Source organism: Nitrospinota bacterium (assembly GCA_009873635.1).
Taxonomy (GTDB): Bacteria; Nitrospinota; Nitrospinia; order Nitrospinales; family VA-1; genus LS-NOB.
Genome location: WAHY01000002.1, coordinates 70,911 through 123,092, shown reverse-complemented (window position 1 = coordinate 123,092; position 52,182 = coordinate 70,911). Strand labels below are relative to the sequence as shown.

The window sequence follows — 52,182 nt, the reverse complement described above, 5'->3', positions numbered from 1 at the left end:
CATTGATGGTCATTAATGATACCCAGGTTATCCCGGCTAAAATTCTTGCTAAATCATTATCAAATTCCAGGGAAATAGAACTTTTACTCATCCGTGAATTGGAACCCGGGGTTTGGGAGACGATGTTGAAAGGGTTGAGTCGGTTGAAGCCTGGGTCTGAGTTTCAGTTGACAAACAGTGATTTGAAGGCGGTTTTTATAAGACGAAAGGAAGCACATGCTGCAATTAGATTTTCATCACCTGAAGGGCTCACAAACTATTTAAAAGATAATGGGCGAATGCCCCTCCCTCCTTATATCCATAGACCCTTGGATACGAACTCAAACACTCTGGAGAATGATAAAAAACGCTATCAAACCGTATTTGCTAAAAAGGCAGGCGCTATCGCAGCACCAACAGCAGGTTTGCATTTTACGCATAATCAATTGGCCAGCTTGAGGCAAAAAACCGTTGATATTGCCCGTCTTACTTTACATGTTGGGCCGGGAACTTTCATACCAATACGAGAAGAAAACATCACCAACCATAAAATGCTGGAGGAATACTACCAGGTAACTCCTTCAAACTGGAACAAGATTTCTCAAGCCAAAAAGAAAGGACAATCTATCCTGGCGGTGGGCACCACGACAACCCGGGTCCTGGAGAGCCAGGAATTTACAGAAACAATACGAAAAAAAGCTGCCGGATGGTGCAACTGTTTTATCTATCCTGGTTGGGAGTTCAGGAATGTGGACCATTTGCTCACCAACTTTCACCTACCCCAATCAACGCTGTTTTTACTAGTGTGCGCCTTCATGGGGGAAAATTTGGCGAAAAAAGCCTATAAAGAGGCTATCAGGCAAAAATACCGTTTTTTCAGCTACGGTGATGCCATGCTAATTCTTTGAAAGTAAGACCCTTGGCCAAGAAATGATCAAGTCGTACCTTCATCAACTACTTGTTTGAAAAATTTACCCGATTTAAAGCGGACGACCTTTCTTGCAGAAATCTCAGCTTCTTCACCGGTCTTTGGGTTTCTTCCAACCCGCTTGGTTTTTGCACGGACCTGGAATGTACCGAACCGACGTAGAATAACCGGCTCTCCATGACCCAGCGATTCTTTAATTAATTCGATCACTGTTTCAACAGCCTCTTCAGCCTTAGCTCTTGATAAGCTGGCACGAGATGAGACTTGATTGATGATATCTTGTTTGGTCATACTCCCTCCTCCAAGAAACAAACTAATTATATTTAAAAATGAATGGCCAATAATCTTTTCTAATATGTCTACACCTTGATGAAAAATTCATAACACATGGTAATCACACCAAGGTGTTTTCGTCGAAATAAGTTACTGATAAAACAACGTCATACATATTTAAATCGGTGGCTTTACTTTATCACTTAAATTAAAAATATCAATAATTAATTCAAGAATTTAGCAGTATTTGCCTGTCAATCAAGTTTTCTTAAATTTGGACTTGACAATTTTCCAGAGGACGGAAAAATACGGGTCCCGATAACCCTTTTTTTTAAAAGGTTTATACGGGCCTTGAATAAGAGGGGAAATTTACCGGGAATCTGGATAAAGCAGTACTAAGAAAAAAACTGTATCTATTTTTGCGTTTGGACAATGTGATAAACCCTATCACCGGGTTTGATCAAGTTTAGTTTTTCACGGGCAATTTTTTCAATTTCGTATGGGTCAGATTTTAAACCTGCTATTTCCAGTCGAAGTTTCTCATTCCTGATTCGCAAGTTTTCATTTTCAGATTTTAATTTAATCTGTTCCTGTTCCAACTGGTACGCATTCAAAATTCCATTCTCATGAAAAATTGCCATCATGACGAGCAATAAAAAAAAGCCAAGGCTCAACAAAAATATTTTCTGGTATCGAGAATTATCAGCCATAAAACCTGAGGTATTTTTTTATGACAACTTTAAATCAATTGTCATCAAGCCAAGTTATAAAAAACATCCATTCCACGGTAAATTGCTGTATTACCCAGAATTTCTTCAATACGCAAAAGCTGGTTATATTTTGCAGTGCGATCTGTCCGGCATAAAGAACCTGTCTTAATTTGACCAGCGTTGACCGCAACAGAAATATCCGAAATACTGGTGTCTTCTGTTTCACCGGAACGATGTGAAATAACAGTGGTGTAACCTGCCCTTTTGGCCATTTCAACAGCATCCAGCGTCTCTGTAAGAGTGCCTATCTGATTGACTTTTATGAGGATAGAGTTACCCACACCTTTCTCGATTCCCTTAGATAAAATGCTCGTATTGGTCACAAACAAGTCGTCACCGACAATCTGTACAGAATCACCAACTTTATCCGTCAGCGTTTTCCAGCCTGGCCAGTCATTTTCCGCCAAGCCATCTTCAATGCTGATTACAGGGTATTTTTTAACCAAACCGGCCAAATAGTCCACCATCTCGCCGGAACTCCACTTAGCGTTTCCTTCAGCAGCCAGGGTATATTTCTTGTTTGAAAATAATTCACTGGCCGCCACATCCAAAGAAATCAATACATCTTTACCGATTTTATACCCTGCACTTTTTACAGCCTTGATCAATACTTCAACAGCCTGTTCGTTGGATTGCAAGTCAGGAGCAAAACCACCCTCATCTCCCACCGCGGTATTAAAGCCTGATTTTTTCAAAACACCTTTTAAATGGTGGAACACTTCAACTCCCATTCTCAAAGCTGAAGAAAAAGATTTAGCACCAACTGGTACGATCATAAACTCCTGGATATCCACATTATTATCAGCGTGGGCTCCACCATTAAGAACATTCATCATAGGGACTGGTAGTTCTTTTGCATTTGTGCCGCCTATATACTGAAATAATGGAAGACCCAGATCGCTGGCCGCTGCCTGAGCCACTGCAAGAGAAACTCCCAATATTGCATTTGCCCCCAGCTTGCTTTTATTCTCAGTTCCATCCATCTCGATCATCAGGCGATCGATCAACACCTGCTCCGTGACTTCAATCCCTATAAGTTCCAGGGCAATTTTACTATTAATATTTTTAACAGCCTTGGAAACACCTTTCCCCAAATAAACTTTGGAGTTTCCATCACGCAGTTCTACTGCCTCTCTTGTACCCGTAGACGCTCCTGAAGGCACAGCCGCCCTGCCCATTGCACCACTTTCCAAAGTCACATCCACCTCAAGAGTTGGATTACCTCTTGAGTCTATAATTTGCCTTCCATGAACACCTATAATTTCAGTCATAAATTATTTATCCCCGAGACGCGCTCAAAGCCTTACGGCTGGCTTCTATGGTTAAGTTAATATCCTCATCCGTATGAACAGCGGACATAAAACCGGCTTCAAATTGTGAAGGAGCTATGTATATACCCTCCTCCAATAACTCATTAAAATAACGTTTGAAGAAATCTGTGTCGCATGATTTTACCGAGTTGAAGTCAACAATTTCCTGAGAAGTAAAAAACATTGAAAACATCGAACCCACCCTCGTAAACTGCGCATCGATTCCAAGAGACTCAACATTTTCTTTCAACCCCTGGCAAAGCTTAGCTGACTTTTGCTCAAGGGATTCATAGACACCCTCTTTAGCAAGTAAATCCAACATCACATTTCCAGCAGCCATTGCCAAAGGATTGCCTGATAAAGTTCCTGCCTGATAGACAGAACCTACAGGGGAAATATGGTCCATCACTTCGCGCGAACCTCCATAGGCGCCCACGGGCAATCCGCCTCCTATTATTTTGCCCATGCAGGTGATATCCGGAGTGACTCCATATAGTTTTTGTGCCCCTCCCAATGAAACCCTGAATCCAGTAATGACCTCATCAAAAATCAGAAGGGCTCCGGATTTTTGGGTCACTTCACGCAGGGCCTCAAGGAATCCCGGCTTAGGGGGTACCACACCCATATTGCCTCCAACAGGCTCTACAATAAGTGCGGCGATTTCTCCACCTTCCTTATCAAACAGCTCACGCACCTTTTCAATATCATTGAAAGGGAGATTAAGCGTTTTCTCAGCAAGACTTGAAACAATCCCGGGGCAGTCAGGAATTCCCAAAGACATAAGACCAGAACCGGCCTTCACTAAAAGGCTGTCTCCATGTCCATGGTAACAGCCCTCAAACTTTACTATCTTGTCACGCCCTGTTATTCCCCGGGCTAATCTCAACGCACTCATCACAGCTTCAGTTCCTGAATTAACCATCCTTACCACATCAATGGAAGGAACAGCCTGGACAACCTTTTCAGCCAACTGGATTTCCAGTTCAGTCGATGCGCCATAACTGGTGCCTAATTCAGCTTGCCGGGTTATTGCAGAAACTATTTCCGGGTGTGCATGGCCAAATATGAGAGGTCCCCATGAAGCCACATAATCAATGAACTCATTGCCATCCACATCCTTCATTCGTGCCCCCTGGGCAGATTTGATAAACAATGGGTCTCCACCCACAGCATTGAATGCCCTGACAGGACTATTTACACCTCCCGGCATCACCTTTTTGGCAATAGGGAATAGACGACTGGAATTATTCTTATTCATAAATTTTAACCAAATAAAATTGAGAGATTTTCTTTAAGGTTTTGCGGGATTTTCTCAGGATCTGTGACAACAGCAAACTTGGCCGCATCGCAACATGAACAAGGCTCAATAGTACCCAACATGGGTATCAGCTCTTTTAAAACTTTCTGCGCCTGTTCAACATTTTTATGCATGATTTCCAACACAGCTTCGAGAGTAACAGGTTCTTCTTCTATATGCCAGCAATCGAAGTCAGTGACCAAAGCCAGAGTCGAATAACAGATACCTGCTTCACGGGCTAACTTTGCTTCAGTAACATTTGTCATGCCTATTACATCTACATCCCATTGTCTGTACAAAAGCGACTCGGCCCGGGTGGAAAACTGAGGCCCTTCGATACAAATATAGGTACCTCCTTCATGAGCGTCCGCACCAGCTTTTTGAGCCGCTTTAAAAAGCACCCCCGCTGTTGCAAGACAAACTGGGTCAGCCATACTGACATGGCCAACCATTCCCTGAGTGAAAAATGTACTGTTACGTTTAAATGTTCTATCAATAAATTGATGAGGCACAACGAAGTGACCGGGTGGCATATTTTCCTTCATCCCCCCTACCGCACTCACGGAAATAATCCGATCAACACCAATTTTTTTCATTGCGAAAATATTTGCCCGAAAATTTATTTCAGAGGGCGGTATGACATGGCCAACCCCGTGCCGGGGGAGAAAAGCGACTTTAACCCCTTCCAGCCTCCCTATGATAATGTTGTCGGAAGGTGATCCAAAAGGAGTGTCAACAACTACCTTTTCAATCACCTCAAGGCCCTTCATTTGGTACAATCCGCTTCCGCCGATCACACCCAGGATTTTTTCAGCCATAAAAATCTACTCCACTGGTTATATAGGGGTTTTACTCAAAGACACTTGAAGTCATGAAAGGGTGAAAAGCTGTGGACAGGCAGAGAGCCCATCCGATCAATAAAAACCACAATCCCTTTTGCCGTTCAGGGCTAGGGTTTTGTATCTGTTTAGTCAACCCGGCTATGCCGAATCTTGTTTTTTTCTTTCTACCTCGCTCAACAAAAACTTCAATTCCGCGATTTGTTCTCCAGCCTTGCTGAACAAGGCTTCTTCTTTTTTGAGATTTTGAACCTTGACACTAACATCTTCAGCAAGCAGGTTTAACGAACTTAAACGTTTTTCCACCTCGCCCAGCATACTGATTTTGCTATTAAGCTGATCAATTTTAGACTCTGCATCTTCAGTAATTGTCGTCAGCTTTTCAATATTCAAGTTTATTTTATCAAGGTTTTCTCTTTCCTTATCGATTCTAGCCTTTTCAGTATTTGTACGGTTAATGACAACTTCAAGTTCACCCAGTGCCTGCTGGGTACGCTTGACTTTTTCATCACTTTCCTGAACCTGTGAGATACGGTTTTCCGTTCTTTCCAGCATATTGCCAAGCTGGTCCATTTTCTTTTCAACTTCAAGCATGAACTCCTGCTTTTCGTCCAGGGCATCTTGCCTGTCACGTAAATCCTTCATCAAGCTATCAAGTTCCTGGAGCTTGGCATCGGTTTTTTCAACCTGTGAAGAGTCCTTAATCAGGGCTTCCATTTTACTTTCGAAGTTGGTCGTTATATGTCCCAACTCTTCACGAATCTGATCAATTTTAGTAATCTCATCCTTGGCTTCCTGAACCTCTTTAAAACGGGTACGCAATTCTATTTCCTGAATACTCAGTTTCGAGGAAATATTGTTCATCCGTTTTTCCTGGTCATCAATTGCGGCCTTTTCTTTAGCCATATCGAGGATATTTTCCTCAAGGGTATTTGCCATCGATTTTAAATCTTCAAACTTTTGATCTACTTTTTCAAGGAAGTCGATTTTTTTGGAAACCTTGGCAATCTTAATGTTTGCCTCCTCAATGAAGAAATCCAGGCCATCGACCTTCTTCTCCATTTTTTCAATGAGAGCTTTCCTCTGCATCTGGGTTTCCATCTTCACATCAAGGCTGATGACCATCGAACTGAGGTCATTAATCTTTTTGTCTACCTGATCCACCATTTGTTGCTTGCGGATGATCTCGTCCATTTGTTGCTGTGTGGACTCATTCATCACTTCAACCTGCTTCAGGATCCCGGAAATGGTATCAATTTTCTTGATATCATCATCAAGCCGTGCAACTTTTTGCTCAGCTTCTTCAGCCATTACATTGAAGCGGCTCATTTTCTCATTGGCATCATCAATGACTTTCATCTCATCTTTCAAAATTTTCATTTTGTTGCTAAGATTGTCTATGAGAAAAGAATTGAGCTTATGTATTTTTTCCTCTGTCTTTTCGATCATGGACTTTTCGTCCTGAATCCGAGCTATTTTGGTCTCGACATCCACTGACAAAGCGTCCAAATCCCTCAAACGCCCAGTAATACTTCGGATCATTTCGTTCTTCACCGAAATATTCTTAGACTCTATTTTTAGATCACTAATTTGCTGCATCAGGTTGTGGAGGGTCTCCTGGGTTTCATTGATCATATGGCTCTGCCCAAGGAGCTTTTCATAATCAGACTGGACACTTGCAAGAATACGTTTCAGTTCTTCCGTATCCCTGGTATGACTTTCTATAGTTTCTTTATCCTGTTTAATCCTGTCATAACGGCTATCCAGCTCACCCAGGGTGTCCTTCATAACCCCAACTTTAACCGCAGCAGTTCTCAACAGTTCTTTCATGTTGACAACATCCTGAACCTGACTGGAGACACTATCCAGCATGTGCTCAAGTCGGTCGATATTACGATCTGCAGATTTTAGGAGCTTACTTTCTTCCCGAAGTTTTTTGACCTTTGAATCCATGTCCCAGACCAGGACATTGAGACGACCTGCATCCTCATTAGCTTTTTCGACAACAAGTTTTTGCTGGCCCAGGCTCTTAATTTTGCTGTCTATATGCTCGTTTAGTAAATGCAGCGATTCTAAATCGCGTTTCAGGGTGTTATAGTTTGAATTGACTTCTTTAGAAACACGTTGGAAATCACGTACCCTAACATCAAAAGTCTTAATTTCTTCAAATCGGGTATCCAGAGAATCCAGTTTTCTTAAGGCATCCGGCACCTGCCCACTCAGCTTGTCAAAAGACTTTTTTTTATCGTCAAGCTCTCCTGACTTCTTCTCAAAATACTCCACGAGCAATTGCAGGTTCTTGCGTTCATGAGAAGCATGTTTGATGAGTTCTTTAAACTCTTTAGTATTAAAACCGGCTTTTTCTGAGGGTGAGGAACTTTGCGGATTCTCAGGTTTGAAATCTTCAGCCATAACAGGACCTGTTTCAAATAGGATTTATTTTTGGCATGGGGACAAACCCCAAATACCATAAGGTACTATATTTTATAAACTTAAGGCATATAAATGTCAAGCGGGATACCCACTTAACAAATATTCATTTTTGAGCATTGCGTGCGAGAAGTTCTGCTATTTGAACAGCATTAAGAGCCGCTCCCTTACGTAAATTGTCGGACACAACCCAGAAGTTTATGGCGTTTTCACAAGAGATGTCATCGCGGATTCTGCCAACAAACACATCATCCCTACCCTCACCATCAATCGCCAACGGGTATTCGTTAGTTTCGGGGTTGTCAACCACCATAACTCCAACAGCATCAGATAATAACTTTTTAACTTCTCCAGCACTGATGGGCTTTTCGGTTTCAACATTTACAGACTCAGAATGAGAATAAAATACCGGCACTCGAACCGTAGTCGGTGAGATTTGAATGGAATCATCTTCCAAAATCTTTCGGGTTTCATTCACCATCTTCATCTCTTCTTTTGTGTATCCGCTATCAAGAAAATTATCTATATGTGGCAAACAGTTAAATGCGATTTGATGAGGATATACATTATTCTCCGGCGGTTTCCCGGACAGGACACTTTGTGCCTGGCTATGCAGTTCTTCAATAGCCTTTTGCCCCGAACCAGAAACAGATTGGTAAGTGGAAACCACAACACGTTTTATTTTAAACTGGTCGTGAATCGGCTTTAACGCTACGACCATTTGAATGGTTGAGCAGTTAGGGTTTGCGATGACGCCGGGGTCATCTCCAACTGCTTCCGGGTTCACTTCTGGAACAACAAGAGGGATATCCGGTTCCATACGAAAAGCACTGCTGTTATCAATCACAATGCAACCGGATTTCACCGCAAAGGGAGCAAACTGACGACTCACACCAGCACCTGCCGAAAAAAGGGCAATATCCACACCTTCAAAAGAACTTTCCTTTAACTCTTCAACTGCCAGTGAGTTGCCATTGAATGGCAATGCCTGACCCACCGATCGTGCAGACGCAAGAACTTTTAAGCTGGCAACAGGAAATTTTCTCTGTTCAAGAATTTCCAGCATTTTTCTTCCCACTGCGCCTGTGGCACCAGCAACGGCAACATCATAAGCTTCTTTTTTATCCAGCATTCTACTTCTCCAACTCTTCTGCAATCAGATCGCCCATTTCTTTCGTACCCACCTGTTTCATTCCTTCAGACATAATATCCGCTGTTCTGACCCCTTTACTCAATACCGTTTCAACAGCAGTCTCAATCCATTCATTCGGCTCTTCACAATCCAAAGAGTATTTGAACATCATCCCCACAGATAATATTGTGGCCAGCGGATTAGCCAGTTCTTTACCCGCGATATCTGGGGCACTACCATGAATCGGTTCATACATGGCATATTTCTCGCCAAGACTGGCAGAAGGCAGCATGCCTATTGACCCTGTCAACATGGAAGCTTCATCACTTAAAATATCGCCGAACATATTGGTAGTCAGAATCACATCAAATTGTTTAGGGTTCCTCACCAATTGCATAGCGCAATTATCCACATACATGTGCGACAGACTTACATCCGAATATTCTGAGTGCAGGTTCGTCACAACCTCACGCCAGAAACCAGTCGCCTCAAGCACATTGGCTTTATCAACAGAACAAACAGATTTATTACGTTTGCGGGCTACATCAAAGGCAATGCGGGAAATTCTTTCAACTTCAGGTTCTGTATAAACCAGGGTGTTGAATCCTCTTCGGGTCCCATCATCCAGCGAATCAATCCCTCGTGGTTCCCCGAAATAAATTCCCCCGGTTAATTCGCGTACAACGAGAAGGTCCAGACCTTCCACCACTTCACGTTTCAAAGTAGAGGCCTCGACCAAAGCCGGGAAAATACGCGCAGGACGCAGATTGGCATATAGCCCCAAGTTAGAACGAAGACCCAGTAAAGCCCTTTCCGGCCTAAGTGAAAAATCAATGTTCTCCCATTTGGGGCCACCGACCGCACCCAACAAAACCGCATCTGCATTTTGCGCCGTTTTAAGAGTTTCATCCGGCAAAGGGTGTCCAGTAGCATCGTAACCAGCACCGCCAACAAGTGCCTCATTGACATTTATTTTAATACCCAGTTTCGATTCAATAATTTTAAGAATTTTCAGTGCCTCTTGAATCACTTCTGGCCCAATTCCGTCACCGGGGAATACCGCAATATCGAATTCTGTTTTCATATAAAAAATCAAACTCCTAAAATCAGGAGATAGCCCTCCCTACCTCCCAGTCCATAAAAAAACTCAGCAAACCAAAGTTATATATACTTTGCCAGCGTCGGTTCGCCGCAGTATACGGGCATAAATTTCGTTGTAAATATTTATTTTTGCATTATCATAACACGCTGAAACTAAAACCATAACCCAGAATCAAGCCTATGATTAACGGCAAACGCATCTGCGTGGTCATGCCGGCCTACAACGCCGAAAAAACCCTGAAAAAAACCTACGATGAAATACCCAAAGATATTGTAGACGATATCATTCTCACCGACGATGCCAGCCAGGATGAGACTGTCAACCTATCACGGCAATTGGATATCAAAACATTTGTCCATACCGAAAACAAGGGATACGGCGGCAATCAGAAAACCTGTTATCAAGAGGCTTTGAATCATAATGCCGACATCGTTATTATGTTACACCCTGATTATCAGTATACGCCAAAGCTCATCACACCCATGGCGTCAATGATTGCAGAAGGAGTATTTGACGCGGTGATCGGCTCCAGAATTCTTGGCAACAAGGCCATGATGGGAGGAATGCCTCTCTATAAATATGTTTCAAACCGCGCTTTAACATTAGCCGAGAACCTGCTCATTCAGCAAAAGCTTTCTGAATACCATACCGGCTACCGGGCTTTTAGCCGAAAAGTGCTCGAAACCATTCCACTTTTAGAAAACTCCGATGATTTTGTGTTCGACAACCAAATGCTTTGCCAAACCCTGTATTTTGGGTTTGAATTGGGGGAAGTATCCTGCCCCGCCCTTTACTTTGACGATGCATCATCGATCAGCTTCAGGAGAAGCGTGACCTATGGATTGGGAGTGATGGAAACCGCTGCAAAATATTTCTTTGCCAAACGCGGCATGGGTCATTTTAAAATTTTCAATCCTCAAGGGAAACGATTAAAAACATAAAAAAACGGAGGAACTCTAAAAGGAGTTTTCCCACCAACTAACAATCGACTTTATAAAGGTTTTGCAACACTAATACTCTACTTTTATCAGGCAGAGTCCGTGAGAAGGTGCTGTGGGACCGGCAACCTTGCGGTTACGTGCTTCAAGAATGGTTTTTACCTGTTCCGGGGGGTATTTGTTTTTGCCAACATACACAAGGGTTCCTACAAGGTTACGAACCATGTGCTTCAAAAAACCTTTACTTTCAAATTCAAAAACCAGGAAATCGTCCCGTTCAATGATCTCGACACGCTTCATGGTTCGCACAGGCGATTTGGCGTTGCAGTTCCCTGCCCGGAATGAAGTGAAGTCGTGTTCACCAACCAGGTATACCGCCGCCGTTTTCATCGCGGGTACATTCAGTTTATGTGGAATGAACCAGGAACGGCGGAAATTGAGTGCAGAAGGATAGTCCCTGTTTAATATGGTATATCGATACAGTTTGCATTTGGCAGAGCCGCGCGCATTAAAATCCATAGGAACTTCACGCACTTCCCGGACTGTGATGTCATGAGGAAGCAGACTGTTTAAAGCAAGCTGCATCTCTACCATTGACATTTTTGTATTGGCTGTAAAATGTGCCGGCATTCCTTCTGAATGAACACCCGCATCGGTTCTGCCAGCACTCAAAACATTTGTTGGCTGATTCAAAATTGTACTCAAGGCTTTTTCCAGGAAACCCTGAATGCTGACAGCATTTGTTTGCAATTGCCAACCGTGATAGGCAGTGCCCTCATATTCAATTATTAAAAGGATTTTTTTCTCCATTTCACTCATAAAAACAAAAAACGCGTTGCAGCTGCTCAACGCGTTTTTTCTCTTTTTTTGCCCCACACACAGGGCCGTTCACATTTATATGCGAACCTCTAGATTTGTTCTAATTACATATTTTGGTGGACTCTCAGCCTCTATAACGTCCTCCTTTGTTAGAACGGGTCTCATACCCCTTGTAATCACAATATAGTCCCCAAATATTGTTCCGCAACATTTCATAAAAAATACATTGCCATAACTTCTACTTATAAAAAAATACCCTTGAAAATGGTTTGACCGTGGTCAAAAGCAGGTCATCCTGAGTCCGGGTGATCCCAACATATAACATGTTTCTGCTTTCTTCCCTCTTTATAGGATAATTATCCTCATCAGGTTCTACCATCGCAACAGAGTCAAACTCCAAACCTTTTACCTGGTGAATGTTTGTCACCATAATTCCAGGGTCAAAAGAAAACTGATTGCGATGTCCGAGACGAACTTCTCCAGACAGATATTCTTCCAACTCCTCTTTTAACTCCATAGCCTGTTTTGGATAGCGGCATATGATGGCAATGAGCTTGTAAGGATCCATCTTGACCTGACGATTACACCACTCAACCAGATGCTCCAGCATACTTTCCCTGTCGTCTGCCTTATACCACTCCGGATCGGGACCGGCCCTACCCTCAACTTGTTTCGGATCTCCAGCCACTTTATGCGCCAAAGTCATGATGGGAACCGTACACCGGAACGAAACTTCGAGACGAATAATAGAGTCCTCTTCCATTCCCAGGTTTTCCACGACCTTGTTCCAGCCAATGAATTTTCTTGCCTGAAGAATTTTCTGCGCCACATCGCCGACAATGGTCATTTGGCGTTTATCACCGACAGCAGATGTCATAATGGCAAATTCAACGGGACCAAAATCCTGGGCTTCATCGACCACCAAGTGATCCAGTGAAATCACCCCACCATCTCCATCTGGCAAACCACCGTTTTTAATTTGTATGAGTCGCAAAACAAGGGACATATCAAAATAATCCAGATTATGTTTTTCCCTGTTTTTGTTCGTCAGTCTTTTCAGATAATCCAGATTAGAACCCAGTTTGGGACTGGCAGGGAGGTAGGATTTTAAATGTTCTGAATCTGATAACAAGTCATATACATCTTGAACATAATCTTCCAGTTCGAAACATTTACGTTCCAGAAATTCCAGGCATTTATCCTTGTCAAATTTTGGCAAGCTGGCTTCTTTAACTTCATGAGTGAAGTCCCTTAATCGGGGTAAAAGAGCATTAGCTTCTGTCTTCTTCCACGAGTTCACCTGCCCGGGCCATGGCTTGAAGAACCTCACAATATCTTCATTTAATTTGATGACCTGTTTGTCCACCCACCCTTCAAGAGCCCTTAGAATCTCCTCAGAAAACTTTATTTCTTCAACAAAAGAGGGAACATTCAGGAATTTGAAGAAAGGCCTGCCGCGAACAACTTTACCGATAATAGACAATGCCCAACTATTGAAAGTGGAAGACTGAACACCTTCAATTCCCATAGATGGCAAGGTGTAGCTAACATATATTTGCAGTGACTTGTTCATCACCACAACCCGGGTATTTTTCGCTCTTGCTAAAGAATTTTCTTCGTGCAACAACCAGGCCAGTCGGTGCAGAGCGACTGTAGTTTTGCCCGAACCAGCAGAGCCCTGAATAATAACAGGCCGTTCAGCATCGCTGGTGATCATTTCAAATTGATCTTTGGTTATTAATGAAAGAATACTTGGAAGACGCTTTTCTTTTGAGTCTTTCGCTCTTGACCGGTGTGCCGCAACCTCATCTTCGACATCAAGTTTTGACCAGCCCGTCTCACCTCTCCTGAAAACACCTTCCGGCGTATCGATCTGCATCAATTGACCCCCTTCAATCCTATAAGACCGTCTTAGTTGGATATGCCCACTCCGTTCTCGCTGATTGATTACCTCATAAAACTCTTCTTCCTGTTTATAGTTGAAATATAACCCGGCTATGGGTCCATTTCTCCAATCCACAATTCCCGCATCAATATTGCTTTTTTTTCCTATCAGGAATGACACCTCACTACCGTCTTCCTCCTTCGTACAGACCCTTCCAAAATAAGGTTCCTGAATCAACGCATACAGGGCCTTATCACTGTCTTTGCGTATGTCCAAAATGCGATGAGCCACCGCTTCATCAGAAACCAGAGGTTGTCTTTCTTCATGATTCCATTCATTAACTATCTGACTGGTCAATTCACGCGCCGCCATATTGGCGGTTATTTTGGATTCCTGGACAATTGGAAGCTGTTGACATAAAGACTGCAAGGTACTTTCAAGCAACGCTTCTTCCTCTTCGATCAATCGTTTGTCATCTTCCGTAAGATCCATTATTTAATTCCAAAAAATTATAAGTAATTTCGAATACAAGGCTAAACTTGCTAATCTAAATGAGATAAACCTCAAGGGTCAACAGAAAACAACACAATAGATAAAAATATCTTAAGGTCCAGACTGATTTTTGCCATAAACTTCAAAAAACCTTTAATATATACCTGTTTTAATTTATGATGGAAACTCTAGTTCCAATAAACATAAAGGCTGGAACATTGGAAAACCGGTTTATTTTAAGGAGTATTTCATGAAAACTTATGAGGATCTTGAAGGTGATGGCGGATCCAACATAGTTGAACAAGTCGTAGAGCTAGGTGCAAAACTACGATCCCGTCTAGACAAGATCAAATATAAGGTTGCATTAATGAGTGGAAAGGGAGGCGTTGGAAAAAGTTCAATAACCGCCAACATTGCTTCATGCCTTGCTGACCGCGGCAAAAAAGTCGGTATTCTTGATGCTGATCTGAACGGACCCAGCATAGGCCATCTTCTTGGTGTCGGCAACAATGCTCAACTCGAAATGAAAGACGATGGACTCAACCCTGGCATCGGGTATCAGGGAATCCGCATCATGTCAATGGATATGCTGTTAAAGTCCGCAGACACACCTGTAATGTGGACCGATGCAGACGATGCCACAGCGTCCTGGGTGAGCGTCATGGAGTCCACAGCTATCCGCGAACTGCTGGCAGACACTAATTGGGGTGAATTGGATTATCTTCTCATCGATATGCCGCCTGGCAGCGACAGGATTGATAATATTCGCTCACTGATTCCTGAACTGGCAGGAGCCGTTGAAATTACCATTCCCTCTCAGCTTTCACAACATATTGTGACGAAGTCAATCACAAAGAACAATAAAATGGGTGTGCCCATTATTGGCCTCATTGAAAACATGGCTACCTATGTATGCCCACATTGCGAAAAAGAAGGTAAATTGTTTGATGGTGAAGATGTTCACAAATTGAGCGAACAAAAGGGAGTTCCATATATAGGAAAGATTCCTTTTGATACTCGAGTGTCTCAGAGCCAATCCGGAAACCTTTTTTATAATGAATTTAAAGATTCTGTTACAGGCAAAGCGATTGCTGAGGCCGTAGAAAATATTGAAAAATTTACCACTAAATAAACTGGAGACGTAATGAAATTCCTTTGTATCCCCTGCGATGTCAAGATGGAAGTTCAGACCGAAGGCATCATGCCTGAGGAAAAAGCTAATCTTGCCATGAAGTTTAAATGCAAAAAGTGTGGACACAGCATTGCCATGCTCACCAACAAATTTGAAACCGAGTTTGTCAGCAAGCTTGGCGTAGAAATGGGTGGAGCCACCGATGTGAGCAAGGCACCCATGGCCGCTGTCGGTTCGGCTCTGGCTCAGGCCAAGGAAGAACTCAAAAGCACTAACCCTGAAGATGACCTCATATGGACCGAAGAAGCAGAACAACGAATAAAAAAGGTCCCATTTTTCGTAAGAGGTATGGCTAAGAAAACCGTCATAAACTTTGCTGTCGAAAATGGCATCACAACAATCGACGCTAAAGTCATGGACGAGGTTCGTGAAAAAGTAGGCATGTAGAGGCGAGCCGCCGCAGGCATGGGGCCCAGGCTTCGGATAGAAAGTCTTCCATGCCCATTAGTCTTAATTGAGTAGCATCTTCTAACAGCTCGAACCCAAAAAACGGGAGTAGCCCTGACCGCTACTCCCGTTTAGGGTTGGAGCGCTTAAGTCTGTATTCCCAAGCACTCTTCTCGTTATATTGTCCTTGACAGTTCAATGAGTCTGGAAACCCCTCCGCCATTTTTGGAAAGGGGGGAGGAGGCAACAGCAGAGGGATAACCATCCATTCTTATTATGGAACATCTATATCGCAACCATGTCCCGATAATGTTTCAAATCTGTCACAAAATCAAATAGTTAGAGCCTAGCTGGCAACTTTATTGCTTTTACAGGTTTCACACTCACAGATTTGACGCAAAAGCTCATGCGTGTAAAGCCCCGTGTTATGCCCATCACTCCAATCAAATTGAATAGCATAAAGTCCCACCGCTTTAAGATTACGCGGACGTATTTCATCTGAGATGGAACCTGGTTCAATCAGTTTTTTTCCGCTCCATTCATCGATACAATTCGCACACGGGCAACTTTCCCTTAAATGTTTCACTGAATAAACGGATTCATGGCCATCATTCCAGGAAATCCCCAAGGTGGACTCGTCAACTTGTTTAATGTTCTTCGGAGCGGGTGCATTCATAACCAATTATTCTTCCCAGTTTGCGTATTAATAAAGAGCCAATAGTTTGTAAAGTTTTGGCAACTAACTCTTCCAGGCCAACTCAAAATCAGAGGAAACTTTTTCACCGCTGTTTGCCTGGTTGATACTAAGTTGCGCCGCGACCCTTCCCGCCAAATCCTTATAAGCCTGACTTGCTGGAGACTCAGCATTAGATATGACAATAGGTGTTCCCGCATCCCCACCTTCCGCAACCGCTTCGATAATTGGCACTTCTCCAAGAAGAGGAATTTTGAAATTATCAGCAAGCGATTTTCCACCACCCTGCCTGAAAATATGATGTTTTTTATCGCATCCGTCACAGACAAAATAACTCATGTTCTCAACAATACCGAGCAAAGGTACTTTGACCTGCTGAAACATTTTCACACCTTTATCGGCGTCAATCAGGCTGACTTCCTGGGGAGTGGTCACAACCACCGCACCGGATATTGGAGCCTTCTGAGTCAAAGTCAACTGCACATCACCTGTACCAGGAGGCAGATCAATGACCAGATAATCCAACTCGCCCCATTCCACGTTTTGCAGGAATTGTTGAATAATCCCGCCTAACATAGGCCCACGAAGCATCAAAGGCTGACCCTGTTTAGTCAAAAACGCGGCTGACACCACTTTCAAACCGTATTTTTCATGCGGGAAGAATTTATTTTCCTCACCCACTTTTGGCGATGAAATGGGAATGCCCATCATTTGAGGGATGCTGGGTCCATAAATATCAGCATCCATCAGACCAACTCGTGCCCCTGTTAAAGAGAGAGCTATTGCCAAATTGGTGCTAACCGTTGACTTGCCAACACCACCCTTACCACTTGCTACAGCAATAATATTTTTCACACCTGTCAAAACTGGCTGTGCATGTTCAGTAGGCCTGACAACAGCAGTCATATTGACATCGACCTTTTCAACACCTTCAATCTCTTGCACCTTTGTTTCACATTCCGTACGCAATTGTTCTTTTACCGGACAGGCTGGTGTCGTGAGTTCAACATCGAATTTGACGTTCCCACCATCAATATTCAAATTCTTGACAAACCCAAGGCTCACAATATCTTTATGCAGGTCAGGGTCTTGAACCGTCTTTAACGCATCAATCACTTTATCTTGCAGCTTGGGGGCAGACATGGATAACTCCTAAAATATTTTTTCAATCGGCAATAGAACCGAAAATTTATAATTTGTGAGGCATAAGTAAAAAACCCAATGATTACCCTGCCAAACACTAAATAGGATGTAACTCGCTTAAAAAAGATTTTATCCCTCTGAAATGAATCAAGTTATCATTTTTCGGGATATTGAGGGCGGCTTGTGTTAATCAATTGAATACACTTGCTTTATGACTCTCTATATTGTATATAAATAACTCAGGCATACAATATATAGACATCATTTGATCAACTAAAATATAAAACTTAAAGGCTTAAAAATATAAAGAAAGTCTAAACCTTTGAAACTTTGAGTTAAATATAAACCTCCCAACCAGGCATTAAAACTTCTGGCTTACCAGTTTAATAAGACCGCAAACCACAAACGTCAAGTTGATCCGCTCAACTTTTCTTAAATTCTACAACCATCCAGGATCATTTCATGGGGCAGGAAAAAACTTCCGACTTACAAGATGAATTAGAGAAAAGGTTTCTGACCTATGCACTCTCAACTATTGTTTCTCGCTCTCTTCCTGATGTGCGGGATGGATTGAAACCTATTCATCGCAGAATACTGTTTGCAATGGAAAGTATGGGGATGAATTCCGCAAGCAAACATGTCAAGTCCGCCAAGATCATTGGTGAGGTTTTGGGTAAATACCATCCCCATGGTGACGCATCTACATATGAATCAATGGTTCGCATGGCACAGGATTTTTCCATGCGCTATCCCCTGGTGGATGGGAAAGGTAATTTTGGTTCGATGGATGGCGATTCTCCAGCTGCCTATCGCTATACAGAAGGACGTTTAACACCCATTACTTCCTATTTATTACAGGATATTAAAAAAGATACCGTCGATTTTCGGCCCAACTATGACAACACCCTGAAAGAACCGGTAGTATTGCCATCCCGCATTCCCAATTTACTAATAAATGGTTCTTCAGGGATAGCTGTAGGTATGGCCTGCTCTTTCCCCAGTCATAACCTGAATGAAGTCTTATCGGCATTAATTTCACTGATTGACACTCCTAAACAAACAGTGGCCAATCTGATGAAACATATAAAAGGGCCTGACTTTCCTACGGGGGGCATCATATTAAATAGCAAGAAAGAATTACGAGAGGCTTATCAATCTGGCATGGGCGCGGTAAAAACCCGTGGTCTATGGAAGGTTGAACCCCTGCCAAGAGGAAAGAAACAGATTATCCTGACGGCAATCCCCTATAGTGTTAACAAATCCCGGTTGATAGAAAAAATCGCAGAGATCATCATCACCAAAAAGCTTCCTGCATTGACCGATGTCAGGGATGAGAGTGACGAAAAGGTTCGAGTTGTGCTCGAAGTTAAAAGTACGGGTGATGAAAACAAGTTGATGAGTTATCTATTCAAACACACGGAACTGGAAAGCAGTTTTCAAATCAACTTTAACTGTCTCAAACCAAATGGAGAGCCTGAGCGCCTGTCACTTCTGGAAATCTGCCAGGAGTTTCTGGAGTTTCGTAAACAGGTTGTGACTCGCAGATTAAATTATGAACTGGCTATTATTGAAAAACGACTGCACATCCTTAATGGATTCGCAATTATTTTCGATGATTTAGACAAAGCATTAAAGCTTATAAGGTCTTCAAAGTCCCGCAAGGAAGCCCATGAGAAATTAAGAAAGAAATTTAAGATTGATGATGAACAGACTACCGCCATACTCGAAATTCCTCTCTATCGACTGGTTGGAATGGAAATGGAAAAGATTCTCCTTGAACAAAAAGAGAAGCGTGCTGAGCAAAAAAGAATCACATCTATTCTCAAATCACCCAAGAAAATCTGGGCAGAGGTAAAACATGAGTTTGAAGAGATCAAGAAGAAACACGGTGACAAGCGTATCACTCAAATCAAAACTGTAGAAGACATCGAGTACAACGAAGAAGATTTCATCGAACATGAAGATGTGCATATCATCCTCAGCCAGAACGGATGGATTAGAAAACTAAAAAACGTGGGCGATCCATCCGGATTAAAATTCAAAGAGAACGATCAGTTGCTCAGTTCGTTGCAATCCAACACTCAAAACCTGCTTGCCCTGTTCACATCGTTTGGAACCGCCTATGTCACCAAGGTATACAATCTCCCCTACACTAGAAGCGGGTTTGGAGAACCCGTGCAAAGTTTATTCAAATTTGGCGACGGGGAAAAGGTTATAGGGATGACTATCGTTTCCCCTTCCAGTGATGATACAGATTCGACCGATGCTGATGGTCAAACCACACTTAACTTCATTAAAGAAACAAAACCTGAAAATGATCCTCCGGAGTTTATGGTGGCCAGTGCCAACGGTTTTGGTTTCCGTTTTCCATCATCAAACTTGACTGAGACAACGCGTTCAGGAAGAAAAATTATGAGCCTGAAAGAAGGCGACAGCATGATCGGTTTTGCTCCCGTCACACACGATCATGTTTTTTTAGCTACTGCAAAAGGTAAAGCGGTGGTGATTCCAACTGAACAGGTCACCCAACTATCAGGTTCTGGTAAAGGAGTCACACTTATGAAGCCTGGAGATAGTAGTTTGGCTGGATTCAAACTCGTCAACTTAAAAGAAAAAGTAGAAATTGAGTTCTCTTCCGGTGCTAATAAGATCATTACTGTCAAAAGCGTACGTCTCTGCAACCGAGGCAGCCAGGGCGTAATTGTTTCGAAACGGAAAACCATTACAAATATTAAATAAACCCATGTCAAAATACCGCTCTGAAGACATACAGGTACTCGAAGGTCTTGAACCTGTTCGCAAACGCCCGGGAATGTATATCGGTTCTACCTCCTCCACAGGCCTGCACCACTTGCTTTGGGAAATTCTGGACAACTGTGTTGATGAGGCACTAAACGGCCATTGCGACACTATCGAAGTCACCCTGGAAAAAGATAAAGGTGTGACTATCAAGGACAACGGACGAGGAATACCGGTAGATCCGTTTCGCAATACGAAAAAGAGCGCCATGGAAATACTTTTCACCACTCTACATTCAGGAGGAAAGTTTGGCCAGGGCAATTATAAAGTATCCGGTGGCCTTCATGGTGTTGGGATGGCTGTAGTGTGTGCCTTGTCTGAGAAACTGGTAGCAACTTCTCGCCGGGACGGGTTTGAATGGAGTCAAACTTATTCAAGAGGCAAGCCTAAAGGAAAAATTAAAAAAGGGAAACCTGTAAGGAACTATGGCACCATTGTTTATTTTAAACCTGATGAAGATATCTTTCCAAAAACCGACTTCAATCCAAAGCTTATCCTGGAACGCGCAGAATCAAAGGCCTTCCTGAACAAGGGCCTGAAAATCATTGTTAATGAAAATAAAAATACACACTTATTTCATTATCCGGATGGCATACAGGACTACATCAAAAAAATAGTCGGTCAAAAACCTACTTTGATGGACAAGCCTTTCTACGTAGAAAAAGAAGATAAGAGCTTAAAACTTGAGACTGCTTTTCTTTGGACACCGAATACCGACACACAGATTCTTTCTTTTGCTAACTCCATCCGTACGATTGACGGCGGGACTCATGAAAATGGCTTCCGCAATGGAATCACTAAAGCAATCCGGGCTTATATAGATAGACGAAAACTGCTCCCCAAAGAAATATCTGGAATTACCGGTGACGATGTTCGGGAAGGTTTGATCGCGATTATCAATGTTTATTTGCAGGGTGAAGTAGAGTTTCAAGGCCAAACCAAGGGTCGGTTAAATTCAGAAATCACTTCGCAGGTTGAGTCTGTCGTCAATCATACCCTTGAGCATTATTTAAACGAAAACCAGAGCCTAGGCAATACTCTTGCAAACCGTATCATTTTGTCAGCTCAAGCCCGAATCGCATCAAGACAAGCTAAAGATGCAGTCCAGCGGAAAACCAACATTTCTCATAGACTCAATTTACCCGGAAAACTTTCTGACTGCGCGACAACTGATAAAAACCAGGCTGAACTCTTTATCTGCGAAGGCGATTCCGCAGGGGGTTCCAGCAAACAAGCAAGGGACCGGAAAACTCAGGCTATCCTTCCAATTAGAGGGAAAATACTGAATGTTGAAACAGCAACCATGACAAAGGTCCTGGCCAACACAGAAATTCAAAACCTTGTATCAGCCTGTGGAACGGGTATTGGCAATAAATTCGATTACAGTAAACTTCGATACGGGAAAATCATAATTATGACCGATGCGGATGTTGATGGAGCACACATCTGCACACTGCTGCTTACTTTTTTTTACAGGTGTCTCCCGCAAATTATCGAGAAAGGTCATTTGTTTATTGCCCAGCCCCCTCTATATAGAATTGATGCTGGCAAAAAAATGTTCTACGCCCTGACAGATGAGGAAAAAGATAAAATTGTAGAGGCGTTAAACGGCACTTCTCATGAAATTGGTCGCTTTAAAGGACTGGGAGAGATGCCTGCTTCAGATTTAAAAGAAACCACCATGAACAAAAATTCCCGCTCATTGATCCGGGTAACATTAGGGTCTGCTGAACAAGCAAGCAAAACAGTATGTGACTTGATGGGCAAAAATGCCGCCTCACGATTCAAATTTATAAAGGAAAAAGCAGAGTTTGTTCAAGATCTTGACGTTTAAATCAACTAAAAGCTCAGCATCTCTTCAAAGCATAGCAATTTCTTTGTTGCTATGCTTAACTCCACTAATCGATCATGGACGCAATGAGATTGCTAAGGCATCGACTCACATTAATGGCATTGAAGAGTTTTGGGGGGCAGGCCAGTTCTCCAAAGCTCGTCTGTCCAGGTTTCGCAGTATGATTAAGTCTACTTTTATTTGCACCTTAAAGAATATGAGTTTAGGTTCAATTATCTTGATCAGGATATCTATCAACTCCTGATTAAAATAACCAAAAATCAACTGCTGTTCTAGTCATGAACCAAAATTTAATAATATATGATCATGCCAGAGATTAACCTATCTTGAGTTTGATTTCACTTAAGAGTAGAATACTTTATGATTAGTGTTTAATAAAAAGTTAAATAAAATGTTTCTTAAAAGGCTTTTTTCCACTCCAAGTATGTGATGAATTCAAACGACCCCGAACTTTATCATAATTTGCCGGAAGACCATGCAATAGATAGCCATGAGACTATCAACAATCTTAACCGACGTTCGACTGACAAGCTCATCAATAATAATTTAAAGCGAGGAAGGAGATTTAGCGACCAGACTCGGCATATTATAGATAAAATTTTATCCAGCAATAATATTACACAAAGCATATTCTCCATCACCAATGATCTCAAAAATATTTTTGAATGTGAAAGAGTTTCCCTTTTTGCTGTAGATAGAAAAAAAAGGCAGGTTTATACAAAAAACTTTACAACTAGGCAAATAGATGAAATCCGATTGGATATATCCGCAAAAAATCTAGCAGGTTTTGTGGCCGCAACAGGGAAAACTCTAAACATAGAAAACGCCTATGATGAAAAAGAGTTAAATGAATATTACCCAGATCTAAAACTAGACAAGTCTTGGGATGAATCCATACCATTTAATACCAAGTCAGTACTAGCATTTCCCCTTCCTTACAACAATAGGTTAATTGGTGTTCTTCAATGTATAAATTGCAAGTCTGGAAAAAAATTCAGCCTCAACCATATCCGAAATGCAAATGAATTAGCAACCACACTTGGACATGCAATGGTCCAACTGGAAATAGAAAGTATAGAATCAAGAATAAAAAGCACAGAATATTTAATTCATTCCGCATTCTCGATAGATGAAATTCTTCTTGAGATCCACCAACCAATTCTCCATTTATTTGATGCTCAATTAGTTACAATTTATGCCATTGATGAAGTCCGCAATGAGTTATATTCGATAGCAAAGTTTGAAGGGGAAATTAATAAGACAAGAGTACCTATATCGACACAAAGCATTTCAGGGTATGTCGCTCAAACTAAAAAGTCAGCAAATATAATTGATGTATACAACTCAGATGAACTCAGAATTTTTCATCCGGACCTAAAGTTTGATAGTTCGTGGGATAAAAAGACTAAAATACAAAGCAAGTCAATGCTTGTATTCCCTTTGCTTAAAGAAAATTTAATAATGGGTGTTTTGCAGTTGGTCAATAAAAATGGTGCGGAACAGTTCACAGAATACGACGAACGAAATGCTAAAATTATTTCTAACGCTCTTGCATTGGCTATATTCAATCAACAAAAAATTATCCGAAAAAAACGCACAAAATTTGGTTTATTAGTAGAAAAAGGGATCATCTCCCAAGATGAAATGAACCAAGCTATAAAAGAGGCACGAAAAAAACAAATTGATTTAGAAGCTATTTTATTAAATGAATTAAAAATAAAACGTTTAGAGCTTGGCAAATCAATTGAGCTTTATTACAGCTCGCCATATCTTGGATTCAATGATTCCATTATTATCCCTCAATCAAATTTTAACGGATTCAATAAAAGTTATCTTATAAAAAACAATTTAGTCCCCTTAGAAAACAATGATACAAGAATCGTGGTTTTGACAGATAACCCATTTGATAAAAATCGAATTCAAAATATTCAAATGATCTTCCCTAAAAAGGAAATTGAAGTTAAAGTTGGGTTAAAAATTGACATTAAGGAATTCCTCGCATCTGCAATGATCCTAGAGAAAGTAAAGGATCATACTAATAATGATAATTACTCTGAAGAAGTCTCTTCACTTTTAGATGCTTTAGAAGATGAAATTGCAGAAACAAGCAGCATAATTAAACAGGAGCAAGATGAGACAGAAGTTATTAGCGAATCAGACAGCACCATTGTCCGCCTAATTAATAAAATATTAATTGATGCTTACGACCAAGGAATTTCTGATATTCATTTTGAACCTGGTATAGAAAAGAATCCAATCAAGGTAAGATTTCGAAAAGATGGATTGTGTGGTATTTACCAAGAGATACCTTACTTATACAAACAGGCAATAATATCCCGAATAAAAATAATGTCGCAATTAGATATCGCAGAAAGACGATTACCTCAAGATGGAAAAATAAAAATGAAGTACGGAGAAAAGGATATCGAATATCGTGTCGCAACCTGTCCAACAGTTGGTGGCAATGAAGATGCCGTTTTACGTATTCTTGCCGCAAACAAACCCATCCCATTGGATAAAATGAATTTTTCTCGGAGAAATCTTGAGCTCGTTAAGGATAAAAGCAACAAGCCTTATGGATTGATATTAGTAGTGGGTCCAACTGGATCAGGTAAAACAACAACGCTGCATTCCTGCCTAGGTCACATCAATACTCCGGCGCTGAAAATCTGGACTGCGGAGGACCCGGTAGAAATAACTCAGGATGGGCTAAGACAAGTACAAATGCTAAACAAAATAGGTCTCAATTTTGCTCGTGCCATGAAATCCTTTTTACGTGGTGATCCAGATGTAATAATGGTTGGTGAAATGCGTGATTCTGAAACGTGTGCCATTGGACTAGAAGCATCTCTTACAGGGCACTTGGTCTTCAGCACCCTCCATACCAACTCAGCCCCTGAAACTATTACTCGTTTGCTGGATATGGGAATGAATCCCTTAAACTTTGCAGATGCACTGCTCCTGGTCGTTGCGCAAAGACTCGTTCGCACCCTCTGCAAAAAATGTAAGGAGGACTACCACCCGACTAGAGAGGAGTTCGATTCTCTTGTTAAAGAATATGGAGATGGATTTGAAAAACTTAATATTGAGTATTCTGATGACTTAATTCTGAAAAAACCTGTAGGTTGTTCAAGCTGTGGCGACACGGGATATGCGGGTCGAACAGGATTACATGAATGTCTAGAAGGAACGAACGAGATAAAAAGAATGATTATGAAAAAAGCATTCGTTGAAGAGCTAAGAGAACAGGCCCTTTCGGAAGGGATGACTACGCTTAAACAAGATGGTATTTATAAAATTTTCAAAGGCGATTGTGACTTAAAGCAGGTAATGGCTGTTTGTATTGTCTAATAAAATTCAGCTTAAGCTCTTATGAGTGAGCAGGGATAAAATTCTTTAATCCATTCTTCCATTCATTAATCTTCGCAATAGCATTCATAGCAATTTTTTGGTTTCTTATTTTCTTATCGCGAATCTTCATATCTTCAGACCAGAACAAACCAAAGTTTATATTCATAGGTTGGAACCCTTTACTTTTAGAATTGACCAAATAATTGATCAACGCGCCCAATGCCGTGTCGACAGGAGGTGGCGAATAAGGCCTGCCAGTTATTTTTGCTACGGCACTTACAGCTGCCAGGAGCCCCATCGCTGATGACTCAACATAGCCTTCCACTCCGGTTATCTGCCCGGCAAAATAACAACCAGGCTTACTTTTTAATTCCAGTTCGCCAGTCAAAAGACTGGGAGAGTTTATATAAGTATTGCGATGAATAGCACCTAAACGGAAAAACTCGGCGTTTTCCAATCCCGGTATCATAGAAAAAACTCTTTTCTGCTCAGGGTAAGTCAGTTTGGTTTGAAACCCAACGAGATTGTACGCAGTGCTTTCACGGTTTTCCTTTCGTAACTGAACTACCGCAAAAGCTTTTTCTCCCGTCTCAGGATTGGATAACCCAACAGGTTTTAAAGGACCAAAGGCTAAAGTCCGGTCTCCCCTTTCAGCCAGCACCTCTATCGGCATACACCCTTCAAAGTAAACAGGTTTTTCAAATGATGCAAATTGAACTTTCTCCGCATTTTTCAACTCCCTCACAAACGAATGATACTGTTCCTCATTCATGGGACAATTCAGGTAATCCGCATCGCCCTTATCGTACCTTGAAGCAAAAAATACTTTCTCATAATTTATCGAATCAGCATTAACTATTGGTGACAATGCATCGTAAAAATACAAATATTTTTGGCCAATCAATTCAGAGATTTGTTCTGACAGCTTCGGAGAGGTTAATGGACCGGTAGCAATGATTACTGGACCCGCGTCGGGAATATCAACAATTTCCTGACGCTTGATAGTAATATTGGGGTGGTCAAGTAGTTTTCTGGTGATTTCCTGAGAGAACAAATTACGATCAACCGCTAACGCTGAACCCGCGGGGACAGTATTATTATCACCAGACTTGATGACAATAGAATTTAAACTTCGAAGTTCTTCTTTAAGAATAAATGGAGCGGAATAAGGCTGGTTACTTCCCAGCGAGTTACTACAAACTAATTCGGCACAATTATCAGTTTTATGGACGGGATTATTTACTATCGGCCGCATTTCATACAAAACAACCTGGACACCAAGTTCCGCTGCCTGCCAGGCCGCCTCAGATCCGGCAAGTCCCGCACCAATAACTGTTAAAAAATCATTCACAATCAAGCCGCAGCATCAGTTTTCTTAAAACCACAACTGGGGCAGAGAATAGAAGGGTCTTCGTTCTTTTTCCATTTTTCAACCATGTATGGATTCTTGCATTCCGGGCAAGCCTCCCCTATCGGCTTGTCCCACGAAGTAAATTTGCAGTCAGGGTATTTTGTGCAACCATAAAAGGTTCTTCCCTTCTTAGACCTGCGAGCTGCAATTTCACCCTTGCAATTCTCCTCAGGACACTTAATACCGAGTCCAATTGCTTTGGTAAACTTGCACTCCGGGTAATTGGAACATGCTATAAACTTCCCGAACCTCCCACGTTTCACAATTAAAGGCGAGTCACACTTTTCACAATTCCCTTCTACTTCATCAGTCTTAGACCCATTATCGGCACCGCCTTTATCTCCAAGATCCCGGGTATTTTTACAATCTGGATAACCCGAACAAGCCATAAACTTACCAAAACGCCCCCATTTAATAATCATGGGTTGATTACATTTTTCACAGACTTCATCGGTTTCCTCAACCTGAGCTTTGAAGTCTTTCATCTTTTCTTCAGCTTTTTCCAGGTCAACTTTGAAGGGAGCATAAAAAGTTTTAAGAGCCTCCACCCACTCCAGCTTACCCCCTTCAATATCGTCTAACTGGTTCTCCATATTTGCAGTAAATTCTGTGGTCATGATATCCGGAAAATATTCAACCAGAAGATCATTGATCATAAACCCAAGTTCAACAGGTTGCAGACGTCGTTCAATGTTTTGAATATAATCTCTGTCCTTTATCACACTAATGGTCGCCGCATATGTACTTGGCCGGCCAACCCCTTTTTCTTCCAGCTCTTTAACAAGCATCGCCTCAGAAAAACGGGGCGGAGGTTGTGTAAAGTGTTGTTCAGGAAGTATTTCATTGGTCTTTAAAATCTCTCCTTTATTGAGAGCAGGAAGAAGGCGATCATCTACCTTCCCTTGTGGCTTGGACTCCTCGCTTTTCTCATCATCCTGGCTTTCAACATATACTTTCATAAAACCAGCGAATTTAAGTACCGAACCATTACTGCGAAACAAATACTTCCCTGTCTTAATATCAAATTGGGTTGTATCCAGGATTGCCGGCACCATCTGGCATGATACAAAGCGAGACCAAATTAGCTGGTAAAGCCGGTACATATCCTTTTCAAGGTTATCCTTTATAAGGTTAGGCTCCAGACGAACATCAGTGGGACGAATCGCTTCATGAGCCTCTTGGGCAGACTTTTTACTTTTATATGAGTTGGGCTTTTCCGGGAGGAACTCCTTGCCATATTTTTCAGGAATATATTCTCTAACATCATTGAGTGCCTGGTCAGACAATCTTACCGAATCCGTACGCATATAGGTGATTAGACCAACGGTCCCTTTCTTACCGATTGAAATTCCTTCGTACAGTCTCTGGGCAAGCATCATCGTTTTTTTAGGTGAAAAGCTTAACTTGCGAGATGCTTCTTGCTGGAGTGTGCTGGTGATGAAAGGGGCGCTTGGATTTCTTTTTCTTTCCTTTTTTACAATATCATCAAGAACGAGTTCAGATCCCTCAAGGTCCTTGAGGATCACATCTACTTCAGCCCTGTTTGAAATCTCTACTTTATCGTCACCAATCTTAAATAATTTGGCTTGAAATTTCGGCTTTTGACTTCCTTCCAAATCTAATGTTATAGACCAATACTCTTTAGGTTTAAAAGCTTGAATTTCACGCTCTCTTTCGCAAACTATCCTTAAAGCTACTGATTGAACACGACCAGCACTTAGCCCCCGATGAACTTTTTTCCATAAAATTGGACTTATCTTATAACCGACAAGGCGATCTAGAATTCTACGGGCCTGTTGAGCATTCACAAGGTTATTGTTAAGCTCGGTAGGGTTTTTAAGAGAATCTAAAACTGCCTTTTTAGTAATTTCATTAAATGTGACCCGGAAAATTTTTCCTTTTGTAAATCTTGCCACTTCGTTACCAATATGGTGAGCTATCGCTTCTCCCTCACGATCCGGGTCCGGTGCAAGGTAAATCATGTCACACTTTTTAGCAGCAGTTTTAAGCTCCTGGAGGATTTTCCCTTTACCCCTGATCGTGATGTACTCAGGAGCAAAACCATTATCGACATCCACACCAAGCTTTTTTTTGGGAAGATCTTTAAGATGCCCAACCGAGGCTTTAATAATAAAATCTTTGCCAACGATTTTTTTTAAAGTATTGACCTTGGTGGGGGACTCAACGATCAGTAACGATTTACCCATATTTCCTCACTAATTTTATTCATCGCCGTAATTCGTAATATACATCTTTTCACTTAACTGTCGAACAAGGCCTCTTAATTCCAATTGCAACAGTGTAGCTGAAACTTGAGCAGGAGACAAATCGCTGTTTTCAATTAAATTATCTATATGCCTGCCTTCTAATGATAACAATGAAAATATTTTTTCCTCGTGATCACTATCAAACTTGGGGTCAACACCCTCTTTTTTAACCTTTAGACTTTCTCCAAATGCTGGCAAAAGCTCTTCAAGAATGGATTCAGGGCTATCGACTAATTTTGCACCTGATTTGATCAAATTATTGGTACCTCTACTTTTAGGAGAGGAAATATTTCCAGGAACAGCAAAAACTTCCCTTCCCTGCTCAAGAGCAAAATCCGCAGTGATCAAGGCCCCACTTTTTTCAGCCGCTTCAACGACCACTGTCCCCAGGGCAAGACCGCTCAATATCCTGTTCCTGGCCGGAAAATTATTACGTTCTGGCCTCATCAAAACAGGAAACTCAGATAATATTGTTCCTTGCTCGGCAATTTTCTGTCTTAACTTAATATTCTCTGGTGGATATGTGTGGCCCAACCCACAACCGAAAATAGCAACACTATCCGCTCCAGCTGAAAGCGCCGCCTTATGCGCAAGAGTATCAATCCCCCTGGCCAGGCCGCTGATTATAGTAAATCCAGCAGTTGCCAGTTTCAAGCAAAGTCTTTCCGTAATCAACTTTCCATATTCTGAAGGATTACGTGTTCCCACTACCGCCAAAGGCAAATTAATGGAATTTAGATCCTTGCCCTGGACATACAAAATTGGCGGAGGATCATAAATCGCTTTCAAAAGGGGCGAATATTCCGGGCTTTCCAGTGTTATGATCCGAACACCCTCTTTTTCAGCGAGCCTTAACTCACGCTCAGTTTCAGTGTCTACATCAAAGCGCTTTATTTCAGCAACAACTTTCTCTCCGACACCGTGAATTCGCAGCAATTCATCTCTTGGGGCTAAAAATACCTGGCGTGGTGACCCAAGGCCCCGTACAAAACGATGGAATAATGTCCGACCCACTCCAACAACCATATTTAAGGCCAGCCAGTATTTCAGTGTTTCCCTGTCCATAAGGCTCGATTTAATTCCGCCACAGCAAGATTAAAGTTATAAACCGACTCATAATAACCGTTTAAAACCCGGGTATAAATAATGAGCGCTTCAAATAAATCACCCGAATTTCCAATTCCAAAATCATAATTGGCAACTTCACTCACCAGCAAAGCTCGTGTTATTTTGCGATTTTTTTTAGCTAAATGTAATTTTTCCCTGTTTTCGACAGTTTTTAAAAAACTTGTTTTCAGCTTTAGTTCATAGTTTAAAGAAAGCGGTTCTTTTGGGGTTTCGTTGTTAACCGTGTCAAACCCCTTCAACCAACTTTCAAAATCTTCATGATCGAAAATGACTGGTTCTATTTCTGAGCTGCTCATTTCTGCATCCGTAGAGTAACCATCATTAAACATTCCTGCCAGAGAGATACGTGCCACCTTAATATCACTGTCCAACGAGATAATATCATTCAATGTACCGGCGAGGCCTAATTTAAGCTTTGTAATAGCAGATTGACTGACATCATCTTCACCAGAGTCAAACTTCTCTTCAGCTTTGGTTATAGCCTTTTCAAAATGCTCCCTGACTTCATCTAATATTTCCAATCTCTGCGTTTTGCTTTGTATTTCATAATAATATTTTCGGACCTGATACTCTTTTTCAGCCAAAAAAGTCAGCTCTTTGTCCTTATGTAAAGACTTTATATCAATTAACGCTTTTTGCAACGCAGGTATAGTTCCCTCCCCTCCTGCATGCAAACTTGAGTTAAATAGCGTAAAAAGTAAAAAGATTGTTAAATTCGTAACAAAAAGTTTCATATTTACCCATTGTGCATTTATTTGCATGAAATCTCGGTACATAATTTTGATATTAATGAATTTCTGGAGTGAAATTGAAGGAAAGAAAAAGGGGGCACTGAACTTCTAAAAGAAACCTTGATGGCAACCAAGAATGTTCTTTTATTGAAAATGCCCCACAAAAGGACAGAAGTTCAGAACCCCACAGATGATCCAAATGTAACATAGCACCCCACCCCTGTCAATAATATTATAAATTCCATACGCAATTTTAACAAAATTTTGACAAAAAAATCCTTTTATTTTCAATAATTTAATACATATGCGCCATTTTTTTCGATTCATTTACCATTTCAGGCCTATTTATTAGAGTCATTGAGAAGTATCGGAAAAACAATATTTTAGCCGCATTCTACTGCCTTAAGCTCCCCCACACTAGCGACTAATATTATATATAACAATTGGTTATGGACCCGGCAATGAAAATGGGATTGGAATGAATGTAACCAAAAAAATGGCAATGGATATCACCCCCAATGCCTTGTGTACTCTGCCCAACTCTTCCTTTTCATCCAACAAAGGGGCTGTTTTAAAACCCACCAGAACTATCATCACAGCCCAGAAAAGCCATCCCGTCCAAAAATAGCCCAGTGGAAATAATGCTAGAAAAAAAAGCTTTCCCAACATTTTATGTTGATTTGGTGACAATGCAAAGACAATGTGCCCTCCATCCAATTGTCCAATCGGTATTAAGTTCAATGCGGTCACCAACATACCTATCCAGCCTGCAAATGCAATTGGGTGTAAATGAACATTAAAATCCGGGGATTGCGGATCTACCCCCAATACCATTTCCGCACAGATATTCAAGATTAGAGAACTGCCAAAATTCACTCCTTCAATACCAATTAAAGGAGATACATGAGAAAGGGACAATCCATAAATCAATACAGGGAGTGCCACCAAAAAACCTGCAATAGGTCCTGCACAACCTATTTCCATAAGCACTCTGCGATTAGGAATTACCTCCTTGATCTGAATAAAAGCGCCAAAGGTTCCAGCAATGAAAACAGGAGGAGCAGGAATAAAATAAGGTAGCGTGGAATGCACTCCATTTCTTCTACTGGCCCAGAAATGACCAAACTCGTGTGCGCCTAAAATCAGGACCAGACTGATTGAAAACAACAAACCACCCGACATATAGGTAGTTGCAAGGGTTCCCGACAATAATAAGGAGAACAACCACCAGTTCTCAGTTTTGGCTGTTTCTGAATTGCCGGATACAGGCGAATCAATTGGGGTATCCATTGAGCGGGCTGGAGCATTTTGCTTCACACTGGATGACTCTTCCGCAGAAGGGATTGCCTCGTGGTCGTTAAGATCGTCTTGCTTCACGTTTAGTAAATCACAACTCGTTCGTTAATGGTTTATGTGTAAATTCGCGAGCGTTGGAACCTGAGTAATCACTCGCAACCTGACCATTTCCATAAAGTTTGTACTTATATATAACAAGTCCCTCCAAGCCAACCGGACCTCTGGCGTGAGTTCTATTGGTGCTGATGCCAATTTCTGCCCCGAGCCCATACCTGAATCCATCCGCAAAACGAGTGGACGCATTCCACATAACACTTGATGAACTGACTTCATTCAGGAACTGTTCGGCACACTCCTGGTTTTCTGTAACGATCGTATCAGTATGTCCCGAACCATGCTTGTTGATGAACTTCACAGCTTCTGAGAAATTATCCACAATTTTTATTGATAACTTAAGGTCTGTATACTCTGTATCCCAGTCAGACTCAGACGCTGGCTCAACCTCTGGAACCACTTGACATGTTTTAACACAACCTATTAATTCTACATGCTTTTCTTTAAGTTTTGCGATCAGATCAGGCAATACTTTCTCGGCAATCTTTTTATGTACTAAAAGAGTCTCCATAGCATTACAAGCCGCAGGATATTGTAGCTTTGAGTCAAGACATATTCGCAGGGCTTTATCCAAATCTGCAAACTCATCAATGTACGCGTGGCAAACTCCTTCAGAGTGACCCAGAACCGGTATTTTTGTGTTCTCTTGAATATATCTCACAAAAGAGTTACTCCCTCTAGGTACTATTAGATGAATGTATTTGTCCTCTTTCAACATGTCAGCCACTTCCGAACGCGTTTCAATCATTTGAACTGCATGCCCGGGAACTCCAGGCACTTTCTCTATCGCTTCCACCAGCAGGCTGACAATTAACTTATTAGAGTTTTGAGCCTCGGTACCGCCTTTTAAAATCACAGCGTTTCCAGACTTCAGGCATAATGATGAAATTTGTGGGACTGCATCGGGTCTCGACTCAAAAATAGCTCCAATCACTCCAATGGGACAAGTAACCTGCTTTACCACCAGGTCCTGATCCATTTCCATTGCACTGTTCACCCTGCCAACCGGATCTGGCAAAGCCACCACACTGCGTATTCCTTTTGCCATTGCTCGCACTTTCTCTTCATTCAGGGTCAACCTGGCAATCAATGCGCTTGCGATCCCTTCCTTTTTAGCAAACTCCAAATCTTTTTCGTTCGCTGTCAAAATGGCATCACAATTCTCCTCCAGTGTATCAGCCATCAAACCAAGCGTCTTATTCTTTAAATCTGTAGAAAGATGGGCCAAAACCAACGCAGAGGTATTAGCATTTTTCGCAATTTCTGAAATATTCATATTGAATCAAAAACCCTTCATTTAAGACTGCATTTTTTGATTGAGGGAATTATACACTACTAGCTTTACCCAGGGTCACCAGGATAAATTGGTGTCATAACTTGTTGCAGATTTTTGGAACCCTGAATCACCCGCACTCCTTCCTCTTCAATAAAGTTGCCCCATAGTTCTAAAAATTTCAACTTCCTCAAACCTGTTGAAGATGCAAGAGCCTTCGCCCCGGTCAAAGTAATTTTATTCCACTGCAAATCCAGTTTCTGCAAAGACAAAGAACGACCCACCAAAGCCTTTAAGCCCTGATCACCAATTTGATTCTTTTGTAACACCAGTTCTTTCAAATTTTCAATCCATTCAGCCTTGGCAAGAGCCTCCATCGCTCTCGGACCAAAAGAATTTTCAGATAAATCTAAAATCTCCAGAGATCTCAAATAGGGAGAAAGCGCCAAAAGCTCCACACCCTTGTCACCCAGCTTATTCTTTCTCAACCTGAGCTCTTTTAAATTCTTTAGTGTCGATGAGTTTGCAATTGCGCGAGCACCTTCACTACCAATTTGACTGCCCGTCAAGTCCAACGACTCAAGTTCAGTCAAGGTTGTTGATTCTCCAAGAGCCCTGCCTCCTTCTTTTCCTATCTGATTTCCCCACAGTCCAAGATATTTCAACCGCCTCAAATTTTTGGATGAGGCAATAGATTGAGCCCCATCAGGACCAATAGTACCGTAAAACAGATTTAGACTCTCAAGGTTCTGCAAATACGGAGAAGATGCCAGAGCCTGGGCACCTTCATCCCCTATATTATGTGCACGAAGACCAAGAAAACGCAGGTTTTTCAGCAAATGCGATTTAGCTAATTGTTTAGCTCCCTCATCACCGATGGCCCCGCTATGCCGAAGGTCCAGCCGGGTGCCATTTTCTTTCAGTTCTTTCAGAATCAGTTCATTAACGTTCAACCCCCATGCTGGCGCATCAAAAAGGCAGAACATTGCCAGTAATATTATTAATGGTTTTAAAAAGAAATGTAGCATCGAGGAAAGGCTACTATGGAAAATCCTGCACGGTGATGCGGACTTCGAGACCATCCTGCATCCAACCAAAGTTACCGTGACCGGCTAATGTAGAAATTATGCCCTGAGAATCAATTTTTCGGATACGGTTATTATCCCGATCTGTAAAAATCAAGTTATCATTCTTATCGAAAACCATCCTGTATGGACTTTTTATCTGAGCCTGAATAGCTGGACCCTGGTCACCTGAAAAGCCTTTTGTCCCGACCCCTGCCACCAGGTCAATTGTACCATCAACATTAATCTTTCTTATTCTCGCAGTTTGTTCTTCTGCTATATAAATTGCTCCGTCGCTTCCCAGAACCAATCCGCCGGGCGATCTGATTCCGGCTGAAAGGGCCAAACCGCCATCACCGCTGTCTTTAAACTCTCCAGACCCGCCAATAATCTCAAATTTTCCTTCAGGATTCTTTTTAACAATTCGACTGCTTCCTGAATCAGAGAAGTAAATAGAACCGTTATTATCAACCAGAACACTGTTCGGGTGAAATTCTTCTCCCATAGAAACCATGGTTTCATCCACCACTCTTCGAATGATACCATCCTTGCTTACTTTACGGATCGACCGATTGGAGGAATCAGAAACATAAACATTTCCTTCCTTATCCACAGCGATATCACTGATCGTGTAAAACGATGCATCAACAGCCGGCCCCCCATCGCCCTCACTCCCCTGTTGACCATTTCCGGCAAAATGCGTGATCGTTCCATCCACAGAAATTTTTCGAACAACCCAACCATTCCCAAGCCGGTGCACTACATAAACATTGTCTTTATGATCAATCGCCATAGTCGAAGGCATGAACAAAGATGATAAAAGTGCCGGCCCCCCATTTCCTTCGTTACCCTCTCTCCCATTCCCAGCAAATGTTGTAATGATTCCATCAGGAGACAGCTTGCGGATGCGGTGATGCTGCAAATCGGCGACAAGGATATTATTTCGACTGTCTATACATATACCTGAGGGGGTATTTAGTGTAGCCCCCGTGCCAGGCCCTCCATCTCCTTTAAACAATGGTTTCCCATTACCTGCAATCGTTGAAACCATAGAATCCTTAAGCCCAACAGTGCGGACACGGTGATGAGAGCGATCAACCACAACCAGTTTTTTATCAGGGTGTATAGCCAATGATAAAGGTAGATACAAGTTTGTTTCCGGGGCAATTTCATTATCACCGTTAAAGTCAGTATGGCCCGTCCCCATAAAAGTTGTGATAACACCTTGTCCGTCAATCTTTCGAATACGGTTATTGTTTCGGTCAGAAATGTATACATTGCCCAAGTCATCCGCAGCAACATCAGTGGGGTATGCGAGGCTTGAGTAAGAGGATGGACCGTAATCACCGCCAAAAGAATGCATGCTGTCACCAGCAAGGGTGGTGATGATTCCCTCATCGTCAACTTTGCGGACGCGGTTATTACCCCGATCGGCGATATACAAATTTCCATGCTTGTCCAGGGAAATTCCAAAGGGATGTTTCAGCACCGCATTAGTAGCAAGACCAAAATCACCGCCAAAACCGGGCGCTCCAATGCCGGCTACAGTCGTGATGACTCCATCTTTTCCTATTTTTCGGATGCGATTGTTCGAACGGTCAGAAATATAAAGCTGGTCATTAGGGCCGACTTCCACATCGGATGGAAGGTTTAAATGGGCTTCGATGGCCGGCCCACCGTCACCGCCAAAATCAGGCTTGCCAGTCCCCGCAACAGTGGTAATAATGCCACTATTTGAAATCATCCGGATACGATGGTTATTTCGGTCTGCAACATACAAATTACCCGCCCAGTCTAATGCGAGTCCCGCAGGAAAATTAAGAGAAGCTTCTAATGCGGGACCGCCATCCCCGGAAAACCCGGCAGTGCCATTGCCGGCTATCGTGGTAATAATTCCATCAGGAGTAACTTTACGAATACGGTTTTTGGAACGGTGCGAAAGATAAATATTTCCATCCCGATCAACAACAACTCCATCAACAAGTGTTAATGAAACTGATGTTGCAGGTTTTCCGTCACCCACATCTTTATAAGGAAAAAGATTTTCTGCAGTGGCTGTTGAGGAAACTGCAAGTATCAGCAGCAAAACCCTTAAAATAAGAAAATATTTCATATACGTAGAGAACGGACCAAGAGTCCGTCAAAACACCTTTCTAGTTGCCTGTGGCGGCAACGCCACTAGCGGTAGACAATTTGAACCTTACCCTTGCGATTGACTTGAAAAGCCGCCATCATCGTGGCTTCCCCCAATGAATTCATCGCCAGATCCAGAACTTTCAGGTTGGGAAAATAAGTTGATTCGATTAAGGCAACAGCGCCCTGGTCTGTAATCTGATTTTCCCCCATATACAACAATTGCAGATTTGAGTATTTTTCAGAAACGGCAAACGCTATTGCGCCATCATCACCAATATTATTTCGAAATAAATTCAACGTTTCCAGTTCGGGGAATACATCAGAGGATGCAAGCATTTCTGCCCCAACAGGTGTGATCAGGTTATCATTGAGCATGAGTGTTTTCAGGTGGGAAAAATTTTCAGAAGCCACCATCAATTCGATACCGTCATCACTAATCTCATTTTTCCAAAGTTTTAAGGTCTCAAGATTTATCAAATAAGGCGACTCTGAAATGGCTTTCAGCCCCAGGTCACCAATCAGGTTTCCCCATAAATCCATATGCTTCAATCCGCTCAGGTGAGTAGATTTTGCAAGAGCTTTCATTCCACGAGCTTTAATATTATTACCCTGCAAGTGAAGTGTGGTGATTCCATTGAGAATCTCTAATTCAGCCAATTGTTTTGCGCCTGATGGACCAATGTTCAATCCACTAAGGTCAAGAGTCTTTCCATCATGGCTAATTCGATTTTCAACCAGGGAAGTAATATCAGCAGCCCACCCAAAAGGTGGGCATGAAAAGACAAAAAGCAGTAGAAAAGCTATACGAAGTATTTTATGAAGGACTGGCATGAAGTCAGGTTAACAAATACTTGAAGATGGTGTAAATAATTTTTATTCCAGCCTTGATCGTCCCTGAAAATGTTCCTGTGATCTTGGAGACTCCTATTCTATCTCTATATTTCACAGGAACTTCCATAATACGCAGCCCAGCTTTAACGCCCTTTATCTGCATTTCCACAGTCCACCCGAAATTGGTGTCCTTCATGGCAATGGACTTCAACGAATCATAGCGAATAGCACGAAACGGCCCCAGATCTGTATACCGGTGTCGAAAAAACATGCGAATTAAAAAGACCGCAAGCTGATTGCCATATCTTGACTGCGGTAATAATGCCTGACGGCTTTCAGGCAGAACCATTCTACTGCCAAGAACAAAATCCATCACTCCAGTTTCTATAGGCTCTATCAACTTTACAATTTCTTCAGGATAGTCACTAAAGTCTCCATCAAGAAAAACCACAATATCAGGATTGTCCAGTTCAGAAATTCCTTTCAGGCAGGCAGAACCATAACCCCTTCTTTTCTCCGTAACCACCCGTGCACCTTTTTCTCTGGCAAACCGGGCAGTATCATCGGTCGAATTATTATCAACAACAATGGTTTCGTGGATCAAGTCTTTTGGCAGAGCATCAAGAACCAAACCTATTGACTGTTCTTCATTGAATGCAGGAATAACAACAGATATGCGGGAAGGCATGGAGCCAATTCAAGAGTTGAGGGCTGTTCTAATACTGGACACAAATTCCGCGATGCTTTTATTTCTTTCTTCAGAGTCAGAGTGTGACTCAATCAATTTAACAATGGCACTGCCAATGATCACTCCATCAGAGTATTGCGCGGCTTCTTTCGCTTGTTCTGGTCCGGAAATACCAAACCCAACCAACACCGGCAATCCCACCTGTTTCTTAATAGAAGTCACTTTCTCTTCGAGGTTTTTAGCAAGTGATTTTTTAGTTCCTGTTGTTCCTGTAAGAGAAACGTAGTAAATAAAACCGCTGCTCGCGTCATCAACCATTTTAATCCGATCCTGGGTACTTGTAGGCGCCAGGAGAAAAATCATGTCCAGTTTTTTTTCATCGGCAAACCCTAAAAACTCTTTGGCCTCTTCAGGAGGCAGGTCAGGGAGGATCACTCCATCCACGCCGGCACTGACAGCATCGGTCACGAACTTTTCTTGACCATAAACCAAGATGGGATTGAAACTGCTCATTAAAACAATCGGTAATTGTGACTGGCTCCTGATGTCTTTGACCAGTTCCAGGATTTTCACTAAAGTTGTTCCATTCTTAAGTGAACGGTGTGCCGAAGCCTGAATAACTGGTCCGTCAGCAAGCGGATCTGAAAACGGGACACCCAGTTCAATGATATCGGCACCGCTTTTCTCGACTACAGAAAAAATATCTTTTGATGACGACAAGTCTGGATCCCCGGCAGTAAAAAAAGCCACCAGAGCTTTATCGCCATTCAAACTTTTGAAACGTTTTTCAATACGACTCACAAGGAAACTCCCATCATCTCCGCAACCTGGTTCACATCTTTATCACCCCGGCCAGATAAACAAACCAGAATGACTTCATCTTTTTTCATATCAGGAGCCATCTGCATAACCTGGGCAATAGCATGCGCAGACTCCAGAGCCGGAATGATGCCTTCCAGTTGAGAAAGAAGTTTAAAACCTTCCATTGCCTCTTCATCACTGATCGGTACATAGTTCGCCCTGCCTGTTGCCCTTAGGTGGCTGTGCTCGCACCCGACTCCGGGGTAATCCAGTCCCGCCGATACAGAATGCGCCTCAGTCACCTGCCCGTCATCATCATGTAAAAGATAACTCATCATCCCATGCAGAACACCTGGTGAACCTTTGGTGAGAGAGGCACCGTGTTTGTCTGTATCAATACCATGTCCCGCGGCTTCTACACCAACAAGCCGGACATTTTCATTATCAAGAAAAGGATAAAACAAACCCATAGAGTTGCTGCCTCCACCTACACAGGCAACACAAACATCGGGCAACCGACCTTCCATTTCCATGATTTGGTTTATGGACTCTTCGCCAATCACTTTCTGGAAGTCCCTGACTATCATAGGATAAGGGTGTGGACCGACAACGGAACCAATAATATAGTGGGTGCTCTCTACGGTGGTGATCCAGTTCCTTATAGCTTCGCTTGTGGCATCCTTAAGGGTACGGGTTCCACCGGTCACAGGGGTGACTTTAGCTCCCAAAAGTCTCATGCGGAAAACATTGAGAGTTTGCCTTCTCATATCTTCTTCCCCCATGAACACCTCACATTCCAGCCCGAACAAGGAAGCAGCAGTTGCTGTTGCCACGCCATGTTGACCTGCTCCGGTTTCAGCAATCACCTTCTTTTTACCCATTCGTTTTGTCAACAACGCACTGCCTATGGTGTTATTGATTTTATGGGCACCGGTATGAGTCAGGTCTTCACGTTTCAGGTAAATTCTGGCACCACCGAGGTGCTCTGTGAGACGTTGGGCAAAATAAAGTGAGGTAGGACGACCAACATAATGCCTCAAGTAATAGCCCATATCTTTTTTAAACTGCGGATCGCCTTTAGCTTCCCCATAAACCTGCTCCAGTTCTTTCAGAGCCGGCATCAGGGTTTCAATGACATACTTGCCCCCAAATTTTCCGAAGTGCCCGCTTGAATCGGGCAATTTATGCGGCTTCATAATTTACTCCCTGATCTAATATTTGCCATAAACGAACGAACCTTTTCAGGGTCTTTAATTCCTGGTGATTTTTCCACTCCCGAACACACATCCACACCGTAAGGCCGTACCCTGTTTAAAGCCTGGCGAACATTTCCAGGCGTCAATCCACCTGCCAAAATAACGGGTCCAATTTTTTTTGCAGGGAGCGCAAGGTTCCAGTCAAAAGTTTTTCCTGTTCCACCGTGGGTATTTTCTGAAAAAGTATCCAGCAGGAAACCACTAACCGGGTATTTCTCCAGCTGCTTGATTGATTGCAAATTTTCAACACGACAGGCTTTGATCACACGCCTGCGAATTTTTCGACAAAACGCAGGAGACTCATCGCCATGCAGCTGCACCATGTCAAGCCCGCAGTAATCAGCAATTTTATTTACTCGATCGGATGTTTCATTGACAAAAACACCAACCGTATCGACCAATGGCGGAAGTTTTGAAATAATCTCCTTAACACCTTTCATCGTAACCGACCGTGGGCTTTTTTTGTAGAAAATAAAACCGACCGCATCGGCCCCTTGTTCGACAGCATACACAGCATCCTTCAACTGAGTCATACCGCAAATTTTAACCTTCACTTGTTGATTTGCCATTGCCTAATAGTTCCATCAGCTTTTCAGGAATATTTGGTGCGGTCATCAAGCTTTCGCCGATCAAAAATGCATGCGCCCCTATTTTTTCAAACTCCTCAATTTCTACCCTGCCATGAATTCCACTCTCACAGACAAGTGTATGCCCCGACTCTTGCAATGCCATTGGTATCAAACGCCGGGAAATATCCAAATCGGTTTTTCCATTGGTCAAGTCTCGATTATTTATCCCGATTAAATTCGCCCTGGCCTCAAAGGCTTTCTCCATATCATATTCATTATGCGTTTCCACTAATGCGGGTAGGCCCAATTCCCTACCGAGGCTGATAAGGTCATTCAATTGATTTTGTTCAAGCCAGGTAGCAATCAGCAAAAACAGATCCGCTCCGTATGCCCGTGACTCATAAACCTGATACTCGTCACAAATAAAATCTTTACGCAGCAAGGGGATCGGAGCAACGGGCCTCACCTCTTCAAGAATTCCAATGTGACTGCCAAAGTAATTACTTTCAGTCAGGATGGAAAGGGTGGCCGCACCATTTTTAAAATAGTCCCTGCCAATTTCAATCGCATTAAAGTTTTCCCGCAACTCTCCTTTAAATGGAGTGCGCCGCTTGATCTCCGCGATAATCCTGGAACTTTCACCTTCGTTCAACGCTTTAAAAACATCACGAACAGGTGCCTGGTCTCCCATTCTTTGTTTTAGATGTGCGAGTGGCGACTTGCATTTCGTGCCTGGCAGTTCCTTCTTCTTATCCGCAAATATTTTATCTAGTATATTCGACATTTTAAGAGCAAGTGATCCGGCATAAATCCTTAAGTTTGTCTCGCGCTTTTCCGGATTCGATAGAATCAACAGCGCATTGGATACCCGATTCCAGAGTGTCTGCCTTCCCAGCCACATAAATGGCCGCGGCAGAATTCAGCAAAACGATGTCCCTATGCGGACCTTTATCTCCACTCAGAATATTCCTGATCATTTCAGCATTTTCCTCAGGCGCTCCCCCTTTGAGGTCATCAGGACTACAAGTTCTAAAACCTAGTTTTACAGGATCCAGACTATAACTTAAAACTTTTCCATTTTTCAATTCTGCCACATGACTTATACCGGTCAGAGTGATCTCATCTAAACCATCCGAGCCATGTACCACCAAGGCGTGCCTGCTGCCCAGGTTACACAGCACCTCAGCCAGCGGCTGAATCAAATTAACATCAAAGACACCCAGCACCTGTGCATGGGCATTCGCTGGATTTGTCAAAGGACCTAAAACGTTAAAGATCGTACGAAATCCAAGTTCTTTTCTAACAGGGGCAGCATGCTTCATGGCTTTATGCAGCAAGGGAGCAAACAAAAACCCTATACCAACCTCTTCTACACAACGCTCTACCGTTGACAAACCGGCATCAATATTCACCCCAAGGCATTTTAAAACATCCGCACTGCCAGACCTGCTGGATACAGCCCGGTTACCATGCTTGGCCACATTAACTCCCGCACCTGCCGTCACCAAAGCGCTGGCGGTTGAAATATTAAAGGTGTCAGCACCATCACCACCGGTTCCACACGTATCGATGAGAGGAGTTGCCTTAATATCAAGTTTCTCAGCCTTAGCCCTCATCACACGTGCCGCGCCAACAATTTCAGCAACGACTTCACCCTTCAAATGCAATGCAGTTAAGAAAGCAGCGAGTTGAGCATCAGTGACCTCCCCTTCCATGATACAGGTCATGGCAGAAACCATTTCACTCTCTTCAAGGTCATTGCCCGCAACAACTTTATGGAGCGTTGCAAGGAAACTCATGGGTTGTTTCCTTTAATAAAGTTACCCAACAATTCTTTGCCGCATTCTGTCAAAATGGATTCAGGGTGAAATTGCACACCTTCTATTGCAAGATCTTTATGACGGATACCCATTATTTCATTATCATCGCTCTCCGCAGAAACCTCAAAGCAGTCCGGGAGACTCTCCCTTTTCAAAACCAGCGAGTGATACCGGGTAGCCTCAAAAGGATTGGGTAAATTTTTAAACAGGGTTTTTCCATCATGCCTAATCATTGAAGTTTTGCCATGCATCAGACGACCGGCTTTTATGATTTCACCTCCAAATGCTACTCCAACCGACTGGTGACCGAGACAGACGCCAAGAATAGGAATTTTTCCCGCAAAATGCTTGATCACCTCAACCGAAATTCCCGCCTTGGTAGGTGTACATGGGCCGGGCGAAACAACGATCTTCTCCGGATTTAACGCCTCAATTTCCTTGAGACTGATTTTGTCATTCCGGTCCACACGAATTTCAGCACCCAACTCGCCCATGTATTGCACAAGGTTGTATGTAAACGAGTCATAATTGTCGATCATCAAAATCATGCCAGCCACCCCTTTTCTGCCATTTCGATCGCTTTCAACAAAGCCCGCCCCTTGTTCATGGTTTCTTCAAACTCATTTTCAGGAACCGAATCTGCCACAACTCCGGCGCCAACACCTAGATAAGCATTTTTGTCTTTAACAAGCAAAGTGCGTATAGCTATGGCTGTATCCATATTGCCATTAAAACTGATGTAGCCTACCGCACCACCATAAAGTCCACGTCGGGTTGGCTCCAACTCATCAATAATTTCCATGGCCCTTATTTTGGGAGCACCGGAAAGAGTTCCAGCCGGGAATGATGCTTTCAGGACATCAAAACAATCTAATCCTTTTTTCAAAATTCCTTTCACGTTGGAAACAATATGCATAACATGAGAATAACGCTCAATGGTAAACCGCTCATTGACTTCAACAGTACTGATTTCTGATACCCGACCCAGGTCATTTCTTCCCAGATCCACCAGCATGATGTGCTCAGCCAGTTCTTTCTCATCCTTTAACAGATCCTGTTCAAGTGCCCGGTCTTCTTCCTCATTCTGCCCACGCTTTCTTGTCCCTGCTATGGGTCTTACTTCCACCTTCTTATCCTCCAGCCGCACCAGAACTTCAGGAGAGGAACCGACTACCTGAAGATCTCCAAACTTAAGATAATACATATAAGGAGAAGGATTGATCGTTCTCAGCGCTCTATAAATATCGAAAGGATCACATTTTATGAAAAACTTCAATCGCTGGGAAAGCACCACTTGAATCGCATCCCCCTCCAGTATGTACTCTTTAATTCTGGACACCGCCTGCTTGAATTTTTCCTCCTCAATATTGGAACCAAAGCTTAAGGATGATTCTGAATTCTCCACCGAATCGGTATTTGCTTCTATTGCCAGAGGTGCTTTAAGCTTTTCTTCCAGAGACGTTATTTTTTTAATTGTGTTTTTGTAAACAGACTCAAGGTCATCACCCTCTATAAAAGCGTTGGATACAATTTTAATGGTCTGCGAAACATTATCGAACACAAGCATGGTATCCGTGATGACAAATTGCGAATCTGGCACATCAAGATCATCCAGTGTTTCCTCAGGCAGGTCCTCAAAGAAACGAACCATGTCGTAACTGATGAAGCCCACCGCACCCCCTGAAAAACGCGGCAACCCTGCTTCAGGTACTGGTTGATAACGCGACAGCACTTCTTTTACCGCAGAAAGTGGACTTCCCGATTCAATCTCTCTTTGTTCACTTTTACCATTTTCCATCAAAGTCATAGTGCGACCTTTGGTACTGACTACGACTGAAGGATCGCAACCGAGAAAGCAATAACGAGCCCACTTCTCACCGCCTTCAACACTTTCCAATAGAAAAGAATATTCCCCTCCACTGATTTTCAAATAAGCGGAAACAGGAGTGTCGAGATCAGCCAGAATTTCCTTATAAACAGGAACCAGGTTTCCCAGTTTAGCTTTCTGTTTAAATTCTTCCAATGAGGGCTTGAACATATTAACGATCTACTCTTCCAGCAAAATAAAATCACCCAATACTAAAAAAGCACAGGAGACCTGTGCTGTTGCAATCCACCAAAAATAAGGCCAGAAAAATATATTAGGCCGCCTTTAATATCAAGTATTTAGAACAAAGACCTTAACATCCGGCTAAAGCAGGTGTCAAGCAGTTTAGGTGGGGGATGGGTGGTGCCATCAACCTTCTACAGCTTTCCAGTCTTCACCATTCCAGTGCAGGATCAACCCATTATCTCCAACTGCATAAATATTTTCATCACTGCTGCCCCAGATAGCGGTGAGGTATTCCCTGGTGTTTGATTCGATCCGGGTCCATTCATTATCATCCAGATAAAGAATCATGCCTTCATCACCTACTGCAAACACCATTTCCCGGGACGGACCCCATACATCCAGAAAAAATTCCATTGTCTGGGAGGGCATTTCCGTGAACTCAACTCCGTTGAATTTGAAAATAGCACCTTCAGATCCGACTATATAAACCTCATCGGGACCAAAACCGTAAATACCGTAAAATTCGGCCCCTGAGTTGAAAGTCATGCGGATCCATTTTTCTCCATCCTGTTTGAGTACCAGTCCGTCATAACCAACGGCCAGCATGCCACTCTCTTTGCACCCCCACAACCTGGTTATATCCGTATCGGTTCCTGTCTGAGTATAGTTCCAGGTACTGCCATCATAACGAAGAATTTTTCCCAGCCTGGAGCAGGCATAAATTTCATCCGATGCGAGCCCAAAAATTCCGGTCATAGGCGGCAGTTTTTCCGTTTCCTCATCAGGAGTCCATGACTTGCCATCAAAATGAAGAATTCTCCCATCGGTCACTACGGCATAAACATTATCAGGGGCACTCCCCCAGATATCTTTAAAAGTCCACCGTCCACCCGTTTCCATCGGAGACCATTGACTGCCGTCATAATGCAACATGGTGCCATCTGCACCACCGACAAAAATATCATTCTCACTGAATCCGAAAACAGATAACAGATGATTTGAAGTCAATCCAGACATAATTGATCCTCAAAGCTACGCAAGTTTTCTATATATATTTCAATAATCATAGCGACATGTCACTCCACTCGTTGCCATCAAATTTAATAACTGTTCCGTTTTCGCCGGCCACATAAACCTTATCCGGCCCAAGTCCTTTGACTTTGGTGAGATATTCATCTTTTATTGATTCAATGGGAGACCACTTTTTACCATCGTAGTGAAGCATGATGGCATTGTCACCCACCACATAAATGTCTTCTTCAGAAGCACCCCAGATACTCAGCAGGTATTCTTCTGTCCCGGATTCCATGGGTTTCCATTCAGCCCCATCGTAATGCAGGATCGTACCGTGAGATCCACAGATATAAGCATTGTCCTTTCTGCTTCCCCATATCCCAAATAGAGAAATTTGCTCATCCGTCAATTCTTCACAACGTTTAAACTCTTTGCCATTATAAAAGCGGTAAATTCCTTCACCCCCGACCGTATGTATATTCTCGATATCAACTCCCCACATGCCGAACAAATCATGAATCGTGTTGGGCTCCCGATAATCCCATTTTTCACCGTTCCAATAGAGCATTCGACCGCCAACACCGTACAGGAAAACATTGTTTTCATCAAAACCATATGCGGAGTTGAGAGAATCATAACTGCCTGTGTCCACCTGTTTCCATTCCTTACCATTATACAAAAGGACAATACCTCCAATACCCACAGCATAAATGCATTGTTCATGGGGCCCCCAAATACCCATAAGCGGATTAGTATTATCCGTTCTAACAGGTAACCACTCATGCCCGTCCCAGTGTTGAGGAATGCCATCCTTTCCCACAACATATATACTGTCCTCGCGGAAAGGCATGATATCCAGCAGGTCCGGTTTTTCACCTATAAACATAAAGAGTCAGCCTTTAAAAGAAAAAGGGTCCCCGACCCAATACCGGGAACCCCTAACCGTCAAACCTTTGCCAAATCACTCCTCAGCTTTGGCTTTATAAAAGTACACATCTTTTAACTTGGGAAAATTCTTATTATCCGTAAACATTGCCTGAACCCCTTCACCAACATCATTGTGGATCAGTACGAGAGTTTCCAGGTTTGGCAGTTTAGTCGATTGCGCTATAGCCCTCGCTCCCATGTCGCCTAACTCCGCTTCATACAAATCTATCAAAGTCAGATTTCGTAAAGTATCAGAGTTTGCGATCGCCTCCGCTCCCCGCCAGCCAATGGGGTTAAAAGTCAAAGTCAATTGAGTGAGATTGCTCAAAGTATCAGAAGCCGCCAGGGCTTCGACCCCCTCTCCCTCAATGAAGTTCCAGTTCAAATTCAATTCTGTCAGGTTGCTAAGGTTTTTAGAATTAGCTATCGCGATTGCCCCTTCATTGCCAATATCATTTCTATAAAGAGACAGCTGAGTAAGATGAGTAAGAGTTTTAGAAGCAGCGATTGCTTCCACACCCTCATCGCCCACCTTGTCACCCAGCCAAAGCGAAACCAGGCTTCCCAGGATTGGCGAATCTGCCACTGCTTTAGCACCCTCTACACCAATTTCATTATCACTCAATATCAGTTCAGAAAGGTTTAGCATGTTTTTGGACTGTGCTAATGCCTTAACGCCTTCATCCGTTGACTTGTTTTTGAACAAATTCAGCGCAGTCAAAAATTTCATTTTTTCGCTATTAGCTATAGCCTTTACACCTTCATCACCGATCTCGTTAAACTCTAGAAACAGGGCGGTGATCCCTTTAATTCGGTCAGACTCCAGAATTTTCAACAAATCCTCATCGTCCAGTTCTTTTTCCCTCAGATCAAGCTCACTTTTTTCATCATTGAGCCCCTGATCAATGAGACTATCAATATCTTTGACTTCTTTTTCAGCCATCCTCAAGCGCTCCACATAAAACGATATTTTCGGAAATTAAGAGTAGAGGGTATTTTAAGGCAGTATCCAAACTTGTAAAGCCTAAAATCCTACTTTTCCGCATGATTAGCCCGATTTCGCCTCATTTTTTCATTTATAAAAGGTATAAAGTTCTTTGATTAACATATAGCAGGTACTTAATTCTGTCCGGGAAAATAAACTTCCACGGTTGCACCTGCTCAATATGAAATTAAAAAAATTTAATTTCATTATTCAGTAAATTGAACTATATTTTTTAGGTTTAGAAATTGAACAATCTGCGTTTATTCCCCGTAACAACCACTTGACCCAAAGGTTTCTTTAAATGACACAAAAGATCGATGAAATAACAGAACATGTCAATCAGGCCAGTGCATTTATTCCATCCCTTCTGCATGAACTGGAACAAATTATGGTCGGGCAAAAATATCTGACCGAGCGCTTGATACTGGGCCTGCTGACCGGAGAGCATATTCTAGTTGAGGGTGTTCCAGGTCTGGCTAAAACGACTGCGGTAAAGACCCTCGCACAATCCATCAAAGCAGACTTCAAACGCATTCAGTTTACACCAGACCTTTTACCCGCAGATTTATTAGGAACCCAAATCTATCAACCAAAAACCGGAGAGTTTGATATTAAAAAAGGACCGCTTTTTGCAAACATCATTCTTGCCGATGAAATTAACCGGGCACCTGCTAAAGTTCAAAGTGCTCTTCTTGAAGCTATGCAAGAAAGGCAAATCACGATTGCCAGCAAAACCTTCAAGCTTGAAGAACCTTTTATGGTGATAGCGACCCAGAATCCCATCGAGCAGGAGGGCACCTACCCCCTACCCGAAGCCCAGGTAGATCGTTTCATGTTAAAACTTCATATCGATTACCCCAGCCGTGAAGAAGAAAAACTTATCATGCAAAGAATGTCTACCTCTGATGCCCAATACCAGGTCAAACAGGTTGTATCGCCTGAAGAAATTATGAAAGCCCGGAAAGTCTTTGATGAAATCTATATCGATGAAAACCTTCAGGATTACATCATCAACCTTGTACAGGCAACACGGGATCCTGAAGGCAACCAGTTATCTTCTCTTAAAGGAATGATACAATTTGGAGCATCCCCACGGGCTTCCATATTTCTACATCGTGCCGCAAAAGCTTATGCATTTTTGCAGCGCCGCGGCTATGTGGTTCCGCATGACATTAAAAGCATAGGTTTAGATGTATTGAGACACCGAATCATACTTTCCTATGAAGCCGAAGCTGAGAATGTTACGGCAGATGATATTATTAAAAAAATCTTCGACACACTTGAAGTTCCTTAAAAATGTTTAAGACACTCACAGAACCGTTTCGGGATTGGTTCCGGGAACCTGCTCCCACACCTGATGAAGATAAAAACCTTTCACCTGAGTTGCTCCACCGTATTAAAGCCATACAGGTAAAAACCAATTATCTAGTCAACGACATCATGGCAGGTGAATATGTTTCTGCCTTTAAGGGTCGAGGAATGGAATTCAGTGAAGTGCGCGAGTACCAGCCTGGTGATGATGTCCGATTGATCGACTGGAATGTAACCGCTAGAATGAATCAACCCTTTATTAAAGAATTCAAGGAAGAACGTGAACTGACCCTCATGCTTCTGGTTGATGTCAGTTCTTCCGGAGGTTTCGGCAGCCACGACAAACTCAAAAACGAAGTTTCCGCCGAGATCGCTTCAATTCTTGCCTTCGCTGCTATCAAGAATAACGACAAGATAGGATTGATCGTGTTCTCAGATAAAATCGAACACACCATACCACCCAAGAAAGGGAAAGCTCATATCTGGAACATCATTCGCACTATTTTGAATTTCAAACCAGAAGGCAAAGGGACAAATATTTCTCTCCCATTAGAGTATCTATTAAATATTCAAAAGCGAAAAGCCACAGCATTTTTGATATCTGATTTTCAGGATGATGGCTATGAGGATGCATTAAAGCTGGCTAAACAAAAACATGATTTGATTGCTATCAGCATTTCAGATCCAAGAGAGGAAAAACTGCCTGATGTGGGCTTGATTCGGCTCGAAGACCCTGAGTCTGGAGATATTCTTTTAGTGGACACTCATGATAAAGAAATGACTCAAAAATATTCCCAGCTGTTTCAGGAAAAAAAAGTTAAACGAAAAAAATTCTTTCAATCTATAGATATTGACACCATCGAAATTCAAACGAACCATTCTTTAACGGACCCTATCATCCGTTATTTTAAAATGAGGGAAAAGAAACATTAATGGCAAACGAGTCCCCTGACATAATTCCAACCGAAGGTGTCAGCAAAAAACTGAAAGTCTTTGTCCTGATTCTGACAGCAGTCACACTTGCGGCATTTGTAGCCCTGTTTACCAAGCTCATCGCAAAATCCTCTATCCCTAAAAAAACTGAAATCGAGGGTCCTGTTTCCAGCCTGGATTTGATAGCCGAATATCATGCAGTTGGCACACGCCTTACAAACGCAGGATTAGCAGAGCAAGCTATCGACCAATTTATAAAAGTGTGGGAGTTACAAAAAGTACAAAGTAATGATAGAGCAAAGGCCGCACAAACTGTAGGCGAACTATACGCAAAACTTGGAAACTGCGAGGAAGCTCTGCTCTGGTTTTTTCGCGCGGAAGTTTCAGATTCAACCCTGCCAATACAACCCATGATCGACTCATGTCTTGCAAAAATCAGGAGCACCCACCCCGGACAATGAAAACTGTAACATTCATAAAAAAGTTTTCGATAGCGATTATTTTACTTCTCACCATATTGGTTGCCGCAAATTCGTCTATAGCAGAAGATAACCCAAACCCTGTTTCCGTCAGCAATCAAGTTACTCCCGACACATTCACAATTGGAGATATCGCCACTTATGAAATAACCGTTCAACATGATCCAGATATTAAGCCTTCGCCGCCAGACATAGAACCACCAAAAGGCCTGGAGTTAATTGAACAGGGAGAATATGAACCAAACAAAACAAATGGGCAAACTATCAATAAATACTGGTATAAATTTCGTGTTGACGACACAGGAAAACTAACCATACCTTCTATCCAGGTTAATTTTATTGCTCCAGATCAAAAACAACCCGAAAACCAGATTCAAGGAACCATTTTGGCACCAGAAGTAGAACTTGAAGTTCAGTCACTTCTTGATATGCCAGGAACTCAAGATGGAATTCGCGATATCAAACCCCTTGAAGAATATCCCCTGCCGTGGTTGAGTTATTTTTGGCAGGCCTTAGCAGTAATTGCCGTTTCAGGACTGTTATATTTTTTATGGAAACGGTGGAAGTCCAGACCCATGCCTTTGAATATTCCCGCACCCGATCCTGAATTGACACCAGAACAATTAGCATTCAAGGAACTTGAGGCGCTTAAAAAAAAGGAGTGGCTTCAAATTGGCCGTACCCAGGAGTACTTTTTTGAATTATCTGAAATCTTTCGTCGTTACCTGGAAAACCGGTATCGGTTCCCCGCTCAGGAGTGGACAACAGAAGAAATTACCGCACACTTCAAACATCTCAACAGTCTCAGCGACAACCTGAAACTAAAAGCCAGAAATATCTTGAAGCATACAGACCGTGTCAAGTTTGCCAGAGAAGTGCAGACAGAAGATGAAATGCCGTCCATCATCAACTTTATTGACGAAGCACAACCTTCATCTCACCAAGCCGAAAGCCAGTCATGACTTTTTTTCAATTCCAAAATCCATGGTTGTTGCTTTTATTGCTGGCGATTCCCCTGCTTGCCATTCATATGAGCAAGGATTATTTTGCTACAGTGCATTTTCCTTCCGTTACAGCCCTGAAAGCAATACGTCCCTCCAGGGTAGATTTGTATTCAGGTGTTCCCTTCATTCTCCGTTTGCTTGCCCTTACCTTTCTGATTATTGCTCTTTCCAGACCGCAGGAGGGACATAAAAGCACAGAAATTCTTTCAGTCGGAGTCGATATCATGCTGGCTCTGGACACATCTGGAAGTATGCGGGCATTGGATTTTGAAGAAGAAGGGAAAAAAATCACCCGTCTTAAAATTGTTAAGGGAGTGGTTTCCGACTTTATAGAAAATCGCCCAAATGATCGAATAGGCATGGTGGTTTTCGGCGAGCATGCCTACACACAATGCCCACTGACACTGGACCAGGGTATCCTGCAATCATTTTTGAGCAAATTGGAGATCGGAATGGCCGGTGACTCAACCGCTATTGGG

Annotated in this window: 44 protein-coding genes; 12 read left to right on the top strand and 32 right to left on the bottom strand. The window is 42.4% G+C overall.

All coding sequences use genetic code 11. The features are described 5' to 3' along the window. Nucleotides 1–5: 5 nt before the first annotated feature. Entirely contained in the window at nt 6–887 is an 882-nt protein-coding gene (gene queA, locus F3741_02195) for a tRNA preQ1(34) S-adenosylmethionine ribosyltransferase-isomerase QueA (protein ID MZG29607.1), read from the top strand. Between the two features lie 26 nt (nt 888–913). Here queA and F3741_02190 read toward each other — a convergent pair whose 3' ends face one another. From F3741_02190 to leuB, 8 genes are all read right to left on the bottom strand, one after another. Beyond that, nucleotides 914–1,198, bottom strand: coding sequence for an integration host factor subunit alpha (locus F3741_02190; GenBank protein ID MZG29606.1), 285 nt, complete (start codon nt 1,196–1,198; stop codon nt 914–916). A 395-nt stretch (nt 1,199–1,593) separates the two neighbouring features. After that, nucleotides 1,594–1,890, bottom strand: a complete 297-nt coding sequence (locus tag F3741_02185; protein ID MZG29605.1) for a septum formation initiator family protein — start codon at nt 1,888–1,890, stop codon at nt 1,594–1,596. 44 nt (nt 1,891–1,934) lie between these two features. After that, the gene (locus tag F3741_02180) at nt 1,935–3,221 is read right to left on the bottom strand and encodes a phosphopyruvate hydratase (GenBank protein MZG29604.1); all 1,287 of its coding nucleotides are present in this window, start codon (nt 3,219–3,221) and stop codon (nt 1,935–1,937) included. Between the two features lie 7 nt (nt 3,222–3,228). After that, the gene (gene hemL / locus F3741_02175; GenBank protein ID MZG29603.1) at nt 3,229–4,518 is read right to left on the bottom strand and encodes a glutamate-1-semialdehyde 2,1-aminomutase; all 1,290 of its coding nucleotides are present in this window, start codon (nt 4,516–4,518) and stop codon (nt 3,229–3,231) included. 5 nt (nt 4,519–4,523) lie between these two features. Next, nucleotides 4,524–5,375, bottom strand: a complete 852-nt coding sequence (mtnP, locus tag F3741_02170) for an S-methyl-5'-thioadenosine phosphorylase (GenBank protein MZG29602.1) — start codon at nt 5,373–5,375, stop codon at nt 4,524–4,526. Between the two features lie 162 nt (nt 5,376–5,537). Further along, nucleotides 5,538–7,808 (bottom strand): hypothetical protein, encoded by a 2,271-nt coding sequence (locus tag F3741_02165; protein MZG29601.1) that lies wholly within the window; start codon nt 7,806–7,808, stop codon nt 5,538–5,540. A gap of 124 nt (nt 7,809–7,932) precedes the next feature. After that, entirely contained in the window at nt 7,933–8,958 is a 1,026-nt protein-coding gene (locus F3741_02160) for an aspartate-semialdehyde dehydrogenase (GenBank protein MZG29600.1), read from the bottom strand. Nucleotide 8,959: 1 nt separating this feature from the next. After that, a complete protein-coding gene (gene leuB / locus F3741_02155) occupies nt 8,960–10,042 on the bottom strand; it encodes a 3-isopropylmalate dehydrogenase (protein MZG29599.1) in 1,083 nt (360 codons plus the stop codon). Nucleotides 10,043–10,239: 197 nt separating this feature from the next. On the opposite strand from leuB, the gene F3741_02150 reads away from it, so the two are divergent. Next, on the top strand, nt 10,240–11,001 hold the full coding sequence (locus F3741_02150; protein ID MZG29598.1) for a glycosyltransferase family 2 protein: 762 nt from the start codon (nt 10,240–10,242) through the stop codon (nt 10,999–11,001). A gap of 69 nt (nt 11,002–11,070) precedes the next feature. On the opposite strand, the gene truA is transcribed toward F3741_02150, so the two are convergent. Both truA and F3741_02140 read right to left on the bottom strand, forming a co-directional pair. Then, nucleotides 11,071–11,808, bottom strand: a complete 738-nt coding sequence (gene truA / locus F3741_02145; protein MZG29597.1) for a tRNA pseudouridine(38-40) synthase TruA — start codon at nt 11,806–11,808, stop codon at nt 11,071–11,073. Between the two features lie 247 nt (nt 11,809–12,055). Beyond that, nucleotides 12,056–14,194 carry an AAA family ATPase gene (locus tag F3741_02140; protein ID MZG29596.1) on the bottom strand — a complete coding sequence of 713 codons (2,139 nt, stop codon included), beginning with the start codon at nt 14,192–14,194 and terminating at the stop codon, nt 12,056–12,058. 250 nt (nt 14,195–14,444) lie between these two features. Between F3741_02140 and F3741_02135 the strand changes: the two genes are divergently transcribed. Both F3741_02135 and F3741_02130 read left to right on the top strand, forming a co-directional pair. Then, nucleotides 14,445–15,326 (top strand): Mrp/NBP35 family ATP-binding protein, encoded by an 882-nt coding sequence (locus F3741_02135; GenBank protein ID MZG29595.1) that lies wholly within the window; start codon nt 14,445–14,447, stop codon nt 15,324–15,326. Nucleotides 15,327–15,338: 12 nt separating this feature from the next. After that, nucleotides 15,339–15,773: a hypothetical protein gene (locus tag F3741_02130; GenBank protein MZG29594.1), complete on the top strand. Its 435-nt coding sequence runs from the start codon at nt 15,339–15,341 to the stop codon at nt 15,771–15,773. A gap of 346 nt (nt 15,774–16,119) precedes the next feature. On the opposite strand, the gene F3741_02125 is transcribed toward F3741_02130, so the two are convergent. Then, nucleotides 16,120–16,449, bottom strand: coding sequence for a DUF971 domain-containing protein (locus F3741_02125; protein ID MZG29593.1), 330 nt, complete (start codon nt 16,447–16,449; stop codon nt 16,120–16,122). Nucleotides 16,450–16,512: 63 nt separating this feature from the next. After that, a complete protein-coding gene (gene apbC, locus F3741_02120) occupies nt 16,513–17,610 on the bottom strand; it encodes an iron-sulfur cluster carrier protein ApbC (protein MZG29592.1) in 1,098 nt (365 codons plus the stop codon). 462 nt (nt 17,611–18,072) lie between these two features. Here apbC and parC point away from each other — a divergent pair, with 462 nt between their 5' ends. The 3 genes from parC (at nt 18,073) to F3741_02105 (ending at nt 25,612) form a co-directional block, all read left to right on the top strand. After that, nucleotides 18,073–20,349 (top strand): DNA topoisomerase IV subunit A, encoded by a 2,277-nt coding sequence (parC, locus tag F3741_02115; GenBank protein MZG29591.1) that lies wholly within the window; start codon nt 18,073–18,075, stop codon nt 20,347–20,349. A 4-nt stretch (nt 20,350–20,353) separates the two neighbouring features. Further along, nucleotides 20,354–22,243 (top strand): type IIA DNA topoisomerase subunit B, encoded by a 1,890-nt coding sequence (locus F3741_02110; protein MZG29590.1) that lies wholly within the window; start codon nt 20,354–20,356, stop codon nt 22,241–22,243. 447 nt (nt 22,244–22,690) lie between these two features. Further along, a complete protein-coding gene (locus F3741_02105) occupies nt 22,691–25,612 on the top strand; it encodes a GAF domain-containing protein (GenBank protein ID MZG29589.1) in 2,922 nt (973 codons plus the stop codon). A gap of 19 nt (nt 25,613–25,631) precedes the next feature. On the opposite strand, the gene F3741_02100 is transcribed toward F3741_02105, so the two are convergent. The 20 genes from F3741_02100 to F3741_02005 form a co-directional block, all read right to left on the bottom strand. After that, the gene (locus tag F3741_02100; GenBank protein MZG29588.1) at nt 25,632–26,963 is read right to left on the bottom strand and encodes a methylenetetrahydrofolate--tRNA-(uracil(54)-C(5))-methyltransferase (FADH(2)-oxidizing) TrmFO; all 1,332 of its coding nucleotides are present in this window, start codon (nt 26,961–26,963) and stop codon (nt 25,632–25,634) included. 2 nt (nt 26,964–26,965) lie between these two features. Then, entirely contained in the window at nt 26,966–29,230 is a 2,265-nt protein-coding gene (gene topA, locus F3741_02095) for a type I DNA topoisomerase (protein ID MZG29587.1), read from the bottom strand. 15 nt (nt 29,231–29,245) lie between these two features. After that, entirely contained in the window at nt 29,246–30,355 is a 1,110-nt protein-coding gene (gene dprA / locus F3741_02090; GenBank protein MZG29586.1) for a DNA-protecting protein DprA, read from the bottom strand. Beyond that, complete coding sequence (locus F3741_02085) at nt 30,337–31,179, bottom strand: TolC family protein (GenBank protein ID MZG29585.1); 843 nt, start codon at nt 31,177–31,179, stop codon at nt 30,337–30,339. The genes dprA and F3741_02085 overlap by 19 nt, the downstream gene beginning before the upstream one ends. Before the next feature lie 417 nt (nt 31,180–31,596). Then, a complete protein-coding gene (locus F3741_02080) occupies nt 31,597–32,526 on the bottom strand; it encodes a site-2 protease family protein (GenBank protein MZG29584.1) in 930 nt (309 codons plus the stop codon). A 10-nt stretch (nt 32,527–32,536) separates the two neighbouring features. Next, nucleotides 32,537–33,835 carry a glutamate-5-semialdehyde dehydrogenase gene (locus F3741_02075; GenBank protein MZG29583.1) on the bottom strand — a complete coding sequence of 433 codons (1,299 nt, stop codon included), beginning with the start codon at nt 33,833–33,835 and terminating at the stop codon, nt 32,537–32,539. A 65-nt stretch (nt 33,836–33,900) separates the two neighbouring features. After that, entirely contained in the window at nt 33,901–34,914 is a 1,014-nt protein-coding gene (locus F3741_02070) for a hypothetical protein (GenBank protein ID MZG29582.1), read from the bottom strand. Beyond that, nucleotides 34,874–37,009 carry a hypothetical protein gene (locus F3741_02065; protein ID MZG29581.1) on the bottom strand — a complete coding sequence of 712 codons (2,136 nt, stop codon included), beginning with the start codon at nt 37,007–37,009 and terminating at the stop codon, nt 34,874–34,876. The genes F3741_02070 and F3741_02065 overlap by 41 nt, the downstream gene beginning before the upstream one ends. Before the next feature lie 65 nt (nt 37,010–37,074). Next, complete coding sequence (locus tag F3741_02060; GenBank protein MZG29580.1) at nt 37,075–37,863, bottom strand: hypothetical protein; 789 nt, start codon at nt 37,861–37,863, stop codon at nt 37,075–37,077. 4 nt (nt 37,864–37,867) lie between these two features. After that, the gene (locus tag F3741_02055) at nt 37,868–38,551 is read right to left on the bottom strand and encodes a glycosyltransferase (protein MZG29579.1); all 684 of its coding nucleotides are present in this window, start codon (nt 38,549–38,551) and stop codon (nt 37,868–37,870) included. A gap of 9 nt (nt 38,552–38,560) precedes the next feature. Continuing rightward, entirely contained in the window at nt 38,561–39,352 is a 792-nt protein-coding gene (locus tag F3741_02050; GenBank protein MZG29578.1) for a tryptophan synthase subunit alpha, read from the bottom strand. After that, on the bottom strand, nt 39,349–40,548 hold the full coding sequence (gene trpB, locus F3741_02045) for a tryptophan synthase subunit beta (GenBank protein MZG29577.1): 1,200 nt from the start codon (nt 40,546–40,548) through the stop codon (nt 39,349–39,351). Before trpB ends, F3741_02050 begins: the two co-directional genes overlap by 4 nt. Next, the gene (locus tag F3741_02040) at nt 40,545–41,177 is read right to left on the bottom strand and encodes a phosphoribosylanthranilate isomerase (GenBank protein ID MZG29576.1); all 633 of its coding nucleotides are present in this window, start codon (nt 41,175–41,177) and stop codon (nt 40,545–40,547) included. Before F3741_02040 ends, trpB begins: the two co-directional genes overlap by 4 nt. Further along, complete coding sequence (gene trpC / locus F3741_02035) at nt 41,152–41,961, bottom strand: indole-3-glycerol phosphate synthase TrpC (protein MZG29575.1); 810 nt, start codon at nt 41,959–41,961, stop codon at nt 41,152–41,154. Before trpC ends, F3741_02040 begins: the two co-directional genes overlap by 26 nt. Before the next feature lies 1 nt (nt 41,962). Then, a complete protein-coding gene (gene trpD, locus F3741_02030) occupies nt 41,963–42,976 on the bottom strand; it encodes an anthranilate phosphoribosyltransferase (GenBank protein MZG29574.1) in 1,014 nt (337 codons plus the stop codon). Then, nucleotides 42,973–43,545, bottom strand: a complete 573-nt coding sequence (locus F3741_02025; GenBank protein ID MZG29573.1) for an aminodeoxychorismate/anthranilate synthase component II — start codon at nt 43,543–43,545, stop codon at nt 42,973–42,975. The genes trpD and F3741_02025 overlap by 4 nt, the downstream gene beginning before the upstream one ends. Then, nucleotides 43,542–45,035, bottom strand: coding sequence for an anthranilate synthase component I (gene trpE, locus F3741_02020; GenBank protein ID MZG29572.1), 1,494 nt, complete (start codon nt 45,033–45,035; stop codon nt 43,542–43,544). The genes F3741_02025 and trpE overlap by 4 nt, the downstream gene beginning before the upstream one ends. A 198-nt stretch (nt 45,036–45,233) precedes the next feature. Continuing rightward, nucleotides 45,234–46,067: a hypothetical protein gene (locus F3741_02015; GenBank protein ID MZG29571.1), complete on the bottom strand. Its 834-nt coding sequence runs from the start codon at nt 46,065–46,067 to the stop codon at nt 45,234–45,236. Between the two features lie 46 nt (nt 46,068–46,113). Next, complete coding sequence (locus F3741_02010) at nt 46,114–46,950, bottom strand: hypothetical protein (GenBank protein MZG29570.1); 837 nt, start codon at nt 46,948–46,950, stop codon at nt 46,114–46,116. A gap of 75 nt (nt 46,951–47,025) precedes the next feature. Then, the gene (locus F3741_02005; protein ID MZG29569.1) at nt 47,026–47,934 is read right to left on the bottom strand and encodes a hypothetical protein; all 909 of its coding nucleotides are present in this window, start codon (nt 47,932–47,934) and stop codon (nt 47,026–47,028) included. Between the two features lie 343 nt (nt 47,935–48,277). Here F3741_02005 and F3741_02000 point away from each other — a divergent pair, with 343 nt between their 5' ends. The 5 genes from F3741_02000 to F3741_01980 form a co-directional block, all read left to right on the top strand. Next, the gene (locus F3741_02000) at nt 48,278–49,270 is read left to right on the top strand and encodes a MoxR family ATPase (protein MZG29568.1); all 993 of its coding nucleotides are present in this window, start codon (nt 48,278–48,280) and stop codon (nt 49,268–49,270) included. Between the two features lie 2 nt (nt 49,271–49,272). Then, on the top strand, nt 49,273–50,220 hold the full coding sequence (locus F3741_01995) for a DUF58 domain-containing protein (protein ID MZG29567.1): 948 nt from the start codon (nt 49,273–49,275) through the stop codon (nt 50,218–50,220). After that, complete coding sequence (locus F3741_01990; GenBank protein ID MZG29566.1) at nt 50,220–50,681, top strand: hypothetical protein; 462 nt, start codon at nt 50,220–50,222, stop codon at nt 50,679–50,681. The genes F3741_01995 and F3741_01990 overlap by 1 nt, the downstream gene beginning before the upstream one ends. Beyond that, the gene (locus F3741_01985; protein ID MZG29565.1) at nt 50,678–51,661 is read left to right on the top strand and encodes a protein BatD; all 984 of its coding nucleotides are present in this window, start codon (nt 50,678–50,680) and stop codon (nt 51,659–51,661) included. Before F3741_01990 ends, F3741_01985 begins: the two co-directional genes overlap by 4 nt. Then, nucleotides 51,658–52,182, top strand: a 525-nt coding sequence (locus tag F3741_01980) for a VWA domain-containing protein (GenBank protein ID MZG29564.1), incomplete at its 3' end; no start/stop codon positions are given. The genes F3741_01985 and F3741_01980, both read left to right, overlap by 4 nt.

What these genes read in the sequence shown, in the direction of transcription:
- F3741_02040 (MZG29576.1), bottom strand. Translation starts at nt 41,177, where the DNA reads ATGGCAAATCAACAAGTGAAGGTTAAAATTTGCGGTATGACTCAGTTG.
- apbC (MZG29592.1), bottom strand. Translation starts at nt 17,610, where the DNA reads ATGTCTGCCCCCAAGCTGCAAGATAAAGTGATTGATGCGTTAAAGACG.
- F3741_02190 (MZG29606.1), bottom strand. Translation starts at nt 1,198, where the DNA reads ATGACCAAACAAGATATCATCAATCAAGTCTCATCTCGTGCCAGCTTA.
- queA (MZG29607.1), top strand. Translation starts at nt 6, where the DNA reads ATGGTCATTAATGATACCCAGGTTATCCCGGCTAAAATTCTTGCTAAA.
- dprA (MZG29586.1), bottom strand. Translation starts at nt 30,355, where the DNA reads ATGGACAGGGAAACACTGAAATACTGGCTGGCCTTAAATATGGTTGTT.
- F3741_02055 (MZG29579.1), bottom strand. Translation starts at nt 38,551, where the DNA reads ATGCCTTCCCGCATATCTGTTGTTATTCCTGCATTCAATGAAGAACAG.
- trpB (MZG29577.1), bottom strand. Translation starts at nt 40,548, where the DNA reads ATGAAGCCGCATAAATTGCCCGATTCAAGCGGGCACTTCGGAAAATTT.
- mtnP (MZG29602.1), bottom strand. Translation starts at nt 5,375, where the DNA reads ATGGCTGAAAAAATCCTGGGTGTGATCGGCGGAAGCGGATTGTACCAA.
- trpD (MZG29574.1), bottom strand. Translation starts at nt 42,976, where the DNA reads ATGAGTTTCCTTGCAACGCTCCATAAAGTTGTTGCGGGCAATGACCTT.
- F3741_02000 (MZG29568.1), top strand. Translation starts at nt 48,278, where the DNA reads ATGACACAAAAGATCGATGAAATAACAGAACATGTCAATCAGGCCAGT.
- F3741_02060 (MZG29580.1), bottom strand. Translation starts at nt 37,863, where the DNA reads ATGCCAGTCCTTCATAAAATACTTCGTATAGCTTTTCTACTGCTTTTT.
- F3741_02110 (MZG29590.1), top strand. Translation starts at nt 20,354, where the DNA reads ATGTCAAAATACCGCTCTGAAGACATACAGGTACTCGAAGGTCTTGAA.
- leuB (MZG29599.1), bottom strand. Translation starts at nt 10,042, where the DNA reads ATGAAAACAGAATTCGATATTGCGGTATTCCCCGGTGACGGAATTGGG.
- F3741_02005 (MZG29569.1), bottom strand. Translation starts at nt 47,934, where the DNA reads ATGGCTGAAAAAGAAGTCAAAGATATTGATAGTCTCATTGATCAGGGG.
- F3741_02150 (MZG29598.1), top strand. Translation starts at nt 10,240, where the DNA reads ATGATTAACGGCAAACGCATCTGCGTGGTCATGCCGGCCTACAACGCC.
- F3741_02130 (MZG29594.1), top strand. Translation starts at nt 15,339, where the DNA reads ATGAAATTCCTTTGTATCCCCTGCGATGTCAAGATGGAAGTTCAGACC.
- hemL (MZG29603.1), bottom strand. Translation starts at nt 4,518, where the DNA reads ATGAATAAGAATAATTCCAGTCGTCTATTCCCTATTGCCAAAAAGGTG.
- F3741_01990 (MZG29566.1), top strand. Translation starts at nt 50,220, where the DNA reads ATGGCAAACGAGTCCCCTGACATAATTCCAACCGAAGGTGTCAGCAAA.
- F3741_02065 (MZG29581.1), bottom strand. Translation starts at nt 37,009, where the DNA reads ATGAAATATTTTCTTATTTTAAGGGTTTTGCTGCTGATACTTGCAGTT.
- F3741_02010 (MZG29570.1), bottom strand. Translation starts at nt 46,950, where the DNA reads ATGTTTATAGGTGAAAAACCGGACCTGCTGGATATCATGCCTTTCCGC.
- trpC (MZG29575.1), bottom strand. Translation starts at nt 41,961, where the DNA reads ATGTCGAATATACTAGATAAAATATTTGCGGATAAGAAGAAGGAACTG.
- F3741_02025 (MZG29573.1), bottom strand. Translation starts at nt 43,545, where the DNA reads ATGATTTTGATGATCGACAATTATGACTCGTTTACATACAACCTTGTG.
- F3741_02135 (MZG29595.1), top strand. Translation starts at nt 14,445, where the DNA reads ATGAAAACTTATGAGGATCTTGAAGGTGATGGCGGATCCAACATAGTT.
- truA (MZG29597.1), bottom strand. Translation starts at nt 11,808, where the DNA reads ATGGAGAAAAAAATCCTTTTAATAATTGAATATGAGGGCACTGCCTAT.
- F3741_01985 (MZG29565.1), top strand. Translation starts at nt 50,678, where the DNA reads ATGAAAACTGTAACATTCATAAAAAAGTTTTCGATAGCGATTATTTTA.
- parC (MZG29591.1), top strand. Translation starts at nt 18,073, where the DNA reads ATGGGGCAGGAAAAAACTTCCGACTTACAAGATGAATTAGAGAAAAGG.
- F3741_02180 (MZG29604.1), bottom strand. Translation starts at nt 3,221, where the DNA reads ATGACTGAAATTATAGGTGTTCATGGAAGGCAAATTATAGACTCAAGA.
- F3741_02085 (MZG29585.1), bottom strand. Translation starts at nt 31,179, where the DNA reads ATGCAAATAAATGCACAATGGGTAAATATGAAACTTTTTGTTACGAAT.
- F3741_02015 (MZG29571.1), bottom strand. Translation starts at nt 46,067, where the DNA reads ATGTCTGGATTGACTTCAAATCATCTGTTATCTGTTTTCGGATTCAGT.
- F3741_02075 (MZG29583.1), bottom strand. Translation starts at nt 33,835, where the DNA reads ATGAATATTTCAGAAATTGCGAAAAATGCTAATACCTCTGCGTTGGTT.
- F3741_02125 (MZG29593.1), bottom strand. Translation starts at nt 16,449, where the DNA reads ATGAATGCACCCGCTCCGAAGAACATTAAACAAGTTGACGAGTCCACC.
- F3741_01995 (MZG29567.1), top strand. Translation starts at nt 49,273, where the DNA reads ATGTTTAAGACACTCACAGAACCGTTTCGGGATTGGTTCCGGGAACCT.
- F3741_02165 (MZG29601.1), bottom strand. Translation starts at nt 7,808, where the DNA reads ATGGCTGAAGATTTCAAACCTGAGAATCCGCAAAGTTCCTCACCCTCA.
- F3741_02185 (MZG29605.1), bottom strand. Translation starts at nt 1,890, where the DNA reads ATGGCTGATAATTCTCGATACCAGAAAATATTTTTGTTGAGCCTTGGC.
- F3741_02105 (MZG29589.1), top strand. Translation starts at nt 22,691, where the DNA reads ATGAATTCAAACGACCCCGAACTTTATCATAATTTGCCGGAAGACCAT.
- F3741_02160 (MZG29600.1), bottom strand. Translation starts at nt 8,958, where the DNA reads ATGCTGGATAAAAAAGAAGCTTATGATGTTGCCGTTGCTGGTGCCACA.
- F3741_02140 (MZG29596.1), bottom strand. Translation starts at nt 14,194, where the DNA reads ATGGATCTTACGGAAGATGACAAACGATTGATCGAAGAGGAAGAAGCG.
- topA (MZG29587.1), bottom strand. Translation starts at nt 29,230, where the DNA reads ATGGGTAAATCGTTACTGATCGTTGAGTCCCCCACCAAGGTCAATACT.
- trpE (MZG29572.1), bottom strand. Translation starts at nt 45,035, where the DNA reads ATGTTCAAGCCCTCATTGGAAGAATTTAAACAGAAAGCTAAACTGGGA.
- F3741_02070 (MZG29582.1), bottom strand. Translation starts at nt 34,914, where the DNA reads ATGGTCTCGAAGTCCGCATCACCGTGCAGGATTTTCCATAGTAGCCTT.